Here is a 57,671-nt window from a genome sequence, read left to right as displayed (position 1 = left end):
CAACCTCCGCGAGATCGATGTCGATCTTCCCAAGCGCCGCCTCACGGTCTTCACCGGTGTCTCCGGATCCGGGAAGTCGAGCCTGGTCTTCGGCACCATCGCCGCCGAGTCACAGCGGCTGATCAATGAGACCTACACCGCGTTCATCCAGTCGTTCATGCCGAGCCTGGGCCGACCCGACGTCGACGCGCTGCACAACCTCAGTGCTGCGATCGTGGTCGACCAGGAGCGGATGGGGGCCAACTCCCGGTCCACGGTCGGCACCGCCACCGACGCCTACACCATGCTGCGGATCATCTTCAGCCGGCTGGGCACCCCGCATATCGGCACCTCGGGGGCCTTCAGCTTCAATGTGCCCGAAGGCATGTGCCCTCGCTGCGAGGGCCTCGGCCAGGTCTCCGACATCGACGTCGACCAACTCGTGGACCGGGACAAGTCCCTCAACGACGGCGCGATCACCGTCCCCGGATACGCGGTGGACTCCTGGCCCTGGTCGATCATGGCCGGATCCGGCTTCTACGACCCCACGAAGAAGCTGGCCGACTTCACCGACCAGGAGTGGGCGGACTTCCTCCACAAGACCGCCGTCAAGGTCAAGGTGGGCTCCAACAACTTCACCTACGAAGGTCTCGTCACCAAGATCCAGCGGAGCTGGCTGGTCAAGGACCGCGAGGCGCTCCAGCCCCATATCCGGGCCTTCGTCGACCGGGCCGTCGTCTTCACCCGGTGCCCGGAGTGCGAGGGCACCCGTCTCACCCGGGCCGCCCTCTCCTCGACGATCGACGGAGTGAACATCGCCGAGTGTTCGGCGATGCAGATCAGCGACCTCGCCGTGTTCATACGCGCCATCGACGCCCCCGAGGTCGGCCCCCTCATCGGCAGCCTGCGCCATCTGCTGGAGTCCCTGGTGGAGATCGGGCTCGGCTACCTCAGCCTCGACCGGCCCGCCGCCACCCTCTCGGGCGGCGAGGCCCAGCGGGTGAAGATGGTGCGGCACCTCGGCTCCAGCCTCACCGATGTGACGTACATCTTCGACGAGCCGACCATCGGACTGCACCCGCACGACATCCAGCGCATGAACGACCTCCTGCTCATGCTGCGGGACAAGGGCAACACCGTGCTCGTGGTCGAGCACAAGCCCGAGGTGATCGCGATCGCCGACCATGTGGTGGACATCGGGCCCGGTGCTGGCGAGGCGGGCGGGAAGATCTGCTACAGCGGCGACGTCGCGGGGCTCCGCACCTCCGGCACCCTCACCGGACGCCATCTGGAACACCGGGCCCGGCTGCGCGAGACCGTCCGCCCGCCGCGCGGACAGCTCTCCGTCAGCGGCGCCGATCTGCACAATCTCAAGGACGTCGCCGTCGAGGTCCCGGTCGGCGTGCTGACCGTGGTGACCGGAGTGGCGGGCTCCGGCAAGAGTTCGCTGATCCACGGCTATCTGGCGAACCGGGAGGGTGTGGTGGTCGCGGACCAGTCGCCGATCCGCGGCTCGCGCCGCTCCAATCCGGCCACGTACACGGGGCTGCTCAACCCGATCCGTACCGCCTTCGCCAAGGCCAACGGCGTCAAGGCCGCCCTCTTCAGCGCCAACTCCGACGGCGCCTGCCCGAACTGCAACGGACTGGGACTCGTCTACACCGATCTCGCGATGATGGCCGGGGTCGCCTCGGTCTGCGAGAAGTGCGAGGGCAAGCGGTTCACCCCGGAGGTGCTGACCTACCTGCTGCGCGGCAAGAACATCAGCGACGTGCTCGGCATGTCGGTCGAGGAGGCGTACGCGTTCTTCCCGACCGGGCAGGCGCACACCATCCTCGGCCGGCTCAGCGATGTCGGCCTGGGCTATCTCCGGCTCGGCCAGCCGCTGAACACGCTCTCCGGCGGCGAGCGGCAGCGGATCAAGCTGGCCATCCACATGGCGGAGAAGTCGTCCATCTACATCCTCGACGAGCCGACGACCGGTCTGCACATGGCCGACGTCGACAAACTGCTCGCGCTGCTGGACCGGCTCGTCGACGAGGGCAACACGGTCGTGGTCATCGAGCACCACCAGGCCGTGATGGCGCACGCCGACTGGCTGATCGACCTCGGCCCAGGCGGCGGACACGACGGGGGCGAGGTGGTGTTCACGGGCACCCCGGCCGACCTGGTGGCCTCGGGCACGACGCTGACGGCCCGGCATCTGCGGCAGTACGTGGGGTCCTAGCCGGTGTCCAGGTGGCCCGGGTCCCCGCCCCGTTCGTTCCCGGGACGGGGACCCGGGCCGCTCCGTCACGGCAGCGGTGCCCGGGCCATCGACTCCAGCGGGGCCCGTCCCAGAGGGTCCGCCCCGGCGATGACCAACGTGCTCGTGCTCGTGCCCGTGCCCGGGGTCGTGCGGCGGTGCCGGAGCTGGTGCAACAGCCGGAAGAAGAGCAGACGGTCGGCGAGGTCCTTACCCCGTTCGACGACGTCATCGGTGGCGAGGACGGTGAGCCGGCCGGGCTGCCACCACGTGGACGAGGGCGGCTCACCGGCCCCCCGGCGGGGGGCCTTCGCCATCAGCTCCATCAGCCCCCGTACATGGCGCAGTTCGTTCCGCACCCGCTCGCCCGTACCCACCAGCTCGACGGCCGCCGACAGCTCGTCGACCTCGCGCGGGTCGAGCGGACCGCCGTCCGCGCCCGGCTCGTACATCCGCAGCAGCACCCGCAGCCCGGCGGCCAGCCGCGCGTAGCTGACGGGCGGGTTCCGTCGTCGCCCATGCGCCTCCTCGTTCCCCTGGTCGAGTTATGTCATGAACCCGTGGGACGGGAACCAACTCGCCGAAAAATCAAAACGGTTGGAGGTGGTGCGGGGTGGCGGGAGCCGTTGCGATATGACCTGGCGGTGGAGTCGCGCCGTGCGGGTGTGGGGGGCGCCACGCGGTCCGTGGCGGGGGCTGTGGCACGGGCTACGGCGCGGTCTCCTCGGGGCGGCCCTCGCCGACCATGAACCGCCACACCAGGCCGTGCCCGAGCAGGATCAGCAGGGTGAGCAGGATCGCCTCAGCCTGGATGGGCTTCAGGCCGAGGGGGGCGGCGACTTCGGGCACCAGCCCCACGACCGCGATCAGCAGATAGACGATCGCCGCCGCCAGTTGGGGGAGGACCAGGGAGGTGGCGGCGCGGTCACGCGAACCGAGTCCCAGCAGCCGCAGGGTCGACACACAGCCGACCGCGGCCAGCACGACGAAGGCGGACCGCCAGACCGCCGGTGTGCCGACCCCGCCGACCTGGGCGAAGAGACCCATCAGCGCGGGCAGTAGGAAGGAGAGATAGACCCCGCCGACGATCCGGCGCAGCGCAGGTACCCGCATCCAGTCGGTGTGGCTCTGCACCACGTTCCACCACAGGCCGACCAGGGTGAAGCAGGTCGCCGAGAAGAGTGCGTAGAACGTGCTGACATCCACCACGCCTCCTGAAGGGTTCCCCGGCTGGTCCCGCGCACAGCCGTCATGGGTCCGGTGCCGTCCGCGCGGACCGAGGGTCCCATGTCGACCCGCCCCCGGCGGTGGACCGACACCCCGGGTCCGCCGCGCCGCGGTGGTGACGGGGCCGTACCCGTACGGCCGTTCCGTCGTTTATTGGGTGGAAGTGCCTTTTGTCAATCAATGCATGATATGGGCCGAACTTAAGATCTGTCGTACGAAAGGGCGTGGTCGCGTATGCGAGCGGACGACGAACACCGGACCGCCGGGGAAGCCGGCCGGCACTCGGACGGCGGCACCCGCCGAAACGGCCGGCGGGCGGTGGCGGTCGGTGCGGTGCTCGGCGCGGCCCTGGCCCCGGCCGGCGCCGCGCACGCCAACATCATCGGCATCGGGAACGCGGCATTCGGCAACGACTGCGTCCAGCGCGGCGACGCACGGGCGGCGGGCGGCACCGTCGCCGGCAGCGGCGCGGTGAGCGGCAACCAGGCCGGGCTGCCGCTCTCGCTGCCCCGCAACCAATGCGGTAACAGCGGCATCGTCTGCACCGCGCTGTTCCGCTCCAGCGTGTGATCCGCGTGCCGCCCGGCAGTGCCGGACGGACCGGGAGCACCGACGGGGGCGTGTCGATCGAGGACGCCGCCGTACGGGAACTGGCGGCCCTCAGCGGGCGGGCGCTGCCCCTCCTGCGGGAGTGGGTGGCCGGCCACCCCCGGCTGGGGGTGGCCAGGGCCCTGCTGACGCTGGCGATCAGCGACACCCTGGACGACGCCGGACTGCGGTCCGAGCTGACCATCGCCCACCAGGACGCCCGAGCGGCCGGGGCGCGGCCCGCGAGCCTGGTCCTCGGGGTGTTCCTGCACACCCACCGTCAGTACCGGATGACCGCCGATCATCTGCTCACCCACTTCGCCCAGTGGCCGGCGGACGAGGTCGCCGCACTGCTGCTGGACGCCTTCCACGCCTGCGGCGACGCCGGATACCGGGCGCTCGGCGATGAGCTGACCGAGCGGCAGTACGCGCTGGCCGGCCCGGAGAGCTGGACCTGGGCGAGCCGGCTGGCGTGGACCCGGGCCGAGCAGGGCCGGGCGGAGGAAGCCCGCGAACTGGCCGGCCTTGCCCTGACCCACTGCCCGCGCTCGGGGCTCGCCGTACATGCCCGCGCCCACGCCGAACACGAACTGGGTGGCGGACCCGCCACCACCGCCTTCCTCGACCACTGGCTGGCAGCCGACCCGGACGCGCTGCAGTTCCGGCACCTCACTTGGCACGCCGCTCTCCAGTCACTGGCCGCCGGGGACGTCGCGGACGCGCGGCGACGCGCGGACGAGGTGCTGCACCGGGCGGACGTGGGCATGCGCTCGGCCACCAACTGGCGCCTGCTGCTGGCCGGACAGTCCCCGGCCCGCCGCTGCGACCCCGACCACATCGGGGAACTGCTGGCGGCACCGGGCGGGATGGCCGAGGTCTTCCACACGTTCAACCTCGCGCTCGCCCTCGCCGTGGAGGCCGCCACGGACGAGCTGCGCGCACTTGCCCGCCGCGCGGCCGACGACGAACGGCCCGACTACCGCGAGGTGCTCGCTCCCGTGGTGGCGGCGCTGGCCGAGATCACCGCGGGCCGGTCGGGGCGTGCGGTGGACCTCCTGACCGGCCTGGGCGAGCGGGTGGCGCGCCTCGGTGGGGTCCGGGTGGAGCGGGAGATCGTCCAGGACACCCTCGCCCGTGCCCTGACCGACACCGGGGAGCACGCCCGCGCGGCCGCATTGCTGCACCACCGTGTCACCACCCGTCGCCACCATGTCTACGAGGACCTCCTCCTCACCCGCCGGCCCGGCGCGCCCGCACCACCACCCGCCGCCACCACCCTGCCGGGTCCCCGGATCCCCTCCTGACGCACGCGTCCCGCTCCCGCGCCCGTGCCCCCCACCGACCTCCCGGAGTTGTCGAATGGCCGTGTCCCAGACGATCGTCGTCTCGCCGGGCGGCAGTGGCACCACGGTGCTGGCCGAGGTCATGACCGCCCTCGGCTACACCGCCTACGGCACGATGAGCGGTCTGGACCGCGCCGATGGCGGCGGGCCGGGTCCCGGTGAGGTCCACGCCGTGCTGACGGCCGCCTACGGTGCGGACCGGGCCGCGCTGCTGCTCGGCGGCGAGCGGGACGGCCGATCCGGACTGGAGTCCGCGTTCCAGGACGCCGTCAGCGCCCTGTGGCGGGTCTGGTGGACGCGCCTGGGCCAGCCGGTCACCCACGCCTCACCCGTGGACCCGGTCATCGAAGGACGGCTGACCCGGGTGCCGGACACTGAACTGCCGCGCCTGCTGCCGGGATCCGGCTGCTGGTACGTGACCGGACTCGACCTCCAGCGGGCCGACGCCGGTTTCCTGCGGGTCTGGCAGCGGACCGGGCTGCCACCGGTCGTCTACCACCACCGGGACGTACGGGACCGGATCATCAGCCAGATCCTGCACCTCTCCCGGCCGGGCGACCACGTCGGAACGCTCCCCGAACACCTCATCTACCGGGACATCCTCGGTGCCCTGCCCAGTCTGGAGGCCCGGATCACCCTGGCACTCACCGATCCCGGCTTTCCCGGCACGGCGGAGGCCCGCCGCAGCCAGTGGCTGCTGCACCATCCGGCCGTCTGCGTGATCGCCCATGAGGAGCTCGTCGGCCCCGCCCACGGTGGCACCCACGAGGCCCGGGAGCGCGCGCTGACCCGGCTGCTCGACACCACGGGCCACCCGGTCCTCCCGCCGCTGCCGGCCGCACCGTCCAACGGTGACGGTGACGGCGATCTGACGGTGGGCCTGTGGCGCGGACACTTCACCGCCGACCACGAACGCCTGCTCGACCGGTACCACAGCGATCTGATGACCGTCGGCGGCGCGTAGGGAGCCGGACACCGAGGGTCTCCATGTCCTTCGGGGCGCGGGCCGGCGACGTCGGCCGTCGTGTCCCGTCGGCCGGCGCCCGTGGGCCGTCGTGCTCCGTCGGCCGGCGTGACGGAAGACGCGCGGACGGGCGCCCCTCCGTGAGCGGCGTCCGGGCGGAGGCACCGTTGACGGTCGGTAATGAACATGTCACCGTCGCCTCGATGTGATCGTCTCGGTCCCGCCGCCACAGGGCGGGCAACAGGGAAGGAATCCCATGGGAGCACGCGGATTCAGACTCGTGCCGGCGATGGCGCTCGTCGTCGCCGGAGCCACGCTCGCCGTCGGCACGGTGGGCACGGCCCAGGCCGCCGACACCCGCGCCACGGCGCCCACCGCGTCCGTACTCCAGGTCCGGAGCGATCCGACACCGCAGGAGCAGGAGCAGCTCCGGGAGATCGCCGGAGCGATCTGGAATCCGCAGCTCGCGGCGGGCTGGAACATGAACGCCGAGGTCGCCACGGTGCTTTCGCAGGCCACCGAGCGCATCCTGAAGTGTTCCGAGGCGTTCGCGCTGGTGCCCCGCCCGCCGGGCTTCGTACCCGGCCTCGGCTACCTCGTCCAGTACTGGAAGAATCTGCGCGACTATTACCTGGTCGTCAAGGAGAACCGCACCTACCGCGCCTGTGTGGTGTCGACCGCGGCCTACTACCGCTCCATCATCGAGATGGCGTCGGCGGGCATCTGAGCCCCGGGGTGCGCCCCACCGCGCGACTCGCGGCCGAGAGGTCACGTGTCCCGCGGCGGGGCCCACGGCGGTCAGATCCGCCGGGGTGCCGGAGCGACCGGCGGCGGGCCCAGGGTGGTGGTGCCCGGGGCGGCCCGGTGGCCGAGACCGGTGCGGTACACGTCCAGGGCCGCCTCCGTACGGCCGCCGCGGCGCAGCAGATCGCCCAGCAGCCGGCAGAGGTCGGCCAGATCGCCGCTGGCCCCGCTGCGTTCGAGCAGGGCGAGCGCCCGTACGTAGTGTTCCTCGGCGGTCTCGGTGTCGCCCCGCTCCTCGGCGATGAGCCCGAGGAGCCGGTGCGCGCCCCCGGCGTGGACCGCGCCGTGCCGGTCGTCGAGGTCCAGCAGCGCCGAGACGAGCCGGGCCGCCTCCTCGTGCCTGCCCAGCCGCCGCAGGACGTCGGCCAGTTCCACCTCCACCTGGGCGGTGTAGAGCGCGGCGCGCTTGGCGGTCAGCATGTCCCGGGCGGTGCGCAGTTCGCGCTCGGCCGCGTCGAGGTCGCCGTTCTGCGCCTGGACGTAGCCGCGCATCCAGTGGCAGTGCGCGAGGTCGGTGCGCAGCCGTAGCTGCCGGTAGATCGACTGGGCCTTGGCGAGTGAGGCGTCGGCGTCGGCCTCGCGCCCCTCGGCGAGCAGCGTCCGGGCGACCTGCCGGTGCATACCCGCCACCAGTGCCGGGTCGCTGACCTGGGGAGCGAGGGCGAGGGCCAGTTCGGCGGCGTGGGCGGCGCGGGCGTGCGCGCCCAGGTCGATATAGGGGCCGATGACGGCCGCGTACAGCAGGAGGAGGGCCTCGGGGTCGGCCAGCCCGCTGGTGCCGAGTTCGTCGATGGTGGATTCGAGGAGGTAGCAGGCGTAGCCCAACTCCCCGGCGAGCAGGTGCGCGACGGCCCGGCCCCGGATCGCGCGGGCGCGCCGGGGGAGTGGTCGGTCGCCCAGCAGCCGCTCCGCCGCCTCGAAGTGCCGTCGCGCGTCGTCGAGCTCCCCGGTCTCCAGAGCGCACTCGCCGAGCCCGAGCAGGGCCTCGGCCCGTTCGGGGCCGAGGTCGAGGTGTTCCGCGTCGGTGAGCAGGCGCCGGTAGTGCACGGCGGCCTCGTCGGCCGCGCCGGTGGCCAGCTCCCGCTGGGCGTCGGTGAGGCCGAGCCGCAGTTCGGTGGCGAGCCGGGCGGGCCGTCCGGTGGCCAACTCCTCGAACGAGGCGCCCAGCCGCTCCGCGAGGAAGTGGAGCGCCGTCTCGGACGGCCGGACCCGCCCGGCCTCCAGGGTCGAGACATAGGCGGGCGTGTACGAGGGGTGGGCGAGCTGTCGCTGTGTCAGGCCGCGTTCTTTACGCAGCCGCTGTACCCGACGCCCGATCTCGGCCGGTTCGTCCATGGAAGCCCCCTGGTCCTTCGAGTTCCCCAGTATTCCGGATCGGCAGGCCATTGCGCGCTTCCTGCGAGCCCTTTAACTTAAGTCACCAGTTCACCACATTTATTAATCCACTTAACTTTGTTGTCGGGGAGGACTCCGTGCGCTCAGCGCTGCGCAGAACCATGACGGCGGCCGGTGTGGCCGCCACCCTCACCGCCGTGCTGGCCGCCGCTCCGGGCAGTGCCGCCGCCGACCCGGCGCCAGCGGGCCGGGCCACGGTCGAGGTCGAGATACCCGGGCCGGAGAACGGCACGGTCGCCGGATCCGGACACACGGACGTACCGGCGGACGGCCGTGACCGGCCGACGGCGCGGCTCTCGGCGGCGGAGAAGGCCGACGACGGCGCGGTGACCAAGCTGGTGGACAACGGTGCCACCACCGACCGACTGGACATCGTCATCGTCGGCGACGGCTACACCACCGGCGAACTGGGCCGGTTCCGCGCCGACGCCCAGGAGAAGTGGGCCGAGCTGACGGCGGTCGAGCCGTACACGACCTACCGGAACCTCTTCAACGTCTGGACGATCGACGCCGTGTCGCGCCAGTCCGGCGTCTCCGGCGACCCCGACCGGGGCACGGTCCGGGACACGGCGCTCGGCTCGTACTTCTGGTGCGACGACATCGAACGGCTGCTCTGCATCGACCAGGACAAGGTCGACGGCTACGTCGCGAAGGCGCCGGAGGCCGATCTGGTGATCGTCCTCGCCAACAGCACCAAATACGGCGGCGCGGGGTACAACCAGCCCAGCCCGACCCTCGGTTACGAGGGCATCTCCACCGCCTCGGCAGGCAACGTGCAGTCCGGTCAGGTCGCCATCCACGAGACCGGACACTCCCTGGGCAAGCTCGCCGACGAGTACTTCTACCCCGGCTACCCCGGGTACGAGCGGTACACGGGCCCCGAGCCCGCCGATTCCAACACCTCCACCCTGAGCGCGGCGGCCCTGGCCGGACAGCGCGCCAAGTGGTACCGCTGGCTCGGCGAGACCTCGCCCGACGGCGGCACGATCGGCGCGTACGAGGGCGGCGGCTACTACGTCGCCGGGCTCAACCGGCCCACCGACAACTCCCTGATGCGTTCGGTCGGGAAGCCGTTCAACCTGCCCGGTGTCGAAGCGATGATCGCCGGCTTCTACCGCCACGCCAAGGTCGTCACGGCGGCCACCCCCACCGACCGCACCCTCCGGCTGCGCCACACGGCCAAGGTCACCGTGCCCCGGCTGACCGGCCAGGACGGCCGGCAGCTCAAGATCCGCTGGTATCTGGACGGCAAGGAGCTGAAGCACTTCGCCGACCGGACCCGGGTGCGGGTGTCGGACCTGACCCTGCGCCTGCTCGACCTGCGTGCACACCGGCTGTCGGTCACCGCCGAGGACCGTACCCCCTCGGTACGTGACCCGAAGATCGCCGCGACCCTGAAGTCCACGGTCGACTGGCGCATCCGGCTCTGACGCACCCCCGCCCGATCCCGGCCGGCGATGTCTCCACGTCGCCGGCCGGAGCGCGTGGGTCGCCGTACCCCCGGCCCTCGGTGATCCGGCCTGATGGGGTCGAGTTCCAGCCACTCGACCTGTGGGGGAGGGGGGATGCCGGACACTCTCAGACATGCCAGAGGGTGGGAAGGGATGGCGGCCCCCGGGATACGAGGGGCCGGGATGGATACCGCCGCCCGGCAGCGGAGGCGGTGGCGGTGGCGGTGGCCTCCCGCCGGACGGCCGGGGCGGCGGCCGGGGCTCCGGGGGGACGGCGTGGCGCTATGCCGTGCTGATCCTGCTGGCCGTCTGGACCCTCCTCGCCTTCCAGTGGCACTCCCAGAACGACTGTGAGATGCCGGAGTCCTACGGGCTCGTCCTCTCGCACGGCACCCCGGACCCCTGGGAGGGCTGCGGGAGGTAGGGCGGGTCACGAGAGCCCCCCGCCGGCCCGCGATGTGCCGGCCGTCCCGCGGTGCCGACGACCTTCCCACCGGCCGCGTCGCCCGGGGTGGGGCGGTGGCGGCGACCCACCGCCCTGACCTCCCCGGGGGCGCCCGCCGCGGCCCGGTGGGATGCGCGGGTCACGGCACGAAGAGCACCTTGTGCGCCGAGTACGGAGTGCCGGGCGTGGCGGGAGCACCAGGAGCGACCGGGTCGGCGGCGAGCGCGGCGAGCGCCGCCGCGTGTTCCTCCAGCGGGAAGCGGTGCGTGATCAACCGCTCCAGGGGCAGCCAGCGGGCCAGCTCGATCGCCCGGGGGAACATCGCGCTGTTGTAGTCCCCGGCGCCGACGATCCGCAGACCGCCGAGCAGTATGTCCAACGGCCGCACCGTCGCCGTCGCCAGGCTGTCGTACCCCATGACCACGACACGGCCGCGCGGCGCGGCGTAGGTCAGGCTCTGTTCCAGCAGACCGCCGACGGTGTCGACGACCACGTCCCCACATGCGGCGAGAGCCGTCTCGGTCGGGGCGTGGGCGCTGAACCGCTCACCTCCCACCGGCGGTCGCGTGAACAAGGAGCGGCACCGATCGCGCCGGTAGGCGTCCGGTTCCACCAGCAGGACCCGGGCGCCGTAGTGGTGGGCCGCCATCGCGCACACCACGCCCATCGGACCACCGCCCACCACCACCGCGGTCTCCCCGGCCCGCAGTTGGCCCGCCGCCAGATTGTTGAGCACACAGGCCAGCGGCTCCACGAGCACCGCGCGGTCCGGGTCCATCCCGTCGGGCACGGTGTGGAAGAGCCGCGCCGGCAGCCTCACGTACTCGGCGAAGGCGCCGTCCGAGTCCAGCCCCACCTCGTTCCCCGCCTTGTCGGCGCAGAAGTTCGTGTCCCCCCGCAGACAGGACGGACAGGCGCCGCAGTAGACCGTGGTGCTGATGACGACCCGGTCGCCGGGCCGGTGGGTGGTGACGGCGGAACCGACGGACTCCACCGTGCCGACCGACTCGTGTCCCATCACCACCCCCGGCCTGCCGGGGAACTTGCCCACCAGAATGCTCCGGTCGGTGCCGCAGATACCGGTCTGGAGCACCCGGACGACGACGTCGTCGGGGGCGACGACCTCGGGTCGGGGGCGGTCGACCAGGGACAGTGTGTGCCGTTCGCTGAGGATCAGGGCTTTCATGCCGATTCTCCTTCCGTCACGGGCTCGGTGTCCGGGTGAGGTCCCGGGTGGTTCATGCGTTCAGTTCCGCGCGGAGCAGTCCCTCCAGGCGGTCGCAGAGCAGATCGGCCTCGTCGGTGGTGATGATCAGTGGTGGTCTGATCTTGAGCACATTGCCGTGGCCGTAGCGGGAGGAGCGCATGATGAGCCCGTGCCGCATCGCGGTCCGGGCCAGATGGCGGGCCAGTTCGACATCGGGTGTCCCGTCGGGCCGCCCGAGCTCAAAGCCGATCATGAGACCGACGCCCCGGACGTCCACGATCGCGCGGTGGCGCTTCGCCAGCTCCGCGAGCCGGCCGCGGATGTGTTCACCGGTGGCCCGCACATGGGCCAGGAATTCCGGCTGCCGGACGATGTCGAGCGTGGCGTTGGCCGCCGCGGCGGCCAGCAGATTGGCGCCGTAGGTAAAGACATGCTCGTCCGCGGGGAGTCCCGCCAGACGCTCGTTGGTGAGAATCGCGGCGATCTGAGCACCGGAACCGCCGAGTCCCTTGGCCGTGGTGATGATGTCCGGCTCGACCCCGAAGTGCTCGGCCGCGAACATCCGCCCCGTGCGTCCGATCCCGGTCTGCACCTCATCGAAGATCAACACGATGTCGCGCTCGTCGCAGAAGGCCCGCAGCTTCTGGAAGTAGCCGTCCGGCGGCACGATGTTGCCACCGGATCCGGAGATCGGCTCGACGATGACCGCGGCGGCCCGGCCCGTACTGGCGTGGTCCAGGAAGTCCTCGATGCGGTCGACGCACATCAGCCCGCAACTCTCCCGCCGCTGCCCGTAGAAGCACCGGAAACAGTACGGGTCCGGCACCTGTAGCGTCCCCGGGAAGAGGGAGGGGTGCGGCGCGCGGCGGGCGGCGTTGCCCGAGACCGACGTCATCATCATGGTCTGGCCGTGATGGCTGCGGAACAGGGAGATGACCTCGGAGCGCCCGGTGGCGTGCTGCGCCATCTTGATGGCGCCCTCATTGGCCGTGGAACCGCCGGAGACCTTGGGATGGACCTTGGTGAGGCTCTCCGGGGAGACCTCCACCAGTCTGCGCACCAGGCCGTTGACGGGTTCGTTCTGTAAGGACGACGACGCGTGCACCAGAAGGTCGAGTTGGTGCTTCATCGCGGCGACGACCGCCGGGTGGGAGTATCCGAGGCTGAGGTTGAAGGTCCCCGCGACACAGTCGAGGTACTCCGTGCCGTCCTCGTCGTAGAGATGAACGCCCTCTCCGCGCATCACCTTCCGGTCGCTGACGGGGTAGTAGACAAGATCGCGTATATCAATGACGTCCATGGGAGTCCTTGTCGGAGGCGTGCCACTGTCTTGAAGCCCTGCGTTCACGGACACCGGGTGACCACTCGACGCGCTTGGCGGTCACCCGCACCACCATGAGGCAGGGGTGCAAGGCAATCGTCGCCCATCAACGCCCGGCTGCCACCGGTCCGTGCGCACTTCGCCGTCATGAGTTCGGTACGGGACGGCTTACCGGCGCCGGCCGGCGACGTGACGCCCCCCTGACAGGTGGACCCCCCCCGGCGGCGGTAAGCCGTCCCGTCCGCTGACGCCCGGACCCGGTGGTGCGGGGCACCGCTGACGGGCCGCACGCGAGCGGACCCCCCGGGCGCGAGCGCCCGGGGGGTCCGCTCCACAAGCCGTGGTGTCAGCTGATGTTCACGTCCACGCAGACGTAGAAGGCCATCGGGGTGTCCGCGATGTTCCACACCGCGAGCACCTTCTGCTTTCCACTGATGCTGCCGAAGTTGACCTGGTGGGAGATGGACGGACTGGGCCGTGCACCGCCGTCGTTGAACTCCGCGATCTTCCTGCCACCCGCGTAGTACTGCCAGGTGCTGGTGGCGTGTGCGGCCGTCAGCCGCCAGTTGAAGCTGGTCGTGCGGCCGACGTTGTGGACCTTCCAGCCCTTGCCGTCGTTGTCGAGTTCGGAGAACGCCGCGTTGCCGCCGCTGCAGCTCCGCAGGCCCTTGGGCCCTTCGACGCTCTGCGGTTCGTACTTGATGGGTCCACAGGGAACCGATCCGGAGGCGCACTGCGCCTGGCGGCTCGGGGGCGAGGCGATGTAGCCATGAGCACCGGCGTTGCCGGCCGGCAGGGAGACGGCGAGCAGCGGGGCGATTCCCGCACCGATGGCGAAAGCCAGTTTCCGTTTCCTGTGCATGTCAGCTCCTTCGCTGGGGAGAGGCCCGCTGGTTCTGGTGCGGGCCCCGTCGAGGGGACACTGCGCAGACGGGGTCATGTATTCGTCGGGGCGCGGCAACCGGCCGTGGGGGCACCGGCAGTCGGCCACTCGTCGACGAATCCCCGATGTGCTTGGTCTGGACCATAGCGCTTGACGGCTCACGGTCAAGAGGTCGCGTGCAGGGAGCGGTCGGGGATCCCACGGGAATCCTGGCGGGGATCGCGCCCTCCCGGCCTCGTCACTCCGTCCCGCCCGGTGGCGGGGAATCACCCCCCGACCACGCTGTTTGCCGCTGTGGATGGCCGTGCCGCGCGACGGCGAACCGCTCCGCGGACCAGGAACCTTCGCGGCCGGGTCGCAGGAACTACCGAGAACTTCCCCAGGATTTCCGCAGGAATTACCGGGGGATGCCGCCCGGGGTGCGCCGGAGGATGTACCGAAGACCTTCGGGAACGGCCTGATGGCTACGGTCGGGAGCTTCCCGGCCCGTGGCGTGAAGCAGGCGGTCTCGTCGGCGCACCGCGAGGACGCGCCGGGTGGTACGTGGGGCGGCTGCCTGGGGCCGCGGCTTCGGGATGGGCGCGCCGATTCGCGCGCCGACTCGCGCGTCGGCTCGGGTGATGGCCCGCGCGGCGTGCGCGCCGGCTTCCCCCGCCATGCTCCCCGGACGGGACCCGAGTGGCTCAACGCCCCGGTTGACCTGGTGTTTGTCAGATGTGACGGTCGCCCGACCCGGTTTGACTCAGGTCGGCTCTTTACGGTTGTCTGCGCATTCTGTCGTCAAGATCCGGGGGGCTGCTCATGCACCGTTCCATTCGTACCACCGCCGTGACCGCACTGACCGTGGCCGGTCTCGTCTTCGGGCTCAGTGCCTGCTCCGAGATCACCGAGGCCGGTGACGCCGCGAAGGACAAGGCCGTCGACCAGGTCGACAAGACGGTGAACGAGAAGTACGACGTCACCTACGAGGTCACCGGGAAGAGCGTCGACTCCATCCAGTTCGCGGCCGGTGGCGGCACCGCCCTGGCGCCGAAGATGGAGACCGTGGAGAAGCCGGTGCTGCCCTGGAAGAAGACCGTGACCCTGCGGGGGATCCTGCCTCCCTCGGTCCTGCCCGTCGCGCTCGACGCGACCGGCGACGCCCAGGTCACCTGCAAGATCATTTACAAGGGGAAGGCGATCGCCGAGAAGTCGGGCGAGGGTCTGGCCGCGGCCGGTGGCTGTGTCGCCGTATCGCCGATCGCCGAGTAGGGCTGTCGCCCGGCCGGGTTCTGGTGTGCCGTGCGGCGGATCCTTCCGCCGCACGGCACACCAGAACCCGGCCCCCTTTTCTCTGTCGCGCCCCCACGCCTCCGCCGGGGGGGGGCCTCGCGGGATCTCGCCACCCCGCGCCTCGCCGTTGTCGCCTCAGTAGGCCGCGGATCCGTACCCCGGCTCACGCCCTGGTGCGTGCCGTCCGGGCCTGTCGGAAATCGACGTACGCCATCGCGACGACCAGGACCGGGACGACCGTGCACATCAGCACCAGTTCGAGCCCGCCCTGAGCCAGTGTGAGGATCAGGACGACGATCACCGTGCAGACGAGCACCCCGAAGAACTGCCGGTAGGAGCGGAATCCACCGGTCGCCATCAGGTTCCCCTCGCCCGGCTCCTCCTCGGCGAACGCGGCGCGCACCGGATGCCGGTCACCGTCCCGGCGCGCCTGCCGCCAGGCGAGGAACCAACGGGTGAGTGCGTACAGGGCAACAACACCGAGAAGGACCCACCACTCGGTCGAACTGTCGGGCAACCCGCGAGCCATTGTCATGGACCGCGCGTACCCGTCACCTGTGGGAACAGACGATTCCGCTTCTTTTCGGGGCGGGCCGGGCCCAGCCGGGCCCGGCCCGCCCCGCGTGTGTTCCCGCCCGGTCAGGGGGCGAGCTTCGACGGCTCCCGTTCCTGGGTCCGCTCGGCGGCCCGGTCAGCATCGTCGGTGCCTGTCGGGGCTTCGCCGGACTCCTGCCGGTGCCCGTCGTGGCCGGGACGGTCGGAGGTGAGCGCTGCCAGGCCGACCAGGTCGTCCGCCTGCGCGTCCGGGACGTCCTGGTCGAACCGGGACAGTGCCCGCATCCGCAGCGACACCACGCCGAGCACCAGGATCGCCCCGCCCAGCAACAGGTAGAGCAGGCCGATACCGCGGCCGGATCCCGTCCCCAGCAGGACGCCCACGGTGTCGGACAGCGCGCCTCCGGATTCCATCAGCGGCTCCAGATACTGGCTGCCGAGCGGGGCGATCAGCAGATAGCCGACCGGCAGGGTGGACCAGGCGACCAACTGGTTCAGCGCCATCACCCGTCCGTGGAACCGCTGCGGAACCTTCACCTGGACGATCGTGAGATAGATGCCGTTGAGCAGCGAGAGCGACGCTGACATGCCGAACACCCCGGCGCCCACCACGAGCAGGTCCGGACGCAGGCCCGTCAGCACACAGAAGAGCGCCAGCACCGGCACCATCAGCAGCATCCCGCGCATTCGCCGGCGCCGCGGCCCGCCCCAGATGCCCATCGCGAGTCCGCCGACCACCGCGCCCGAACCACCGGCCAGCGCCACCGTCGCCACCGAACCGAGGCTGGAGAAGCCGAGGACGAGGGGCGAGACGAGCTGGAAGAGGACCGGCAGGAACAGGTTGAGTACGGCGAAGAAGATCAGCATCGCCCGGAACCCGCGCTGCCCGACGACCAGCCGGAAGCCGGCCACGATCTCCTGACGCAGCGTCTCCCGCCGTCGGGAGGGCAGAGTGCGGGGGAAGCGCACGATCATCAGGACCGTCGCCGCCACCGTGTAGCTGATCACATCCAGCAGCAGGACCCCGCTCAGGCCGATCGCGGCCAGCATCCCGACCGCCGCCAGGGGGGCGATCACCTGGGCGATGCCGCCCGAGACCTGGACGGCACCGTTGGCGTGGCCGAGATAGCGCTTGGGCACGAGCTGCGGGATCGCCGACTGGAAGGCGAGCCGCTGCCCCGTGAGCGAGACCGAGAGAATCGCCATCAGTATCCCGACATGCCAGGGCCGCAGATTCCCGAAGGTGTTCAGCAGCGCCAGTAGCGCCTCGGCGGTACCGCAGACGATCGTCGAGATCAGCATCACCCGACGCCGGTCGATCCGGTCGACGAGACCGCCGAGTATTGGCGCCGCCAACAGCCCCGGCACGATGCCGAGCACCGCGAAGAGGCCGAACCAGGCGACCGAACCGGTCGAGAGGTAGATCCACAGGGGGAGGGCGAACTCGGTCAGCGCCGAGCCGGTCTGCGAGATGAGCTGAGACGCTGCCACCGCCACGAACCGCCGGGTGTCGCGCCGGGTACGCGGCGCGGCCTCGGCCGACGCGTCGGCGGTGCCGGAATCGTGGTGCACGCCGTCCAGCCACCAGGTCGCCCGCTCGGGCCGCCGCTCGCGCGTCAGCTCGGGCGCGTCGCCGTCGGCCACCGCCGGATGGACGGTGGTAACGATTTCGGCCAATTCGGCCGCCCGGTGTTTCAGGAAGTAGTGGCCGCCCTCATCCAGGACCGCCACGGCCGTCGTGGTGCCGAGGAAGCCCCACTCCCGGAACCGCTCGCGGTGGAACTCGGTGCCCGGGTCGGCCGATCCGATCACCGACACCACCGGCGTCGCCAGTCCGGTGGGAGGCTGCGCCAGCCGTTCCGTGAAGTACGCCTCGGCGGCCCGCGAGTCCTCGCGGACGTTGTGCACGATGGTGGTCAACTGCTCAGGCTCCAGGCCCTCCAGGTCGGCGCCCATCGAACGGAGCCAGTTCAGATGGAGCCGTCCGCTGCGCCGCCGGTCGAGCGCCGAGAAACGGGAGAGCAACCCGAGCAGGCCCTCGGTCGGCCGGGCGAACGGGAAGATCCCGCCCAGATAGACGGCGGCGGGCTCGCGCCCCGCTGCGCCCAGCCGCCGGGCCAGCTCGACGGCCAGCGCCGCGCCCACCCCACAGTGCCCGTACACCGCGACCGGTCCGGCCACCCCGGCCAGCACTTCATCGGCGCAGCGTCGGGCGACCTCCTCCAGCGGCAGCGACTCCTCGGACATGCCGAGGTCATGCCCGGGGACGGCGACCGCGTGCAGTGCGACGCCCGGCGGCAGGGCGTCGGCGAGCGGCTGGTAGACGACCGCGCTGCCACCGCCGTACGGCAGACAGACCAGGGAGAGCCTGACGGTGTCCGCGGATTGACGGGGTGTCAGTTCATGGAGCAGTCGGCGCGGGCCGCGTTCGTCCTCGGACTGGTCCGCCAGCGCGGCCAGCGCGGCCACGGTCCGTTCCTGGAAGACGTCCATCAGGGTGATCCGCGCCTCCGGACCGAGCACCCGGCGCAGGGCGGCCACCATCCGGATGGCCAGCAGGGAGTGGCCGCCGAGATCGAAGAAGTCGTCCTGCGCGCCGACGCGTGCCACGCCGAGCAGGGTGGCCCAGACATCGGCGATGGCCTCCTGGGTCGGAGTGCTCGGTGCGACGTAGTCGGCGTCCGCGCCGGGGCCGGCCGCACCGGGTTCGGGCAGGGCACGCCGGTCGACCTTGCCGTGGGCCTGCCGGGGCAGGTCGGGGAGGAGTACGAAACGGGAGGGGATCAGGTAGTCCGGCAGCTTCTCGGCCAGCAGCCGGCGCAGCTCGGCGACCGGAGGCGGCGCGGCCTCCTCGGCGGGCACCAGATAGCCGACGAGCGCGAGCTCCCCGGCGGGGCCGCGGGCAGCGGCGACGGCCTGGGCGACGCCGGGCAGCCGGGCGAGGTGGGTCTCCACCTCGCCGAGTTCGACCCGGTAGCCGCGGATCTTGACCTGGTCGTCGCCGCGGCCGAGGAACTCGACGGTGCCGTCGGAGCGGTACCGGGCGAGATCGCCGGTGCGGTACATCCGGGCCGGCCCGCCCTCCCCGGCGTCGACGAACGGGTCGGAGCGGAACCGTTCGGCCGTCAGCTCCGGCCGGCCGAGATAGCCGCGCGCCAGCCGGTCACCACCGATCCACAGCTCACCGGGCACCCCGGCCGGCACCGGTGCCAGATGGGCGTCGAGCAGATAGATCCGGGCGCCCGGCAGCGGGCGGCCGATGGGGGTGGTGGGTCCGGCGGCCGGCAGGTCGGGGTCGATCAACAGCGTGGTGACACCGACGGTGGCCTCGGTCGGCCCGTAGTGGTTGATCACCCGGCAGCCGGTACGGGCGCCGGCCTCGGCGAGTCGGCGGCTCCACTCCCACCCGGACGCCTCCCCGCCGAGAATCAGCAGGTGGCGCGGCAGCAGCAGCGCCTCGTCATCCACCTCGGCGCTCAGCGCGGCCAGATGGGAGGGGGTGAGTTTGACGCAGTCGATGCGCTGCTCGGCCAGGTAGGCGGCCAACTCGGGGCCGCCGGTGCGCGGGGCCAGCAGATGCAGGGAGCCGCCGGTGGTGAGCGAGAGGTAGAGGGTGGTCAGGCCGAAGTCGAAGGCCAGCGACTGGAGCAGGACGTACCGGGCGCCGTCGGGCAACCCGGCCTCGGCGAACCGCTGCCGCACCCCGTCGAGATAGGTGAGCACCTGACGGTGCTGCACCGCCACGCCCTTGGGGGTGCCGGTGGAGCCCGATGTGTAGATCACATAGGCCAGGTGGTCCGGGCCCGCGCCACTGTCGGGCGGGGTGTCGGGCACGGTGGCGAGCCGGTCCCGCAGCTCCTCCAGCAGCAGGACGGGTGCGTCCGAACCGGCCAGCAGGGCGCGGTGGGCGCCGGTGGTGACCAGCGCGACGGGCGCGGAGTCGGTCAGCATATGACCGAGGCGCTCGCGCGGCTGCTCCGGATCGAGGGGGACGTACGCCGCCCCCGACTTGAGCACCGCGAGCAGGCAGACGGCCTGTTCGAGCCCCTGGTCCAGACAGACGCCGACGACGGCGTCGGGTCCGGCCCCGGCGGCGCGCAGCAGATGGGCCAGTCGGTTGGCGCGCCGGTCGAGATCGGCGAAGGACAGCGTCCCGCCGCCGTGCGTGAGGGCCGTGGCGTCCGGGGTGCGGGCGACCTGCGCGGCGACCGCGTCGGCGAGGGTGGCGGCCGACGGCAGCGCGGTGCCGGTGTCGTTCCACTCGTACAGCAGGCGGTGGCGTTCTTCGGAGGTCAACAGGTCCAGTGTGTCGACCGGTGCGTACGGATCGGCGGCGACCGCGTCGAGCACGCGCTGCCAGTGCCCGGCCAGCCGGCCGACGGTGGCCGCGTCCCACAGATCGGTGCGGTAGGTGAGGAAGGCGTCCAGGCCGCCGTCGGTCTCGGTGCAGTACAGACCGAGGTCGAGATGGACGGCGCTGCCCTCGAAGGGGAAGGTCCCCCAGGTCAGTTCGCGGGGGCGGAACTCCTGGGCGCGGTGGTTCTGCAGTGCGAAGGAGACCTGGAAGAGCGGCGGCCGGCCGACCTCGCGCGGCAGGTCCAGTGCCTCGACCAGCCGCTCGAACGGCGTCTCCTGATGCTGCTGGGCCCCCAGCGCGGCGGTGCGGACCCGGGCCAGGACGGTGGCGAAGTCAGGGGAAGCCGTCCCGCTTCCCGTCCGGTCTCCTGCTCCGTCAGCAGCGCCTGTCCGCGCGCCCAGCTCGGCCCGTAGCGGCAGCATGGTGCTGAACAGGCCGATCAGGCCCTCGGTCTCCTCCATCTGACGGCCCGCGAACGGCGTGCCCACGGCGAAGTCGGGCTGCCCCGACCAACGACCCAGCACCACCTGGAACGCGGCCAGCAGGGTCATGTAGAGGGTGGCGCCCCGGGCGCGGGACAGTGCGCGGGCGGCCTGGTACGTGCGCGGATCGAGCCGGAAGGTGAAGGTCGCGCCGCCGGGGCCGGGCAGGGTGGGCCGGGGCCGGTCGGTGGGCAGGTCCAGCGGTGGCACACCCGCCATCGCGTCGCGCCAGTACCGCAGGTCCGCGGCGGCCCGGGGACGCTCCTGACGCTCGCGCTGCCAGTGCGCGAAGTCGCCGTAGCCCAGCGGCAGCGCGGACGGCGCGGGGCTGCCCCCGGCCGCCAGCTCCTGATAGCCGGAGAGCAGTTCGTCCAGCAGTACACCGGCGGACCAGCCGTCGCCGACCAGATGGTGCTGGCAGACCAGCAGCACATGGTCCTCGGCGTCCAGCCGCAGGAGGAGGGCGCGCAGCAGCGGCCCCTCCGCCACGTCGAACGGCCGGTCGACCTCGGCCTCGACCGCCGCACGGGCGGCGGTCTCCCGTGCGTCGACGGGCAGGTCGGTCAGCTCATGCAACTCCCAGGGCACGGTGAACCCGTCGGCTGGGGCGATGTGCACCCGGGGCGCGCCATCCGCGTCGGCGGGGAAGGCACTGCGCAGCGTCTCGTGCCGGACGGCGACCAGCCGCAGCGCCTCGGCCAGCAGCTCGGGCCGGAGCGGGCCGCGCAGTCGCCCGGCGGTCGGCAGTACATAGGCGGCGGTGCCGGGGGTCAACTGCTCGACGAACCAGAGCCGTTCCTGGGCGAGCGAGAGCGGTACCGGCACACCGGCCGGGCGCGGCGCGATGACCGGCCCCCCGGCGGCCTCGGCCGTGCGCTCCTGCCGGCGACGGGCGAGCAGGGCACGCTGTTCGTCGGTCAGCACGGGGCGGGGGCGACGGGTGGTCGGGGTGACGGGAGCGACGGCCGGGGTGGTCGGGATGACGGAAGCGACGGCCGAAGCGGTGGGGGTGTCGAGAGTGACGGCCGAAGCGGTCGGGGGTGCGGCTTGGTCAACGCGTTCCATCAGACCTCCTCCGCCAGCAGTTCCAGGGTGACGGCGTCCGCCACGGCGGCGACCGTGGGCTCCTCGTAGAACACCTGGAGCGGCACCTCGGCGCCGAGGCGGCGCCGGATCCGCGCCGAAACCTGAGTGATCGTCAGTGAATGTGCCCCGAGGTCGAACACGTCGTCGTACAGGCCGATGGAGGGCAGGCCCAGCACCTCGCACCAGATGGCCGCCACCTCGGTGGTCACCTCGTCCCACGGTTCGTCCGCGGGTCCGTCCGACGACCCGGTCCCGTCCGGGGCGGCCGGCGGATGTTCGCGGACCGGTTCGGGCAGGGCGCGCCGGTCGGTCTTGCCGTTCGGTGTCAGCGGGAGCAGTGGGAGTACGTGGAAGACACCGGGGACCATCACTTCGGGCAGTGTCAGTGCCAGGAAGGCCCGCAGCTCTGCGGCGTCCGGCGCGGGCACGCCAGGCCGCCAGACCGGGTAGCCGGCGAGCACCTGACCGCCGGGGTCGTCGGCGGAGCCGCGTACCGCGACGGCCGCCGCGGCCACGGCGGGGTGCTCCTGCAACCGGGCCTCGATCTCCCCCAGCTCGATCCGGTGACCGCGCAGTTTGACCTGGTCGTCGAGGCGGCCCAGGCAGTCGAGACCGCCGTCGGCACGCACCCGGGCCACATCACCGGTGCGGTAGTAGCGCGATCCGGTGCCCGGGTCGGTGATGAACCGCTCGGCGGTGAGTTCCGGCCGGCCGCGGTAGCCCCGGGCCAGGCCCGCGCCGCCGAGCGCCAGTTCACCCGCGACCCCGTGCGGTACGGGGCGCCCGTCCGGTCCCAGGATCAGGGCGGTGGTGCCGGCGATCGGCCCGCCGATGCTCACGTCGTCCGGTGCGGCGGGCAGTTCGACGGCGGTGGACCAGATGGTGGTCTCGGTCGGTCCGTAGACGTTCCAGAGCCGTCCGACCCGCTCGCGCAGCCGGCGGGCGAGCGGCAGGGGCAGCGCCTCGCCACCGCTGAGCGCCGTCAGCCCGGGGGCGGTCAGCCCGGCGTCCAGCATCAGCCGCCAGCCGGACGGGGTCGCCTGTAGATGGGTGACGGAGTGCCGTTCGACCAGATCCGTCAGCGCGCGGCCGTCCCGGACCTGCTCCTCACCGGCGATCACCACCCGGCCGCCGGTGACGAGGGGGAGCAGCAGCTCCAGGGCGGAGATGTCGAAGGAGAGCGAGGTGACGGCCAGCCAGACGTCCTCGGGGGAGGCGGTCAGCCGGTCGCGGAAGGCCAGCAGCAGATGGGCCAGCGCACCGTGCGGTACCTCGACGCCCTTGGGACGGCCGGTGGAACCGGAGGTGTAGATCAGGTAGGCGACGTCGTCCGGAGCGGCGGCGGGCAGCGGACCCGGGGGCGCCACTGGGTGCGGATCGGTGTCGAACAGGCCGTCCAGCAGCAGTGTCCTGCCGTGCCCGGCGACCCGCTCGGCGGTGCGCCGCTGGGCCAGTGCGACCGGCGCCCCGGCGTCGGCGAGCACGAAGGCGACGCGCTCCGCCGGGTACCCGGGATCGACCGGCAGATAGACGCCGCCGGCCAGGGTGACGGCGAGCACGGCGGCCAGCATCTCCGGCGAGCGCTCGGCGCATACGGCGACCACCGTGCCCGGTGTGACCCCGGCATCGACCAGCCGCCGGGCCAGCCCCGAGGCCGCCGCCGCCAGTTCCCCGTACGTGTGCGTGTGGTCACCGGCCGACACCGCCACCCGGTCGGAGTGGGTGGCGAAGGCGTCGGTCAGCAGCGCGGGCAGGGTGGCACCGGCGGCGTCGGCCGCCGGGTCCGGTCCGCGCAGCGGGGCCAGCTCCGCCTCGTCCAGCAGCGGAAGGTCGGCGAGCACGGTGCCGGGGGAGGCGGCTATCGCGCCGAGCAGCCGGCGCAGATGGGCTCCGATCCGCTCGGCCCGCTCGGTGGCCAGCGCTTCCGTCCGGTGCATGAGCAGCACGCCGAGCCGGTCCGGGCCGTCCACCAGATGCACCCGCAGCGCGCCGCGCGCGGTGCCGGGGAAGAGCACCCAGTCGATCGTGGTGCGCAGCCCCGCGAACTCGACCGGGGCGATGCGACGGCGGTATGTGAAGGAGACGGGGGCGAGCGCCACGCCGGGCCGCAGGCCCCGAACGGCGCGCGCCAACGGCACCCGGCGGTGCGGGTAGCCGCCGCGCAGTTCGGCGCGTACCTCGCGGGCGAACTCGCCGAAGGGCGTTCCCGGTGCGGGGGCGGTGACCACGGGCAGTTCATTGACGTGCGCGCCGATCCGGTCGGCGGTCTCAGGTCTTCGGGTGCCGAGGTCGACGGCGACCGCCGGGCGCTGGTTGCCGTAGCGCAGCAGCAGCGTGTGCACGGCGGCCAGCAGCAGTTCGAAGAGGGTGACGCCGAGCTTCTCGGCGGTCACGACGAGATCGGCGCGCAGCCGCGGATCCAGGTCGAAGGCCACGGCCGAGCCGGGACCGACGCCGTCCTGGCACTGGGCCAGGCCCGGGAGCAGGACCTCCGCGTCGGGCAGCGGCCGGCCGGCCCAGTAGGCGGTCGCCGCGGCCAGCGCGTCCCGCTCCGTGCCCGTGTCCGTGTCCATGTCCGGGGAGGGGGCGGGGGCGGGGGCCGCGCCGGCCGGCTTCGGCACGGCGAGCGGAGCCAGTGGTTCGGGGGCCGGTCCCGCGCCGGTGCGGTGGGCGTAGCAGGCCGCGAGGTCGGTCAGGAACACATCGGTCGAGGTGCCGTCGAAGGCGATGTGGTGCACCACCACGAGCAGGGTGGCGTGTGTCTCGTCGGTGCGCAGCAGGGTGAACCGGGCCGGTGGGCCGGCCGCGAGATCGAACGGCGCCGCGCTCAGCTCGGCCAGCTCGGCGGCCAGCCGGCCGCCGGTCGACCGGCGTACCACCAGCTCCGGGACCGGACCGGCGCCGAGCACGGGCACACCGTCCACCTCCCGGACGGTCAGGGCCAGTGCGGGATGGCGGGCTGCCAGGTCGGCGCAGGCGGCGGTCAGCGCCGGCTCGTCCAGGGCTCCCTCGAAGTGCGCGGCGAACGGCATGTGGTGGACGGAGCCGAGCGGGGCGAGCCGCTCGTTGACCCAGATGCCCTGCTGGGCATGGCTGGTAGGGGTGCTGATCACAGGAATTTCCTCAGTCTGTCCGACGGGACGGCGGTACGGCGAAACGGCGAAACGGCGGTACCGCGATACGGCGGTACGGCGAAATGGCGCGATGGCGCATCGGCGGTGAGGTTGGTGAGATCGCTGAAGTCGGTGAGGTCGTGAGGTCGTGAGGTCGTGGAGTGGGAGACGGGAGCGGGGGAGGGGAGGGGAGGGGAGGGGAGGTCGTCCCGGCACCGCGGCCCCTGGGACGGGGCCGCGACTCAGTGACCGGCTGCGGTCAGCGCGGTCGTGAACCCCTCGGCCAGCTCGGCGATGTCGGCCTGCGCGAAGGCCAGCGCATTGAACTGGATCCAACAGTTCAATCCGCCGTCCGGCTGTTCGACGACGGTCAGCTCGGGAACCCCGAGGTCACCGCCGGGTAGTGGCCAGGGCACGGTGGTGCCGCGCGGCAGTACCCAGGGCTCGCAGAGCAGACCGGGCAGATGGGCGTCGGCGGCCCAGTTCTCGTAGCGCAGCCAGGCCGGGAACGCCACCACCGACGGTTTGAACTCGGAGTACGGGTACAACTGGTGGTCCAGCGCACCGGTGGCGGCCAGCCGCACCCGCTCCGCCAGCTCGGCGAAGCCCGGCCCCCCGGAACAGTCCACCCGTAGCAGCAGCGACTGCACCAGACAGCCGACCGCCCGCTGCGCCTCGGGCCTGGTCCTGCCGGGCACCGGAGTCATCAGCACCAGGTCGGACTGGCCGCTGCGGGTCGCCAACAGTCCGCTCCACAGGGTGGCGACCGCCATGAACGGGGTGACCCCGAGGAGCCCGGCCCGCTCCCGCAACCGGCCGGCGGGTGCGGCGGCCACGGTGAACGGATACGCGGTGGTGTGCACCTGCTCGACGGCGCGCCGGCCGGGGAAGGGGTCGACGGCGGACGGAGCGCCGTCGAGCGCGGCGGCGAAGTGCCGGCGACCGGCCGGCCAACGGGAGTTCGACCAGCGGACCAGGTCCTGGTACGGCATGGCCTGCTCGGGCAGCCGCGGTGTCCGACCGCGTCGCAGGGCGTCGTGGCCCAGCCCGAGTTCGTGCAGGAGGACGCCGATTGACCAACCGTCGGCGACCATGTGATGGACCGCGAGCAGCACGATGTGGTCCTCGGCGCCGCGGCTGACCACCAACAGCCGGGCGGTCGGGTCCTCGCCCAGATCGGTGAGGCGGTCCCGCTCGGCGATCAGCAGCGTGTTCACCTCGGCATCGGTGGCGCCGGGCGCGTCCAACAGGGTGATCCGGGACCGGGGTTCCTCGTCCAGTACGGTGCGGACCAGCCCGGGGACATCGCCGGGGACCGGCACGAACCGGGTGCGCAGCGCCGGGTGGCGCCGGACGACTTCGGTCAGCGCCCGACCGAGCGCCTCCCGGTCCAGTCGGTCGGTCACCCGGAAGAGCGCGGTGACGGCGCCCACGTCGCGCCCGGACTCCTCGGCCATCCAGTCCAGGAAGTTCTCCTGCTGGCTGGTGAGCGGAACGATGTGTGGCTGGGCCCGTAGCGCGCGGAGGAAGGGCGGGATCGCCTGGTCGGCCTCTTCCGCTTCCTTCGCCTCGTCCGCCTCGCCGGTCCGCGCCGGTGCGGCGGTCGTCGCGCCCGCCTCCAGCCAGGCGGCCTGCGCCCGCAGCGACGGACGGCCGAAGACGAGCGCGGAACCCGCCTCGACCCCGAACCGCTCCGAGACGGCCGCCGCCAGTTGGACGGCCCGGAAGGAGTCGCCGCCGAGCGCGAAGAACTCCTCGGCGACATCCCCCACCGGGCGGCCCAGCACCTCCTGCCACAGCTCCGCGAGCCGCAGCTCCGTCGCGGTGGCGGGCGGACCCCCGACCGGCCGTGCGGCCGACGGTGCATCGGGGGCGTCGAAGACCGGGCGCAACCGGTGCTTCAGCACCTTGCCGGTGGCGTTGCGCGGCAGGTCGGTGGCGAACAGGATGCGCACCGGGAGTTCGGGGCGGCTCAGCCTGGTGCTGAGGAACAGCCGTAGTCCGTCCAGGTCCAGCCCCTCGGCCGCCGGCACCACCACAGCGACCGGCACCGCGCCCATCACCGGGTGCGGAACGCCGAGCGCCGCCGCGTCGGCGACCCCCGGGTGCTCGTGCAGCGCGTCCTCGATCCGCAGGGTGGAGACCTTCAGCGCACCGGACTTGATGACATCGCTCTCCCGATCCACCAGGTAGAGATAGCCGTCCGCGTCCAGCCGCCCGAGGTCGCCCATCCGCACCCAGCCGTCCCGGAAGACTCCGGACCCGGCGGCCGGGTCGCCGACATAGCTGCGCTGCGGTCCCGGCTGGCGCAGCCAGACGTCGCCGACCTCACCGGCCGGCAGTTCTCCGGCGTCCGCGTCGAGGACGCGCAGGTCGCGAGGGTCGGTCGGGCGGCCCACCGAGCCGGGCCGCGTCAGATCGACCACCATGGAGAGCTGTGCGGGCACTGCCTCCGCCGAGGTGTACACATTGACCACGGTGGCCTTGGGCAGCGCCTCGGTCAGTGCGTGGGCGACGGGCACCGGCAGGGCGGCGGCCGATGAGCTGAGCAGCAGCACGCTGGACAGGTCGCGGCGGTCCGGCACACCGGAGTTGAGCAGCTCGATGGCCATCGACGGCACCAGGAAGACGGTGCCGATCCGGGACTCCTCCACCGCCCGCCCGAACTCCTCGGCGTCGAAGCGCGGCAGGACCACGGTGGTGGGTGCGCCGGTCAGGGCGCCGAGCAGCATCATCTGGCCCGCATTGGTGCCGATCGGGAAGGCGTGGATGGCGTGCCGGGAGTGGGCGTACGGGCGCGGGCGGGGGTTGAGCCGGTGACCAGCCGTGAGGTTGGCGTGCGAGGCGAGAACTCCCTTCGGGTCACCGGTGGTTCCGGAGGTGCCGACCACCTGGGCGGGGTCGTCGGGCGCGGGCCGGGCAGGTGGTTCACCGTCGCCGGGCGGCGTGGCCTCGACGGCGGCGAGGGTGTGGTCGGTGACACCGGGCAGGCCGGGCAGATCGGTGCCGCGGAGTACCGCGCCGGCCCCGCACAGTTGGGCGAGCCGGGCGGCCTCCGGCTCGGCCAGATCGGCGCGCAGCGGCAGTGCCGCGGCTCCCGCGTAGTGAACGGCCAGGAACGCCACCGCGTACTGGTCCCACGCCCGGTCGGCGAAGCGCAGCGCCACCAGATCGCCGGGCCGTACGCCCGCGTCCGCCAGACCCCGGGCCGCCCGTACGGCCCGCTCGCGCCAGGCTCGGTAGGTCAGCGTGCCGCCGCCGTGCACCTGGATGGCGACGCCGTCGGGTTGACCGGCGGCCCGGGAATCCAGCAGGTCGGGGACGGTCAACGGAGTGGGTGAAGCGTTGATGGTGCCCTCCAGGAGCGGTGGCCTGCTGGGGAATTGACCCTGGAAATCTGGTGATACGAGAGGTGGTCATGGGCATAGCGTGCGGCCACCGCCCATGGGTATGGTCTGGACCATTCGGCGGGGCACGCGAAGAATAGCGCGCTGTGTCGCAACTGTGTGGTCCTGTTGGAGAGTTCGTGAAGATTGATTGGGTCGGCCCTGGTGGGCCACCCTTGGCCCGGTGCGTATGAGGGCCGCGGTGACACCCTTCCTCGGGAGGGCGCAGGCGTGCGACGGGGGGCTCGTGGGGGGCTTCCTGGATCCGGAAAGGCCCGATATGACGGCAGTCACCACCCGTACTCACCCGTACACCGCCATCCGGCACGAGAACGCGCCACGACCACCGTCGGCCGCCGGCACGCTCCCTCTGACCCTCTGACCCCTCTGGGCCCCCGCCCCCGCCCGCGCCGGATGTCGTGTGCCGGATGACGTCTGCCGTGCGCCGCGGGAGAGTGCAGCGGGTTCACCCGGCTCCGGCCCGGGGCCCCGTCCATCCCCGACGCATCAGAAACGCCCTAGCGAGTAGGAAGAACCCATGCTGTACGCGGGAATCGCCTGGACCGCCGACGGTTACGACGTCGAGCTGATCGACGCCGGGGGAGACCGGGCGCTCCCTCCGACGAGATGGGGCGCGGAACGGGTGCCCGAGCTGACCCGATGGCTCGGCGGCGCCGGCCGGGAGCCCGGACTGCCGTGCGTCATCGTCGTGGAGAGCACGAACGGACTGGTGGACGGCGTGCTGACGGCGGCCGGGCTCGACGTCTACCGCGCCGACCCCTGGGTACTCCCCGAACGGCCCGCCTTCGGCTCCGTATCGGCCCGCGCCCTGGCTGACCGGGCCAGAACCGACCTCGCCTCCCTCTCCCCGCTGACCGCGGAGGGCGGCGGGCAGTCCGGGCGGGACGACGACTACCACGACGGGATCCGTCGCAGCGCGTCGGTGGAGTCGGCGCTCACGCTGGCGGGCCGCTGCTTCCGGCACGGCGCGCGTGACCGCCAGGAGATCGCCCTCACCTTCGACGACGGGCCCGATCCGGTCTTCACCCGGCAGGTCCTCGACATCCTCGACCGGTACGGCGTGCGGGCCACCTTCTTCTGCGTCGGACTGCACGTCAACGCACTCCCCGACGAAGTGCGGCGGATCACGGACGCGGGGCACGACATCGGCAACCACACCTGGTCGCACCCCTTCCTGCCGGATCTGACCGCCACACAGTTCCGGCTCCAGATCGAGCGGACCAGCGCGGCCTTCGAACGGTCGGTCGGCGAGGCGCCGACGCTGTTCCGCCCGCCGTACGGTGCGCGCACCCCGGAGGCGCTGGGCGAACTGCTCCCCGACGGACCGGCCCTGGCGCTCTGGGACGTCGACTCCTGGGACTGGGCCAGGCCGGGACCCGAGAAGATCACCAAAACGGTTCTGGACCACGCACGGCCGGGTTCCATGATCCTGATGCACGACGGCGGGGGCGACCGCCGAGAGACCGTGCGGGCACTGCCCGCGGTCATCGAGGGGCTCCTCGAACGCGACCTCCGCTTCGTCCCGGCCGGCGAGCTGAGAGCCATGGCCATGTGACCGGAGCCCGGCGCCCCGGCCCACGGAATGCCCCCGGGCCGGGGCGAGCGCGGGTCACCTACCGGGCGGATGAGGACCGTCAGTGCTTCCCCCCGGCGCATCAGAATGACGCGTCCACCACCCGCCGACGCTCCCGCTACGGCAGGTGCTCGCCCACGGCCGCGGCCATCGCCGCCATCCCCGCGTCACTGGGATGGAGCCCGTCTCCCGAGTCGTACGCGGGGGCCATCTCATCGCCGCGGCCGGGTCGCGGATCGGCGAGCACCCGGTCGAGGTCGACCACCGCGTCGAACTCCCCGCTGGTGCGGATCCAGTCGTTCACCGCATCGCGGACCTCCTCCTTCCGGGGGGTGTAGTAGGCGGCGTACCCCTTGAACGGGGTGAGGGTGGCTCCGACCACCGTGACTCCGCGCCGGTGCGCCGCCCGGATCAGCGCCCGGTGCCCCTCGATGAGTTGCTCGGCGCTGACGGCGGGAAGGCCGCCGCACCCACTGTCGGGCAATCCGCCGCGGCCGATGTCGTTGATGCCCATCAGGACGACGGCGGTACGGGCCCCGGCCCGGTCGAGGACATCGTGGCGGAAGCGGGTGAGCCCCTTGTCGCCGAAGCACGGGGAGTCGGCGAGGAGCGCGTTGCCACTGATCCCGGAATTGACGACGTTCAGGCGCCGCCCGTCGGCGAGCAGCCGCTCGCCGAGCCGGTCGGGGTAGCGGCGGTCCGTCCCCGGCGTGGAGCCGTAGCCATCGGTGATGGAGTCCCCGAAGGCGACGACACCGCCTTCGTTCCGCACCCCCCGCACCTCGACGTCGGAGAGGAGGTAGTGGGACCCACTGGTCTCCCCGAAGGCGTCACCGGAGGTGTGGTGGGTACGGTCACCGGCGGCACGGTACGCGGTGGTGAGACCGAGTTCGTGGAAGGTGACGGGACCGGTGGCGGCGGCGAAGTACAGGGTGACGGTGAGCCGCTCCCCGGGCCGTACCCGCATCCGTACGGGGTCCGAGTACCGCTCCGCCCCGATGGCGACGACCGCGCCATCCCGCTCGCCGAAGCGCAACTCCCGGACGGACCCGGGGCGCACCGCCGCACCCTCGCCCGCCCTGGCGACCGTCGCCCGCGCCAGGTGGAGCGGCTGCTTCCCGTACCGGTTGGAGAACCGGATCCTGAGCTGTGCGCCCGCGGCCCCGACCCGGACCACCTGCCGGACGCTCTGGTCGGTGAATCCGTCCCAGGACCAGCCGGGCCAGGTCCACGGGAGGGGCGGTACGGGGTGGTGGAGGGCGGCACCCCAGGCGCTGGTCCAACTCCCCCCGTCCGCGCCACGGTTCCGGTCCGCCATGACCGGGGCGGGAGCCATCGCCACCGTGGCCATCACGGCCGCGGAAACCAGGGCGGACGAGCGGACGCGTCGGTGCCGTAAACGCACGGGGGACTCCTTCGGTGCCGGGTGGGGCGGAACGAACCTATCCAGCATCCGCCCGGAAGGGGAACAGGGCGCGACGGGTGGCGGTCCGCCCGGTGCGACTTCCGCTCGCAGGCGGGGCCACCGGGCTCACTGCCGGCCGGCGTGCTCCTGTTCGTCCGCCCCCGGGTGGTGCGGGGCCAGGCCCGCCGACCACGCCCACGCCCCTGGCAGTCCGCGCGTGACGGAAGCCCCCCGGCACAGCGCCGCCGACCGTCTGGGCGGCTCGGCCCGGACGGCCGGCGGCGGATGGTCCGGCGGCGGATGGTCCGGAGGCGGAGGGTGCGAACCGTTCGCGGTACGGGTCACGGCCTCCGCGGAGGCGGAGAGGCTAGGTCACCAGCGCGCGGCCTTGGCGTGGAAGGTCAGGCCCGGCCATGCCTCAACCGGCGTGGCCGAGCGCACGATCTTGCCCGCGCACAGTCCGCGTTCGGCGAGGCCGTCGACAATCTTCGGAATGGCCGCGAGCGTCGTCTGTAGACCGTCGTGGAGCAGGATGATGCCGCCCGGCCGCACCGTGAGCGCATTCGCCACGATGGTGTCGGTGGAGATACCGCTCCAGTCGACCGTGTCGGCCGTCCAGATCACCTCGGTCATCCCGAGCCGCGCCGCGTCCTGCCGGGTCCGCGCGTCGGTGCTCCCGAACGGCGGCCGGAAGAGGGCCGGCGCCCGGCCCGTCTGTGCCCGGATGATGCGGCTGGTGTCGCGCAGTTCCGCGAACGCGGCGGCCGGGTCGAGTCCGACGAGATCCGGGTGGGTGTACGAGTGGTTGCCGATCCGATGGCCATCGGCGGCGATCCGTCTGGTCCCGTCGGGCTGGGCCTGGGCCAGTGTTCCGGTCACGAAGAACGTGGCTCTGACCCGCCCGGCGTCGCGCAGCGCCTTCAAGTACGCGGCCGTGCTGGTCGTGGGGCCGTCGTCGAAGGTGATGGCCACATAGCCCCCGGAGCACTGACGCCCGGAGTCGGCCTGCGCGGCCCCCGGTGTCAGCGCGAACGACATCAGGGCCGCCAGGGCGGCGCCGAGCCATATCCGCGACCTGCCTCGCTTGTTCATGCCGAGCTTCCTCTCGATCGATGGATCGTCGTGGCAGGGGAGGCTCAGAACAGCTCGAAGCGTCGGTTCACGCAGCACGTGTGGTGTGCTCCGGCCCCATGTGCCGCTCCACGCCCGCCCCTTTGACGCGAGGCCGGATGCACTCGCACGCCCGTGCGAGCTCCGGCCGGGCACCATTGAACGCGAGCGGGTGGTGCTGCGGAGCGGTAATCCAGGATCTCGCACAGCCTTCCGCCGGCCGGCGGGGAGTCAGCGCGAGCCGCACCCCCTGTCGGTGGCAGGGGGTGGGGATCAGGAAGGGCGCGCCGGTGTCAACTCCGCGTTCAACCCGGCCAGACGGTCCGCGGGCACCAGGCCCGGCAGCAGGGTGAGCCAGAGGCCCGTCATCTCACCGGCGAGGTCGTCGTCCGACCTGTCAGCGCCGGGGATGTGCGCGAGCGAGAGCCCGGTGAAGGCCGCCAGGATCAGTCTCGCCGTCCGCCCGGTGTCGACGCCGGGCAGTAGGTTGCCCTGTTCCCGGGCCTCGGAGAGCAGTCGCGTGCACGTGGTGAGCCAGCAGTCGAGCGGCCGTGGCAGGGCCGGGCCGCCCACGGTGTGCTCGGACATCAGGCGCATACCGGCTCGCATACCGGCTTCCCGCTGGTAGCTGTCGACGATCTGCCGGGACAGTTCGAGCAACAGCCGCAAAGAGTCGGGGTATTGGGGGCGCAGTCGCGTCAATAGCTCGGGCCAGGGGGCGTAGTGGGTGTCGATGACCGCGGCGGCCAGCGCCTCCTTCGTGGGGAAGTGGAAGTACAGCGCACCCTTGCTGACCTCCAGGCGCGCCACCACGTCTTCGAGGCGGGTCTCGGGGTATCCGCGTTCCGCGAAGGCCGCCGCCGCCGCTTGGATGAGGGCGTCTCGTGTCGTCTCAGACCGCTTGGTCATGCTGTCCGCCGTTGTCGTCGGGTGAACGTCGGGAAGGTCGCCCGGTGCTTCCCCGTCCGAGTGCGTGCCGGGGTGCCCGGTGGTGGAGAATTTCGCACGACGTCATTCGTACGAACTCACCCGCGCCGGCGCTCCGTCACTCGGACGCGCCCACGGGGGTGAAGCCGCTCTCCGGTCCACGCGCCGGAAGCGGTGGGCCGGAGAAGGTCATTGCCCGGCATCTGCGTTGTGCCGCTCGCTATCAAGCGATTCGACGGCAGTCGCAAGGACTCCGGTATATCTGAGAACCTCCTGGCCGGTCGTCTGAATCGCCTTGTTTAATACGGGAGTTCGGAATTCTTTCCTTACCAGGGCCGGCTGGTACGACATGACTACCACATCACGCGGACGGGCCGCGACCTCCCGCCAGCCGTGATGGCCTTGATGTATGGGTGTCCCGCCGGCTGTCGGGCGGGCCCCGCTCTGCGCTCCGTATCGGGCCCATCGGGTGCGGCGGGCGGGTGTGCGCACGGCTGACCTGCGATATATGCGAACGGCTTCCGATGAACCGCGAGGCGACCGCCGGTGGGATCCGATAGAGCCGGGGCGAACGGGGCCGGATGGCGGTTCGGCATTCTGGAAGACGATGTGCCGGAACCGGACCGCCGTGTTTGGCGTTGCCGACTCACATGACTCCGAAAGGGATGTCCGCGGCATTCCGGTCCGCCGCAGAGAAAGTGGCGCAGTATGTCCCCTGGACTTCTCCCGTGCGTCGGTGCCCCTGGCGTTCCCGTGGGAGTGCGGGAGCGGGGTGGGCGTGAGGTCCGCCGCACTCGGGGGTGGGCTGGCCGGGGGAGGCGCATGACGGCACCGGCCGGCTCGGGTCGGCCGGCGCCGATCCGGGCGTCGGCCGATGGACCGCTACTTCCCGCGGGGCGGGCATACGCCTGGAGAGATCCATCAGAGGCGCCTGAGGTGTCGGGCGCCGGCCGATACAGCGCACGCGCGGAGATGCCGGCCCCCCGTCCCTGGTCCCACGATGGTCCTTTGCGTCGCATGTCCATGACACGCCATGGAGAGGAGACCCCTCATACCGAACGATTCCGCCCCGCCGTACGGGCTTCTTGACGGCGCCGGCGCCCCCTGCCGTGGGCGAGCCGGCCGGGGGGCCCGGGTTCCCGTACCGCGGCCGGCCGCCACCGAGCGGTCGGGGGGACACCGTACCGACGGGGGTCGCACGCGCTTTTCGCGCGGGTCGCCCGCCGACGCGAGTTGAGCACTATTGAAGTAGACGCCGCTTCGGTCCCCTGTGAGGATTCGAAATCGCGTCACCCCGGATATCCGAGAGAACCTCAACGAGGGGCGGTAGAGTGCGATGTCGGCTAGTTTACGCGCGCTGAGGCGTCGTATTCTCACACCCAGTACGTCGGCTGTGAGCCTCGATAAGAGGGGCTTCCACAAGAAGGATCCGGCCGCTCAGAAACTCCTGGAATCCGTCGGTCTGGGATTCCTCGAAGGCTATGGTCACGCCGTCGAGGCGCGCACGCTGGCAGAGATGGAGCATCGGCTGGCCGGAGTGCCGATGGAGCTCCGCGGGTTCGCGTACGAGGGCGCGGCCATGGGCTGCACCATGCTCGACGCGCTCCCCGGCAGCTCCGGTCGGCGGTTGGCCGGACTCCTCTCCGGAGAAGGCCGTCACCATATCTATATGGCCTATGTCGGGATCGGCTGGGCCATGGCCAGACTGCCCAGGTTCATGTGGCCCGATCTGACGCGCACCTCTCCGCTGCTCAGATGGCTCATCCTCGACGGATACGGCTTCCACCAGGCGTACTTCAGCACCGAGAAATATGTGCACGGTCAGTTCCAGGACCCCTCCTTCCCCTGGCGCGCCGGCCCCGCCTCCTATGTGCACCGCGCCATTGACCAGGGGATCGGCCGGGCACTGTGGTTCGTCGGCGGCACCGACGCCGATGTGGTGGTCACGCTGATCGAAGGGTTTCCCGAGGGGCGCCGGCCCGATCTCTACGGTGGCGCTGGGCTGGCCGCGACCTATGCCGGCGGAGCCGAGGAGGCCGAGCTGAGCCGCTTGTTGGAGCGCTCCGGACGCCACCGTTCCCGAGTGCAGCAGGGTGCGGCGTTCGCGGCCGAGGCCCGTGAGAAGGCGGGCGTGACCGTGGCCCACACCCACCTCGCCACCCGGGTCCTCTGCCGGATGGACCCCGAGGCGGCGGCCCGGCTGTGCCGGGAGACGTGTCCCCCCGATTCGCCGGCTACCGGGGGATACGCCTATGAGGAATGGCGCCAGCGAATAGTCGATACGTTCGTTTCACAAGGGGGTGCTGGAACGTCATGACCGTGCGGACCCGAATGCGCAGTGAACTTCCTGGAGTTCTCGCTCTCGTTCTCATGGTGGGTCTCTTCTTCGCCGTACGCCCGCCGTCTCCTTCGGCGGCGGAAGTGGCGCGCATGGCGGACGGCTACGCCTTCACACCGCAATCCATCGCCATGCCGTCGGGATACCCGCAACAGTCCATCCGCAAGGTGAACAAGGACTACAAGCACATCGATGCGTGGATCTCGTCGGTCGGCGCGAGCATCGCGATGAACGACGTCGACGGCGACGGTCTCTCCAACGACCTGTGCACCACCGACCCCCGTATCGACCAGGTCGTCCTGACACCCACACCGGGCAAGGGCGCGGACCGCTACCGGCCGTTCGCGCTGGATCCCGCTCCGCTGCCGATGAGCAGGGTCATGGCACCGATGGGCTGTAACGCCGGTGACTTCAACGAAGACGGAAGCATCGACCTGCTCGTCTACTACTGGGGCCGGACCCCCATCATCTTCCAGGCGAAACCAGGCATCGACGACCTGACCGCCGCAGCGTTCGAGCCCGTCGAGCTGATGCGCGACGTGGGCGTCACGGAGTACACCGGGCCGCAGTGGAACAGCAACGCCGCCACGGTCGCCGACTTCGACGGTGATGGGCACGACGACATCCTCATCGGCAACTACTTCCCCGACAGCCCGGTGCTCGACCCGTCCAAGGACGGCGGTGTGCAGATGAACGACTCGCTCTCCCAGGCCAGGAACGGTGGCGAGGACTTCATCTTCCGCTGGACCGAGACCGGCTTCGAGAAGGTGGACGGCGCGCTGCCCAAGTCCGTCAGGACCGGCTGGACGCTCGGCGCGTCCGCCACCGACCTCGACGGCGACCAGCTCCCCGAGCTCTATCTCGTCCATGACTTCGGGACCTCCCGGCTGCTGCACAACACCTCAAGCCAGGGGAAGATCAAATTTAAGGTGGTGGACGGCCCGCGCGACCCGATGACGCCCAAGTCCAAGCAGCTCGGCCGTAGCTCCTTCAAGGGGATGGGCGTCGACTTCGGGGACCTCGACGGCGACGGCCTCTACGACATGTTCGTCAGCAACATCACCACCTCCTTCGGCATTCAGGAGTCCAACTTCACGTTCATGAACACGGCCAAGGACCAGGACGATCTGCGCGAGTCGTTCCAGAACGGGGTGGCGCCCTTCGAGGACCGCAGCGCACCCCTGGGAACGGCCTGGTCCGGCTGGGGCTGGGACGTGAAGATGGGCGACTTCGACAACAGCGGCGAACTGGAGATCACCCAGGCCACCGGGTTCGTCAAGGGCAAGACCAACCGCTGGCCCCAGCTCCAGGAGCTGGCCACCTCCAACGACATACTGACGTCCGACCCCGACTGGTGGCCGCACGTCGGACGCGGCGACGACCTCAGCGGCGACCAGACCTTGCGCTTCTGGGAGAAGGGCGAGAACGGCCGTTACGTCAACCTCGCCGGCAAACTCGGCATGGCCGTGCCCACGCCCACCCGCGGTATCGCCACCGGTGACGCCGACGGCGACGGCCGGCTCGATATGGCGGTCGCCCGGCAGTGGGGCGAGCCCGTCTTCTACAGCAACCAGAGCCCGGACACCGGCGATTTCCTCGGCCTGCGGCTCACCCACCCTTCCGGTTCCCCCGTCGTCGACGCCCAGGCCACCGTCACCCTGCCCGACGGTTCCCAGCGGATCAGCCGGGTCGACGGCGGCGGCGGCCACTCGGGCAAGCGCAGCCATGACATCCACATCGGCCTCGGCGACGACGCTGAAGGACCGCTGAAGGTGCGGCTGCGCTGGCGGGACCGGGCCGGCGTGACACACGACCAGGACCTCCGACTGAGCAGCGGCTGGCACTCGATCCAGCTCGACACCGCAGCGAAGGAGAAGTGACGGACATGGCCGAGCAGCAGACTGCCCCACCGCGCCACGATCCGAAGGTCATCACGGCTCTGCGCCGGTTCGCGATCTCGATCACCGTCCTGAACATCCTCGGCTACACGGTCCTGGGCTTCGAACAGGCGTGGACCTGGCCTCTGATCGCGGTCGCCACCGCCTACACGGTCGAGATCGCACTGGAGGCCGTGGCGGCCCGGCTGGAGCACCGGAGGCCCCGCTTCGCGGGCAACGGCCCGCGCGGGATGGTCGAGTTCCTCTTCCCCGCGCACATCACCGGCCTCGCGCTGAACATGCTCATCTACGTCAACGACCGGATCTGGGTGATGGTCTTCGGCGTCGTCGTCGCGGTCGGCGCCAAGTGGGTGCTGCGCGCCCCGCTGCGCGGCAGGATGCGGCACTACATGAACCCGTCCAACTTCGGCATCACCATCGTCCTGCTGCTCTTCCCGTGGGCCAGCATCGCACCGCCGTACCAGTTCACGGAGCATGTCGACGGCTTCATCGACTGGCTCATCCCGGTCATCATCGTCCTGGCCGGCACCATGATCAACGCCAAGCTCACCGACCGCATGTGGCTGATCGGCGCCTGGGTGATCGGCTTCGCCCTCCAGGCGATCCTGCGCGGTCTGCTCTTCGACACCGCGATCCCCGCGGCGCTGGGCATGATGACCGGCGTGGCCTTCGTGCTCTTCACGAACTACATGATCACCGACCCCGGCACCACCCCGTCCAAACGGAGTGGCCAGGTCGCGTTCGGCGGCGGCGTCGCGCTGATGTACGGAGTCTTCACCGCCGTGGGCATCGCGTACGGCATCTTCTTCGCCACCGCCGCCGTCTGTCTCGTCCGCGGCGGGTACCTGTGGTGGCTGGACATCACCGAGAAGCGCCGCGAGAACCTCGCGGAAGCCCCGCACCCGGCCGACACCGCCGCGACACCGCTCGTGGCCCCCGGGGCGGACAAAGAAGCCGTGGCCGCGTGATGACCAGAATCGCCATCGTCGGGATGGCATGTCACTACCCGGACGCCAACACCCCGCGCGAACTGTGGGAGAACTCACTCGCCGGCCGCCGGGCGTTTCGCCGGCTGCCCGATGTGCGCATGCGGCTGGCGGACTACTGGGACGCGGACCCGGCGACCCCCGACCGCTTCCACGCCCGCAACGCCGCGGTCATCGAGGGCTACGAGTTCGACCGGCTCGGCCACAAGATCGCCGGAAGCACCTACCGCTCCACCGACCTCACCCACTGGCTCGCCCTGGACACCGCGGGGCGGGCGCTGGCCGACGCGGGCTTCCCCAACGGCGACGGGCTGCCCAAGGAGCGCACCAACGTCGTCGTCGGCAACACCCTGACCGGCGAGTTCACCCGGGCGAACGTCCTGCGACTGCGCTGGCCGTACGTCCGCCGCGTCTTCGCCGCGGCGCTCAAGGAGCAGGACTGGGACGACGACCGGCTCGCGGGCTTCCTGGACGACGTGGAGGCGGCGTACAAGAGCCCGTTCCCGCCCATCAACGAGGACACCCTCGCCGGCGGCCTCTCCAACACCATCGCCGGCCGGATCTGCAACCACTTCGATCTGGGCGGTGGCGGCTACACCGTCGACGGTGCCTGTTCCTCGTCGCTGCTTTCCGTCACCCACGCCGCGCGATCACTCCTCGACGGCGACACCGATGTCGCCGTCACCGGCGGGGTCGACCTGTCCATCGACCCCTTCGAGGTCATCGGCTTCGCCAAGACCGGCGCCCTGGCCACCCACGAGATGCGGGTCTACGACCGCCACGCGAACGGCTTCTGGCCCGGTGAGGGCTGCGGCATGATCGTACTGATGCGCGAGCAGGACGCACTCGCGGCCGGCCACCGGATCTACGCCACCATCGCGGGCTGGGGCATCTCGTCCGACGGGCAGGGTGGCATCACCCGGCCCGAGGAGAGCGGCTACCGGCTGGCACTGCGGCGCGCCTATCAACGCGCCGGTTTCGGCATCGAGAGCGTCTCGCTGTTCGAAGGCCACGGCACCGGTACCGAGGTCGGCGACACCACCGAACTGGGGGCCCTCATCCGGGCCCGTACCGCCGCCGACCCCACCGCCCCGGCGGCCGTGATCAGCTCGGTCAAGTCGATCATCGGACACACCAAGGCGGCGGCCGGGGTGGCAGGACTCATCAAGGCCGCGATGGCGATCGACGAGGAGATGCTGCCGCCAGCCGTCGGCTGTACCGAGCCCCACCCCCTGCTCGCCGGGAACCCGGCCTCGCTGAGGGTGCTGCGCAAGGCCGAGGCATGGCCCGACACGGCCCCGGTGCGGGCCGGAATCACCGCCATGGGCTTCGGCGGCATCAACATCCATGTGGTCCTGGACAAGGTGGGCGGCGCCGCCCCGCGCCCCCACCGGACGGCCGGCCGCGGTCCGGCCCTCGCCACCTCCGCCCAGGACGTTGAACTCCTCCTCGCCGACGGCGACTCCCCGGAGGCACTGCGCGAGAGGCTGGCCCGACTGGTCGACTTCGTCCCCCAGGTGTCCTACGCCGAGCTGGGCGACCTCGCCGCCACCCTCCAGCGAGAACTGCGCGACGCGCCTTACCGGGCGGCGGTCGTCGTCTCCTCGCCCGAGGACGCCGAGCGGCAGCTACGGCTGCTGATGGACGCCCTGGACAGCGGCCAGACACACCACTTCACGGCGGACGGCCGCGTCTTCCTCGGTCGGGCGCGGGGACCCGCCCGGATCGGCTACCTCTTCCCCGGACAGGGCTCCGGGCACGGCACCAGCGGCGGGGCCCTGCGCCGTCGGATGACCGAGGCCGAAGAGGTCTACACGGCGGCGATGCTGCCCACCGGCGGGGACAGCGTGGCCACCGAAGTCGCCCAGCCCCGGATCGTCACCGGCTCCATGGCCGGCCTGCGGGTGCTCCAGGCGCTCGGCCTCGACGCCGCCGTCGCGGTCGGCCACAGCCTCGGCGAGCTGTCGGCGCTGGCCTGGGCCGGCGCGCTGGACCAGGAGCTGCTGCTCACGATCGCGCGGACCCGGGGCAGAACCATGTCCGAGGAGAGCGCATCGGGCACGATGACCTCGCTCGCCGGGTCCGCCGAGAAGGCCGCCGAGGCCGCCGCCGGACTGCCCGTCGTGATCGCCGGATACAACGGCCCCGAGCAGACCGTGCTGGCCGGACCCGTCGACGCGATCGAGGCTGCCGAGGCCCGCGCCCGCGCTGCCGGTGTGGCCTGCACCCGACTGGCCGTCTCGCACGCCTTCCACTCGCCCCTGGTGGCGGCGACCGCGGACGCCTTCGGGGACTGGCTGGCCAAACGGGAGTTCAAGGCGGTCGGACGGCGGGTCGTCTCCACGGTCACCGGGGACCTGCTGGACTCCGACAGTGATATCGCTGAGCTGATGCGCCGACAGATCACCGCCCCGGTGCTCTTCGCCCAGGCGGTCCAGCACGCGGCGCGGGACATCGACCTGTTTGTCGAGGTCGGCCCCGGCCGGGTCCTCAGCCCCCTCGCCACCGCCGTCACCGGCGTACCGGCGCTCGCCCTGGACACCGACGACGAGTCGCTGCGCGGACTGCTCCGGGTGGCCGGCGCGGCCTACGTCGCCGGAGCCCCACTCGACCACGGGCGGCTCTTCCACGACCGGCTCATCCGGCCCCTCGAAGTCGGCGCCCAGTTCCACTTCTTCGCCAGCCCGGCGGAACAGGCCCCCACGGTGGAGACCCGCGGCGGCCGGGGCGCCACCGCCACCCCGCCGCCCGCCGCCCCCGCGCGCGACGAGGACTCCACCGAGACCGGCGTCGAGCTGCTCTGCCGCATCGTCGCCGAACGGGCCGAGCTCCCACCGGAGATGGTGACCGCCGACACCCGACTCCTCGACGACCTCCACCTCAGCTCGATCACGGTGGGCCAGATCGTCAACCAGGCCGCCCAACTGCTCGGCATCCCCCCGGCCATGACCCCGCTCAACTTCGCCACGGCGACCGCGGGCGAACTGGCCGAGGCCCTCCGCGTGCTGGCGGACACCGGACACACCACCGACGCGGACCGGGCACCCGCCGTCGTCGGCGCCGCCGCCTGGGCCCGGACCTTCGCGGTGGAACAGGAGGAACTCCCGACGCCCGCCCCGACCGCGGCCGAGGAGAACGGCCCCTGGCAGCTCTTCGCGGAAGAAGGACATCCCTTCGCCGAACCGCTGCGCCGACACCTTGAGGAGGCCGGGCTCGGCGGCGGCGTCCTGGTCTGTCTGCCCCACCCCTGCCCCGAACACCACCTTGAGCTGGCGCTCCGGGGTGCGCAGGCCGCACTCGCCGACGACCGCGCCCGACGGTTCGTCCTGGTCCAGCACGGCCGGGGCGCGGCGGCCCTCGCCAAGACACTGCACCTCGAAGCGCCCCGGCTCCGTACCACCGTCGTGCACATGCCCACGGACCCGGCCGGAGCGATCGCCCGCGTGGCCGCCGAAACGGCCGCGACCACGCACTTCACGGAGGTGCACTACGACACGTCGGGGATCCGCACCGTGCCCACCCTGCGCCCGCTACCGGTGCGCCCGGCCCGTACCGAGCAGCCCCTGAGCACCTCCGACGTGCTGCTGGTGACGGGCGGCGGCAAGGGCATCACCGCCGAATGCGCACTCGCAGTGGCCGCCGACAGCGGCGCCAAGCTGGCCGTACTGGGGCGGTCCGACCCGGAACAGGACGCGGAACTGGCCGCCAATCTGAGCCGGATGTCCGACAGCGGCGTCACCGTGCGCTACGCGCGCGCCGATGTCACCGACCCCGGGCAGGTCCGCGCCGCGATGGCCCGGCTCACCACCGAGCTGGGCCCGGTCACCGCCGTGCTGCACGGCGCCGGACTCAACGAGCCAGCCGCCCTCACCGAGCTGGACATGGACAGCTTCCGGCGCGCCCTCGCCCCCAAGGTCGACGGCCTGCGGACCGTCCTGGACACGATCGAGCCGGGCGGGCTGCGGCTGCTGGTCACCTTCGGCAGCATCATCGGTCGCGCCGGACTGCGCGGTGAGGCGCACTACGCCACCGCCAACGAATGGCTCGCCGACCTGACCGAGGAGGTGGCACGGCGGCATCCGCGGTGCCGCGCCCGCTGCCTGGAGTGGTCGGTCTGGTCGGGACTCGGCATGGGAGAGCGGCTGTCCGTCGTGGAGTCGCTGACCCGGGACGGCGTCACCCCCCTCTCGCCCGACCAGGGAGTCGCCCTGCTGCGACGGCTCCTCACCGACCCCGACGCGCCCACGGTGACGGTGATCAGCGGCCGTACGGAGGGCATCGCCACCGTGCGCCGGGCGACGGAGCCGCTGCCCCTGCTGCGGTTCGTGGAGAAGACCCTCATCCGCTACCACGGCGTCGAGTTGGTGACCGAGGCGGAGCTGAGCGTGGGCACCGATCCCTATCTCGCCGATCACCAACTGGACGGCAACCTCCTGTTCCCCGCGGTCATGGGCATGGAGGCGATGGCCCAGGTGGCCGCGGCCGTCACCGGCCACACGACGGTGCCGGTGATCGAGGGGGCCGAGTTCCTGCGGCCGATCACCGTCCCCCCGACGGGCAGCACGGCGATCCGTATCGCCGTGGTCGTCACCGACGACGACACGGTCGAGGCGGCCATCCACAGTGCGGAGACCGGGTTCGCCGCGGAGCACTTCCGGGCCCGGCTGGTCTTCACCGCCGCCGCGGTCCCCGCCGGGGGGCCCGACCAGGTCGAGGACGGTCTGCCCCCGGTGCCCCTGGAGCCGCTCGGCGACCTCTACGGCGGCCTGCTCTTCCAGAGCGGCCGTTTCAGGCGGCTGCGCCGCTACCACCGGGCCGCCGCCCGACACGTGGACGCGGAGGTGGCCACGTCCGAGACGGAGAACTGGTTCGCCGGCTTCCTCCCCGGCGAGCTGCTGCTCGGCGACCCCGGTATGCGGGACGCGCTGATGCACGGCAACCAGGTCTGCGTACCGCACGCCACGCTGCTGCCACAGGCCGTCGAGCGGATCCACCCCTGCGGCGGGAAGCCCGCGGTCACCGGCGAGCTGCGTTACTCCGCCGTGGAACGACACCGCGACGGCGACACCCACTTCTATGACATCGCCGTACGGACCGCCGACGGCGACATCGTGGAGCGGTGGGAGGGGCTGCGGCTGCGGGCCGTGCGTCACGGCGACGGACGCGGCCCCTGGGTGGCGCCGCTGCTCGGTCCCTACCTGGAACGGACCGTGGAGGACCTGGTCGGGGCGCGGGTGACGATCGCCGTGGAGCCGGACGCGGGCAAGGACCACCGGGTCCGTACGGCGGAGGCCGTCCAGCGCGCGATCGGCCGGCCGGTCGAGCTCCGCCACCGGCCGGACGGCCGGCCGGAACTGAGCGGGCCCCTGAGCCTCTCGGTCTCCCACGGCCCGGGACTGACGCTCTGCGCGGTGTCCGAGCGGGTCGTCGGCTGCGATATCGAGGAGGTCACGCCACGCCACACGGCGGAGTGGGACGCCCTGCTCGGCGGACACACGGCACTGGTCCGGCTGGTCGCCCAGGAGACGGGAGAGGGTCCGGACACCGCGGCGACCAGAGTGTGGACGGCCGTCGAATGCCTACAGAAGGCCGGGCGCACGGGCACGGCGCCCCTGACCCTGACACCGGGGCAGCGGGACGGCTGGGCGGTCTTCTCCTCGGGCGATCTGTGGGTCGCGACGCTCGCCACCACCGTGCGGGAGGTGGCGGCACCGGTCGTCTTCGCAATCCTCACAGGAGGGCGCTGAACCATGGCTGACTACTTCGAGCACCGGCACATCGTCGGCTTCCAGGAGACCAACATCGTCGGCAACGTCTACTACGTCAACTACCTGAGCTGGCAGGGCCGGTGCCGGGAGATGTTCCTCAAACTGCGCGCGCCGGACGTGCTGGCCGAGATACAGGCCGACCTCAAACTGTTCACCCTGAAGGTCGATTGCGAATTCTTCGCCGAGATCACCGCCTTCGACGAGATATCGATCAGAATGCGGCTCGCCGATCTGGCCCAGACACAACTGGAGTTCAGCTTCGACTACGTCAAACTCGACCCCGGCGGCGAGGAGAAGCTCATCGCCCGGGGCCGGCAACGGGTGGCCTGTATGCGCGGCCCCAACAGCGCCACGGTCCCGTCCCTCGTCCCCGAGGCGCTGGTGCGCGCGCTCGGACCGTACACCCGACCGGCCACGCCCCTGCTGGGGAGGACGGCGTGAGCACCCTGCCGCGGGCCGACCGCGCCGCGGACGTCATGGACGCCGACCACCTGCGTCGGGCGTTCGGGGCCTTCGCCACCGGGGTCACGGTCGTCACCGTCAGGGGCCCGTCCCCGCGCGGGATGACCGCGAACTCCTTCACCGCCGTCTCCCTTGACCCGGCCCTCGTGCTCGTCTGCGTCGACCGCGGTGCCGTGACGCACCGGATCCTCGAAGCGGCCGATGGTTTCGGGGTGTCCGTACTCGGTGAGGGGCAGGAGGACATGGCCCGGCACTTCGCCGACCGCTCCCGGCCCATGGGGGCGGACCAGTTCGCGGCGGTCGACTGGCACCCGGGTCCGGCCACCGGGGCGCCGCTGATCGACGGCGCGCTCGCGCAGTTCGAGTGCGAGACATGGCGGCAGTACGACGGCGGCGACCACACCATCTTCCTCGGTAGGGTCCTCACCGCGCGGCGGAGCCCGGAGCGCGACGCACTGGTGTTCCTGGGCGGGCGGTTCAGGAGTCTGGGCCCGGAACGCGAGGGGGCGGCGTGAACTCGAAGGCCCCGCCGCGGAGGGCGGGGGAACGTCCCCGCCCTCACACCACGGGTCAGCCGGCCACCGCTTCGAGCGCCGCCATCCGCATGTCCAGGAGTGCGAGCAGCACCGGCGGGTCGAACGCACACACGGCACGGAGCTGGATATCCGCGGGCTTCAGGAGCACATGGGGGGCCACGGTGACCGGCCCGTAGACACCGATGGACGGTGCGGTGGCCGTACCGATGCCGTCAGTCTCCTCCATCCCGTACGGGACGGACTGCACCAGCACGTACCAGGTGCCCTCGGGCACGTTCGGCAGCACATAGGCGCCCGGGCGGTCCAACATGGTGCAGCGCACCGGCCGGCCCTGCGGAATGCAGTCGGGAAACAGTCCGATGAAGACGAATCCGGCCGATCCGTCGTCCGGGGGAAGGACTCTGCCGTGGACCGAAAGGGAACTCGCCCCATGGGACGCCCTGTTGTCCGGTACGTTAATCTTGTCGGCGAATCCGCCGAGTTGACGGTACGCGGTCGGGGCCAGGCCGACTGAGCTTTTGAAGCGGGTGCTGAAGGTCCCGATACTCCGGTAGCCGACGATATTGCTGATGTCCGCAATTTTCAGCTCCGTTCTGATCAGGAGCTGTTTGGCCTCCTGGAGCCGCAGCGCCGAGAGGAATCGGCCTGGGGACATGCCCGTCGTACTCTTGAATATGCGGGTGAAATGAAATTTGCTGAACATCGCCGTCTCGGCCATGCTGTCGATGGTGAGTTCTTCCCCAAGGTTCTCGTACATGCTGCGGATGACGCGTGTTACGGCTCTCTCTGTAGCGGATTCCATGAGTACCCCCTGCATCCGATGGCGTAAGGACGTCACGTGCTACCGTAATTTCAGGTGCGGCATTTTCTGGGGCCCACATCTCCAGGTGCCGCTTCTTGCAATGTCACGCCTTGCACTGTTACGTCTTGCACTGTCACGTGCTGCGATGCCACGTCTTGCGATATCGCTTCTTACAATGTCACGACTTCAGATGCCGCATCTTGAGGTGTCACGTTTTTGAAGTGCCGCTGTATTTCCGCTGAGCCACTTCCTCGGCGATCTGCTGCCAGACCACCGCGCACTGCCGGGCCAATTCGGCCACGGCGTCCGCGCAGTGCGGCGGTACCGAGGTGATCTTCAGCTGCCAGTCGTCGTCGAGGACGGCCTGGGTGTGCAGCCAGCGCAGCAGATCGAGTCCCGATTCCGTGTTCCGCAGCGATGGGTCCCTGGTGAGCTGCCGCAGGACCGCGAGGCGGTCCCCGGCGTCATCGCGGCAGGGGGAGCGAGCCGCCGCAGGGGGCACGGTCGGGGCGGCGGCATTCCGCGGCGGGGGGTCGAGCCGCATCCCGGGGACTGGCGCCTCACCCCTGCGGACCCTTCCGCGCACGTCATGGGCGGTGCCGACGGAGATGCCGGCGTCCCGGGCGATCATCCGGAGCGGAGTGTCCGGCCGGGCCGAGATGATCTCGGAAGCGCGCAGCCGGCCCGCGGAACCGTCCAGCGGATACTGCCGGCCGGCGGTGTCGATCCGGCTGTTCACGTGAGGAGAATCCACGGCTGAACGGCGACGGATGGCGGCGACCGTCTTGGGGGAGAGGCCGGCCCGCGCCGCGATCGAGCGATCGGATTGCTGCGGATGGGCCGTGAGTATGCGCTGCGCGGCTGCCTTGCGATCGGGGAGCGAGAGGGGCAGTCCGTGCGTGATGTTCTCTTCGACCGCGCGGATAAACGCGTCCTCGGGGCTGCCGTCGAAGAATAACGCCTGGATGTCCGCACGGCCGTTCCGAGCTGCCGCGTGCAAGCGATGCATTCCATCGACAACACGCATGGTGGCTCGGTCCACAAGGATCGGCGGAAGTTTATCGGCCGATTCGGCGAGGCACTGTAGGTGATGCTCGTCGATTCCTTGTAGTCGCGGTGAGTCGGCAGGGAGCAGCTCGGCGATCAGGATGGTGCGCACACTATCCGATGGCGCGCGCGATTCGGTCGATTCGCCCGACTTTGCGTGTGCGGGAGCTGGCACTGGTCGGCTTACCGCTCGCACCCGCAGGTCATTGCTGGCCAACAGCTGAACCCCCTGTAGAAAGTCGATACAGGACACATCGACCTGATGCAACGAGAAAGTTGCTTAGTCGCGCCGTGCTCGTGCTTGATTCTGAGCTGCACCATGAGCGTACTGGCTGACCGGCTTATGTCCAAGGGTTGACAACTTGTTTAAATGGCAGATGGATGCAGTACGCAGCGATCCGGCCGGGGATGCAGCGGAGATACGGGAAGGGAGACCGTGGCCCGGGGTGACGCACGCCCACCCGAAACGCAAGACCGCTCGCCCGCGTCCACCCGTGGAAACGGGCGTACGCGGACGAGCGGTACGGGTGAGCGGTACGGAGGTGCCCATCCGGCGCTCGGTGCGATGCGGGCTCTCGCCGGCACTGTGGATCACTCCCGGCGGTATGCCCCGGGGAGGGGGTGCCGGGCAGCGATCAGTCGGGTCAGCCCTCGTCGCCGTAGGCGTCATGGTGGCGGACCCAGTCCATGATGCCCGCCTCCTCCTGCCGTCCCAAAGGTGTCAGGTCCAGGTAGTTGAAGGTGCCGTTCAGCAGGTCAGTGCCCCGGGAGTAGGTCGAGTACGTATGGAAGACGCTGTCCCCCTCACGCAGGAAGACACTCAGCCCGTGCTGTTCGCCGCTCATGGCCCATGAGCCGATACCGGCTTCCCGCAGTTCGTCCTTGTTGCGGAAGTTGAACTGGATCGGCGTCACGGATTCATCCATGGTGACGTGGAAGTCATAGTTGAACGATGTGCCGTGGGACGAGTACCAGGGGAAGTCCCACTCCATGCGCTCACGGAACTTGGTGATCTTCGCCAGTGGCGCACGGGACACCGCGGCGAACGACGTCCCGGCCGCGTGCAGGTGCGCCAGATGACCGAGGTTGTCGGCCAGCAGCGAGCAGCCGGAACAGCCGGCGTCCCAGTCGGGCGCCAGCATGAAGTGATAGACGATCAGTTGGCGGCGCCCCTGGAACAGGTCGGTCAGCGTGGCCTCGCCGTCGGGGCCGTCGAACACGTACGGCTCGGTGATCTCGACCATCGGGAGTTCCCGCCGCCGCGCGCTGAGAGCGTCCCGCTCCCGGTCGAACGCCTTCTCCCGGGCGAGCAACTCTTTCCGTGCCGTGAGCCATTCGTCCCTGGAAACAACCGCTGGACGGTCCATCGCTTGCGTGCCTCTCCCTCGTCCCACCTACCGCTGGAGTCGGCAACCCTACCGGAGTGAATCACCCTCGTACGGCGGGCGTTCGCGTGGTCGTCCGGACATCGATCCCCCGTCCGCCGGCCGTCAGGGCCCTCCGGTCAGGCAGGACCCCGCGGCGGGCGGACGAAGCGTCAGACCGACGACGGCGCGGGCACCCGTCGCTCCGGTGGCGACCTCAGGTGCCGCCTGGCCAGCAGCCCGAGCAGCCCGAGCCCGGTCAGGAGGAGCAGGCCGGTGAAGAGCCACTCACGGGAGCCCTGCGGACGGTAGACCCGTCCGGGATTCCCGACATCCACCGCCGTGGCGCTCTCGTTCCGCGTGAAGGAACCCTTTCCACTGCCGTACATCGTCACGTCGGCACGCCGGACCGCTCCGTCGTCGGAGGTGAACGCCCCCGACCACTCGCAGGTCTGGTGTGCGCCGTGGCTCACACAGTGGAGCCGCTCCGCGGTGAACCGACCGGCGGTGCCGTCGGCCTTCGCGGCGCGAACGACGTTGCCCATGTTCGACAGGGACACGTACAGCAGGAGGCAGGCAGTGATCAGGAGGGCGATCGAGACGGTGCGGGACGGCCTCCTGACGGAGGATCGGCGCACGGCCGGCACCGGGTCAGCGCTCGACGGCACAGCGGCACCGCGCGACGAGGTCCGTGGCCCTACCGGGCCGGCTGTGCACGTACATGGCGATCAGCATGGGGATGGTGACCAGGGCGTTGTAGAAGAGGTGGAGCTCCACCCGGGGCATGAGGAGCTGGATGATGCTGGTCGGTGCGGCCTTGTCCATGATGTTGGCGCCGGCCAGGGCCTGGATGAGGAGGAGGAGATGCTCGAAGTGGTGCCACACCTGGATGCCGAGCGCGACGTTCCACCATGTCCGTGAGGTGCCGGCGAATCCGGGGCGCAGTATCAGGAAGCCCACGAGCATGACGAGGGCGTACCCGTAGTGCATCCACTCGGAGGTGACCAACCACGGGAAGGGGATCCCCAGGACCCCGCGGGCCTCGGGGATCGACCAACCCATGACGTAGATCTGAACGGCCTGGACGATGTGTTCGGCCCAGTGGGCCACCACGATCACCATGAAGATCCGAAGCGCCGGCTGGTGCATCCTGCCGTTGAGGGCTTCGAGTCTCCCGTGCACCGGTGCCGGGGAATCCGTACTGGCTGACATACGCGTACCTCCTGAGAAGGAGACGGGGACTACATCTCAGCAGGTCTCCGACGAGGAGTCTTCTCCTCGATTGCCCAGTGCCGGATCCTGGCGAGGCCCGTCGCCCGCGGAGGTGTCGCGCGTACGGGGCAGCCCTCACCCCGTACGGAAGAGGACCTCACCGCTCAGCCCCTTCGCGCGGCCGCCGGTTTCGAGGCGACGGCGGCGCTCCCCGGCCGGGCGCCCCGCCGCCGCCCGGAAGACGATGGGACGGGCGATGGCCTGGAAGTCCACGTCGGGGTCGAGCCGGCGGACTGTCTCCTCCACCATCAGGAGTGCGAGCAGCGGGAACACGAACTCCGACGACGCGTAGATATCGTTCCTTCGCTGGCTGGCGAAGAGTTCCGTGGAGAACGCGATCAGATCGAAGTCCCGCGCGGTCATGCCACCGTAACGGTTCACCAGCCGGGTCATATCCTCGATGAACGCGTCGACATCACTGTGCTTGTCCACCTGCTCGGCGCTGGCCAGCACCGCCTTGGCACAGCCGAGACCGTTACGGAAACCGAGGTTCAGGAAGAACAGGGCGAGGTTCTCCCTGACCACCTCGGGGGTCCGGTAGACGAACCCGGCGTCGAGCATCACGACCGAGCCCTTGGTCGTCAGTCGGAGGTTGCCCGGATGCAGGTCGCAGTGGACCAGCCCGGTGCAGAACAGCATCTCGAAGACGGCCCTCAGCGTCTGGTCCGCCAGCGTCCGGCGGCGCTCCGGGCTCAGCTCGTCCATTTCGACCCGGTCACGCACCCCGGGCACGAAGGTCATGACGACGCATGACTCCCCGCTCAATTCCTTGACGGGTTCGGGCACGGCGATGAATTCCAGCGTGGACAGGTCCTCGACCAGCAGCGCCAGGTTCTCCGCCTCCTCCTGGAGGTCGAGCTGGCGCAGCACGCTCGCCCCGACCGCCCGTGCCATGCCGGACAGGGGGGCGCCCCGGAGCCCGGGGAGCCGTCCGACCAGCGCGAAGACCGTGCAGAGTATGGCCACGTCACGGCGCATGACGTCCGTGAGGTCCGGCCGACGCAGTTTGACCGCGACCGGAGTACCGTCGGCCAGCAGTGCCGGATAGACACAGGCGATGCTGCCCGAGCCGAGCGGCTCGAAGCGGAAGTCATGCAGCACGTCCGACCAGTCCGGTCCGAAGTGCTCCGTCAGCGCGCGGTGCACATCGTCGTCGCTCATCGGCTCGACCGCGTCGTGCAGGCGCTTCAGCGCTCCACAGGCGCGCGGGGGCAGGACGTCCTCGCGCGTGCTGGCGATCTGGGCGAACTTGATGAACGCCGGGCCGAGTCGCTCGATGATCCGCGCGAACTCCTCCGGCCAGCCGCGGGTGATCTGCCGCCGGGTCAGGCGCAACCACGACCGCCGTGCCAACTGGCGGGCGCTCCCTCCGGCGGCCGTCCCCAGAATCTGGCCGAGCCGGAACACCGCGGCCCCGGTCGAGACAGTGGGCAGCTCGACCGCCGGAGGCGGGGAACCGTTCGTGGCAACAGTCATGTCTGGTCCCTGACGGTCGTGTGGAACAGCTCATGTGGTCGGTTCAACGTGACCTCCACCGATATGGGATACCGCTCGACGACCGGTCCGTCTGTCCCTCTGTGAGGTGCCGACGACTGACCGGCCATATGAGCAGCGCGGACGGGATGACCACCGCCCGCGCTGCCTCCTCGTGCGACCGGATACGAGATCCGTGGGAGCCCGCGGGGTCAGCGGGCGGGTGCGGGCAGCTCACCCGACGACATACGGCTCATCGGGAGCGCAACCGCAGCAGTTGACCGGTGGCCTCGCCCAGCGAGGTCGTCCGGTTGGTGAGGTAGATGTCACCGTTCGGCGCGACGGCGACGCCTCCGGGGTGTTCCAGGCCCTCACGTGCCAACACGGTCCGCTGGCCGTCCCGCTCGACACGGATCAGACGTCCGGTCTTATCGGGCGAGTCGAAGCCGTTCGCCGCCAGTTCCAGCACGAGCATCCGGCCCTGCCGGTCGAAGGTGAGGTCGATCGCGCCGGTGAAGCCGCGCGCCACGACCGTCGGGGACTTCCCGGGGACGAGACGCCAGATCCGTGCCGCGCCGATGACGGTGGGTTCGCCGCTGTACTCACTGATGTAGTACGCGCCGTCGGGGCCTCGAGTGATCGCTGTGGGTACGGATTCCACGGTCTTGCCGTCGATGGACTGGTCCGGCAGCGCGGCGATCATCCGCACCGAGCCGTTGTCGCCGACCCGCAGGATGCCGTTGCCCCCGGCCTCGGCCACCAGTGTGCCGCCGGGCACCCTGGTCAGCCCGTAGGCGTTGGCGTTGAGGTCGGCGGGGTGCGGGTTGTACTTCTGCTCGTACGCGAGCAGGTCGCCGACGGGCCGGAGCTTGCCGGCCCGGTCGACGACGCCGGTCTGGGCCAGCCCGCGCGCCTGCCTGCCCAGACCGTCGCGGGTGGACATCTCACCGCCGAGGCCGAACACCACGGAGATCCGGCCGTGGCTGGCGTCGACATCGTGCAGACCGAGCACACTGAACTCGTTGATCACCGACGGCAGCCCATGGGCGATGCGCACGGCCTTGTCCTTGCGCGGCGAGTACGCGGTGATCGCGCCGGTCGCGCCGAAACAGGCGGGGAATCCGCCGACGCCGGCCGCGCACGGCGCCGGGCCGCCCTTGCCCGCTTCGGCGACCAGGATCCGGTCGTGTCTGCCGTCCCAGGTCAGTCCGCGGGGGGTCACCAAATTGTCGGCGACCACTTCGAGCGGCGGGCTTGACGACGAGGCCGGGGAGGCGGCGGTCAACATGGCGGTGAGCAGGGCGCCGGCGAGTGTGACGGTGGACAGACGGCGAAGCATCAGAACCCCCAGGACATCATCGTGGAATGGATCCGGCCGGCAGACGGGCACTCCAGGTGTCCCGCCGGGTGGCGTCGGTCGCGAGTCGATCGGTGTAGTTGTCGGAGGCTCGGATGGCCGTGAAGCCCGCGTCCCGCAAGGCGCTTTCGACCTCGTCGCGGGAGAACCAGCGCTGCGGGTGCCGCTCCACGACACGTCGGTACTGTTCGCCCTCCGGAACGTACAGCGACACCAGATACTCGTAGTACGGCGAGTCCGGGACGTGGCGGGTGTTCCACACATAGGAGAAGTCGCCGAAGTCCTCGCTGAACTCGCCGAGGGCGGCGATGGCCTCGAAGCTCGGCCGGGTGCTCAGGTCGAAGACGAGGACTCCGCCGGGTCGCAGCGCGCCGGCGAGGTGGTGCAGGATGGTGCCGAGGGCGCCGTCACCGGTGAAGTAGTTCGCGCTGTCGAAGCAGACGAGTGCCGCGTCGAACGGGCCCAGCTCCGCCAGCCGTTGGTCGGGCAGGGTGAGGTGCCGCAGTTCGGTCCCGGCATCGGCGCGCGTCCGGGCGACATCCAGCATCGAGGCCGATGCGTCGACGCCGGTGACCCGGAACCCCTGGTCCTGGAGCGTCCGTATGGTCATGCCGGTCCCGCAGCAGACGTCGAGCACCGTCTTCACCTGGAGGTCGGCCTCGGCGAACCGCTCCTTGGCGAAGGCGACCCACTGGTCGTACGGGACCTCGTCCGCGGCCATCCAGCGGTCGTAGACCCGGGCGAGCGCGCTGTACGGAAGCTCGTACGCGGCATCCGGCGCGGGTACGGCACTCACTCCGCGTCCCACGGTCCGGACTGTGCCTGGTACCGCCGGCCGTTGACCTCGCCGGGGGAGCGGCCGGTGAGCCAGCTCCAGAACGGCAGGGTGGCGTCCGGGTTCGGCACCGTGGACCGGTCGAATCCGGGTTCGGCCCATTCGTAGCCCCGGGTGCACATGTCACCGGGGTCGACGAGGGTGACGCCCACGCCGGAGTCGGCGTTCTCGGCCGCCATGATCAGCGATGCCTGGTCCAGCGCCGACTTGCTGGCGGCGTAGATCCCCGCGCACGGGAAGACCTCCACGGCCGAATGGCTGGACAGGTTGACCACCAGACCACCGGTGTCCTTGAGCAACGGCCACGCCAGTTGGGCGAGGGTCACCGGTGCGACGACATTGGTGCGCAGGACCCGCTCGAACGATTCGAGCGGATGGTCCAGCAGCGGCCCGATCGGGCTGACGGCCATCTGGGAGGCGTTGTTCACCAGCCAGTCCAGCCGGCCGATGGACCGTGCCGCGGCTATCAGCTCCTCGCGGTGCGCGGCCTCCCCGATGTCACCCGCCAGGGCGACGACCGACCCGCCCCGGCCCGTCAGGCGCTTGGCGACGACGGCCAGGTCGGACGCGGTACGCGCGGTGAGGACCAGGGTCCAGCCCTGACCGCTGAGGAAGTCGGCGAGTGTCTCGCCAAGGCCGGTACTCGCGCCGGTGACCAGTGCGACACGCGATGGTGGCTGCGGATTCGTCATGGGACGTCAGCTCCTCGGTCTGCTCAGGTGGTGGAGAGCCGGATGCCGTGCTCGGCGTAGCAGCGGAGCAGGGTCAGTGCCTCTCCCCAGCCGGTCGCGCACTCGCTGAACCGTTCCAGCCCGGCCCTGGTCTGGGGGAGGCCGCTCTCCACGACCTGCAACCGGGTGCCGTGCGGGTGTTCCTCGGTGGTGAAGGTGACGAGCGAGGACGGTGTGCCCCAGGTGAACGCGAACCGCTTCCCGGGTACGCACTCCTTCACCTCGCCGTCGTCCGTGAGGTCGCCGCCGTCGCTGCCCAGGCCGCGCCACACCAGGTGTACGGGGCTGCCGGCGACGGCGTCGAACGTCGAGCCGTCGGTGAACCACTTGTCCCACCCCGCACCGCTGGAGAGCAGGGCGAACACCTGGTCGGGGGTGGCGCGGACCGGGGTGGAGTGCTGGATGTCGGGGACCAGAACGGAATTCCGGGCGTCGCCGTTCTCGTCTGTGTGCGTCATGGCGCGGTTCTCCCTGGGGGCTACTCGGCGGTCGCGGTGTAGGCGGGCAGGAGTTCCAACCTGCGCGCGTCGGAGTCCGGCACAGCGGGTGTGCCGGCCAGATGGGCTTCGAGGTTGTCGGTGTACATATGCCAGCCGGCCGCGTAGTCGACCGGGTCGGCCTCCGGACCGAAGCCCGAGTGGTCCAGGACGAGCCGGGTGTGGCCGTCGTCCGTGGGCGACAGCGCGAGACGGACGACCGAGTCGGCGCTCTCCCCGCTGTAGCACCAGGTGAAAGCCAGCTCGGAGGCCGGTTTCCAGGTCAGTACGCGGCAGGCGATGACATCGCCGTGCAGGCCACGGCCTTCCAGCACGAAGTCCTGCTCAGGCCCCGGCGCGCCGGTCAGCACCGGCCCGAACCAGATGGGCAGTCGGTCCGGGTCGGTCCACGCCGCCCAGACCTGGTCGGGGGAGTCGGGGAGGATACGGGCCAGGGTGGCCCGGCGCGCCGTACGAGAGGCCGTGCCCAGGGCAGTCAGTGAATCGCTCATCGGTGATCCGCTTCCGTGTGCGGGGCGAGCTGGGACTGAGAGGACCGTGCGAGCCAGGGTCTCTGGAGAGGCCCTAGGACTGGGGGGAGAGGGCCGGGTCCACCGGCGCGGCGGCCCGGTCGGCCTCGGTGACCGAACGTCCGAGGGCGAGTACCCCGATACCGACACCCGCGACCACCACGATCACCATGGCGGTGTTGAGCGAGGTCGCGTCGGAGAGCCAGCCGTACGCGGTCGGGGTCGCGATGAAGGCGCCGTACGCGGGCACCATCATCGCCGCCGCGACCAGGTTGACCCGGCTCGGAGCCACCCGGGCGGACGCGCTCAGACAGGTCGGCTGCACGCCCGCGATGGCGATGCCCATGAGGAGGAAGGCGAGGACGGAGAGCCAGAGGTCGACGGCGGCCATCAACAGGACTCCGGAGAGCGCGGTTCCGCACGCGGAGATCAGGAACGACTTGCGGATGCCCATGGTCGCGACCAGACGGGCGTTGATCAGCCGTCCGATCATCATGGTGAGGCTGAACAGGGCGAACGCCGCGCCGCCGTAGACGATGGGGACATCCATCAGTTTGTCGACGTAGATGACGGACCAGGTCTGCACGATGCTCTCGACCGCGATGCCGAGGACAGTCATCACGAACACGACGCGGAACAACGGATTGCGCATCAACTGGAGCAGCCCGACGTCGCCTTCGGCCTTCGGGCCGTCGTCGGATGCAGGCTCCTCCTCGCGGTTGACCGGAGGGAACGGGATCAGGAACGAGGCGACCAGCACGGGGGCCATGACCGCCGCGAACAGTACGGCGACCCAGCGGTAGTCCATGCCCAGGCTGATCAGCGCGCCAGCGCCCAGGGCGCTGATGACCGTGCCGGCGCTGTTGATCGCGTACATCACGTTCATGACTTCGCTGCCCTTGCGGGCCTCGATCTCCATGAACACGCTGGTGGCGGCGGTGTCGATGAGTGCGCAGCCGAGCCCGGCGAGTGCGAAGGCGATCAGCAGTCCCACGAAGTTCGAACTGAGAGCCAGCGTCACCAGCAGTCCGATGAGCGCGAGTTGGCCGTAGACGCTGAGGTGGCGGTGATCGAAGTGGCGGTACAGGCGTTTGGCCGACAGTACGGTCACCATGCCGACGATGGGCAGCAGCAGGTGCGCGGTGCCGAAGAAGCCATCACTCATGTCGAGGGAGCGAATGACCTCGGCCCAGGCGACCGTCATCACTCCGATGGCGATCCCGAACATGAAGTACTGCGCGGCGGAAAGCCGGGTGACCGAGCGTAAGTTCCACTCCGGCCCGTCCGCCACCATATCCGTTTGCTGCTGTTCCGCCGTCACGTGCTCTCCTGGTCGGCCGGGTGCCATTGGCTGTGCGGGGTGCTCCGATATCGGTCGTGCTCCCCGGAGTTCAGCAACTCGTACACGGTGCTGAACTCGGCCCGCAGTATACGGCTGATGTCGACGGTACGGACAAGCGTGTCGTAGAGGTCCTCCAGCTCCGGGTCGACGTCGACCTTCGGCATGACCTCGTCGTAGTGCGCGCGGTCGTGGAAGTAGTTGAGTTCCGCGTAAAGCACCTCATCCGGTGCGACATCGACGCCGGCCGCGATGGCCGAGCAGCCGTATTTCGCCGTCGGATCGCTCATCTGCATTACAGTGCCGCCAATTGCGCCGTGCCGTCGGAAGAGGTCCACCGCCTTGTAGACGACAGTGCGGAATTCCTCTTCACGTGCTCTGGGTACTCGGTGCAGGAACCAAATGAGGTACACGGAATCCACCACCCAAGCGAGATAGGGCCGCAAAGTCGGCCGGCAACTCTGTCCTGTGGAGGCTATACGATCGAGTAGTAACTCGGCAAGGATCATGCAGACGTGGATGCACGGTGAATCAGCGGTGCGCGCAGGTGCCCGACGGCTCCCCCCGGCGACCGGGTCCGGTGGGCCGCTTCCGTGGCGGGGGAGCGGCCGACGGATGCCTCCCGCGGAGGGTGCGCCGGTGCCGACGAGGGCGCGGGCCCCCCGGCGGGGGCGGCCTTCACGGTCGTCGGGAAATGCACCGCGCTGTAGCCGAGTTGCCTGCTTGAGCGCCTCCGACCTCCGGTATCGCGGCTCGCGACGCGCGGCTCTCGTGGTCGGGTGTGCGCTCCCCGGCTGAGGGCCGGATTCTCCGCCAGGGGGGTCGATCCGGCGTCGGCAATTCCGCCCCACGTCGGACGGGTGATCGACCCTTGGTGCCACGGTCGGGCATTCCGCGCAGCCGCCACGGAATGTTACTATGTGCAGTGAGAGTAAAGGTGGCTGGCATGGGGCGCGAGTACGGGCAATTCTGCGGACTGGCAGCGGGTCTGGACATTATCGGCGAGCGTTGGACTCTGCTCGTCGTGCGGGAGTTGCTGATCGGCCCCGCCCGATTCAACGGCCTGCTGCAGAACCTGCCCGGCATTGGGCCCAATCTCCTCACCGACCGGCTCCGGATGCTGACGGAGCGCGGAGTGGTCAAGCAGAGTTCCGTGGCTGGTGACGGACGCGCCCGACTCTACGGGCTGACCGAGGCCGGCGAGGAACTGCGCTTCCCGGTGCTGGGACTGGCGCGCTGGGGACTGTCGTTCCTCGACAGCTCGGACGCCGACGGCGAATCCCGCGCGGAGTGGGGATTCCTCGCCGTGCAGGCGATG

42 protein-coding genes (2 of these 42 cut by a window edge) are annotated in these 57,671 nt (G+C 70.9%); 16 read left to right on the top strand and 26 right to left on the bottom strand.

From position 1 onward, the window contains the following. On the top strand, positions 1–2,206 hold the 3' portion of the coding sequence (locus tag ACH4S7_RS24035) for an ATP-binding cassette domain-containing protein (RefSeq protein WP_398523543.1). The gene continues 32 nt to the left of window position 1, outside the view; the window shows 2,206 of its 2,238 coding nt (coding positions 33–2,238); its start codon lies beyond the left edge, outside the window; it ends in the stop codon at positions 2,204–2,206. Positions 2,207–2,271: 65 nt separating this feature from the next. On the opposite strand, the gene ACH4S7_RS24030 is transcribed toward ACH4S7_RS24035, so the two are convergent. Next, the gene (locus tag ACH4S7_RS24030; protein WP_398523314.1) at positions 2,272–2,676 is read right to left on the bottom strand and encodes a hypothetical protein; all 405 of its coding nucleotides are present in this window, start codon (positions 2,674–2,676) and stop codon (positions 2,272–2,274) included. A gap of 256 nt (positions 2,677–2,932) precedes the next feature. After that, positions 2,933–3,430 (bottom strand): hypothetical protein, encoded by a 498-nt coding sequence (locus ACH4S7_RS24025; RefSeq protein WP_398523313.1) that lies wholly within the window; start codon positions 3,428–3,430, stop codon positions 2,933–2,935. Between the two features lie 255 nt (positions 3,431–3,685). Between ACH4S7_RS24025 and ACH4S7_RS24020 the strand changes: the two genes are divergently transcribed. The 4 genes from ACH4S7_RS24020 (at position 3,686) to ACH4S7_RS24005 (ending at position 7,073) form a co-directional block, all read left to right on the top strand. Then, positions 3,686–4,021, top strand: coding sequence for a chaplin family protein (locus ACH4S7_RS24020; RefSeq protein ID WP_398523312.1), 336 nt, complete (start codon positions 3,686–3,688; stop codon positions 4,019–4,021). 50 nt (positions 4,022–4,071) lie between these two features. Further along, complete coding sequence (locus ACH4S7_RS24015; RefSeq protein WP_398523311.1) at positions 4,072–5,343, top strand: hypothetical protein; 1,272 nt, start codon at positions 4,072–4,074, stop codon at positions 5,341–5,343. Between the two features lie 55 nt (positions 5,344–5,398). Beyond that, positions 5,399–6,346 (top strand): hypothetical protein, encoded by a 948-nt coding sequence (locus ACH4S7_RS24010; RefSeq protein WP_398523310.1) that lies wholly within the window; start codon positions 5,399–5,401, stop codon positions 6,344–6,346. A gap of 256 nt (positions 6,347–6,602) precedes the next feature. Then, a complete protein-coding gene (locus tag ACH4S7_RS24005) occupies positions 6,603–7,073 on the top strand; it encodes a hypothetical protein (RefSeq protein ID WP_398523309.1) in 471 nt (156 codons plus the stop codon). A gap of 71 nt (positions 7,074–7,144) precedes the next feature. On the opposite strand, the gene ACH4S7_RS24000 is transcribed toward ACH4S7_RS24005, so the two are convergent. Beyond that, the gene (locus ACH4S7_RS24000) at positions 7,145–8,485 is read right to left on the bottom strand and encodes a tetratricopeptide repeat protein (RefSeq protein WP_398523308.1); all 1,341 of its coding nucleotides are present in this window, start codon (positions 8,483–8,485) and stop codon (positions 7,145–7,147) included. Positions 8,486–8,646: 161 nt separating this feature from the next. On the opposite strand from ACH4S7_RS24000, the gene ACH4S7_RS23995 reads away from it, so the two are divergent. Together ACH4S7_RS23995 and ACH4S7_RS23990 are read left to right on the top strand one after the other, a co-directional pair. Beyond that, positions 8,647–9,975, top strand: a complete 1,329-nt coding sequence (locus ACH4S7_RS23995) for a M64 family metallopeptidase (RefSeq protein ID WP_398523542.1) — start codon at positions 8,647–8,649, stop codon at positions 9,973–9,975. Between the two features lie 154 nt (positions 9,976–10,129). After that, complete coding sequence (locus ACH4S7_RS23990; protein WP_398523307.1) at positions 10,130–10,420, top strand: hypothetical protein; 291 nt, start codon at positions 10,130–10,132, stop codon at positions 10,418–10,420. A 160-nt stretch (positions 10,421–10,580) separates the two neighbouring features. On the opposite strand, the gene ACH4S7_RS23985 is transcribed toward ACH4S7_RS23990, so the two are convergent. The 3 genes from ACH4S7_RS23985 to ACH4S7_RS23975 all read right to left on the bottom strand — a co-directional run bounded on the left by ACH4S7_RS23985 (position 10,581) and on the right by ACH4S7_RS23975 (position 13,831). Then, positions 10,581–11,627 (bottom strand): zinc-binding dehydrogenase, encoded by a 1,047-nt coding sequence (locus tag ACH4S7_RS23985; RefSeq protein WP_398523306.1) that lies wholly within the window; start codon positions 11,625–11,627, stop codon positions 10,581–10,583. Between the two features lie 52 nt (positions 11,628–11,679). Continuing rightward, positions 11,680–12,948 (bottom strand): aspartate aminotransferase family protein, encoded by a 1,269-nt coding sequence (locus tag ACH4S7_RS23980; RefSeq protein WP_398523305.1) that lies wholly within the window; start codon positions 12,946–12,948, stop codon positions 11,680–11,682. 367 nt (positions 12,949–13,315) lie between these two features. Continuing rightward, positions 13,316–13,831 carry a lytic polysaccharide monooxygenase auxiliary activity family 9 protein gene (locus tag ACH4S7_RS23975; RefSeq protein ID WP_398523304.1) on the bottom strand — a complete coding sequence of 172 codons (516 nt, stop codon included), beginning with the start codon at positions 13,829–13,831 and terminating at the stop codon, positions 13,316–13,318. Positions 13,832–14,653: 822 nt separating this feature from the next. Between ACH4S7_RS23975 and ACH4S7_RS23970 the strand changes: the two genes are divergently transcribed. After that, positions 14,654–15,103, top strand: a complete 450-nt coding sequence (locus tag ACH4S7_RS23970; RefSeq protein ID WP_398523303.1) for an MmpS family transport accessory protein — start codon at positions 14,654–14,656, stop codon at positions 15,101–15,103. Positions 15,104–15,287: 184 nt separating this feature from the next. Here ACH4S7_RS23970 and ACH4S7_RS23965 read toward each other — a convergent pair whose 3' ends face one another. The 4 genes from ACH4S7_RS23965 to ACH4S7_RS23950 form a co-directional block, all read right to left on the bottom strand. Beyond that, a complete protein-coding gene (locus ACH4S7_RS23965; protein ID WP_398523302.1) occupies positions 15,288–15,659 on the bottom strand; it encodes a hypothetical protein in 372 nt (123 codons plus the stop codon). Between the two features lie 104 nt (positions 15,660–15,763). Beyond that, positions 15,764–21,583, bottom strand: a complete 5,820-nt coding sequence (locus ACH4S7_RS23960; RefSeq protein ID WP_398523301.1) for an amino acid adenylation domain-containing protein — start codon at positions 21,581–21,583, stop codon at positions 15,764–15,766. Beyond that, positions 21,583–24,717 (bottom strand): amino acid adenylation domain-containing protein, encoded by a 3,135-nt coding sequence (locus tag ACH4S7_RS23955; protein ID WP_398523300.1) that lies wholly within the window; start codon positions 24,715–24,717, stop codon positions 21,583–21,585. Before ACH4S7_RS23955 ends, ACH4S7_RS23960 begins: the two co-directional genes overlap by 1 nt. A gap of 242 nt (positions 24,718–24,959) precedes the next feature. Next, positions 24,960–28,046: an AMP-binding protein gene (locus ACH4S7_RS23950; protein ID WP_398523299.1), complete on the bottom strand. Its 3,087-nt coding sequence runs from the start codon at positions 28,044–28,046 to the stop codon at positions 24,960–24,962. A 595-nt stretch (positions 28,047–28,641) separates the two neighbouring features. Here ACH4S7_RS23950 and ACH4S7_RS23945 point away from each other — a divergent pair. Beyond that, positions 28,642–29,679 (top strand): polysaccharide deacetylase family protein, encoded by a 1,038-nt coding sequence (locus ACH4S7_RS23945; RefSeq protein ID WP_398523298.1) that lies wholly within the window; start codon positions 28,642–28,644, stop codon positions 29,677–29,679. A gap of 136 nt (positions 29,680–29,815) precedes the next feature. On the opposite strand, the gene ACH4S7_RS23940 is transcribed toward ACH4S7_RS23945, so the two are convergent. The 3 genes from ACH4S7_RS23940 to ACH4S7_RS23930 all read right to left on the bottom strand — a co-directional run bounded on the left by ACH4S7_RS23940 (position 29,816) and on the right by ACH4S7_RS23930 (position 33,121). After that, positions 29,816–31,102: an SGNH/GDSL hydrolase family protein gene (locus ACH4S7_RS23940; protein ID WP_398523297.1), complete on the bottom strand. Its 1,287-nt coding sequence runs from the start codon at positions 31,100–31,102 to the stop codon at positions 29,816–29,818. Between the two features lie 372 nt (positions 31,103–31,474). Next, positions 31,475–32,194: a polysaccharide deacetylase family protein gene (locus ACH4S7_RS23935; protein WP_398523296.1), complete on the bottom strand. Its 720-nt coding sequence runs from the start codon at positions 32,192–32,194 to the stop codon at positions 31,475–31,477. A gap of 291 nt (positions 32,195–32,485) precedes the next feature. Then, complete coding sequence (locus tag ACH4S7_RS23930; protein WP_398523295.1) at positions 32,486–33,121, bottom strand: ScbR family autoregulator-binding transcription factor; 636 nt, start codon at positions 33,119–33,121, stop codon at positions 32,486–32,488. A gap of 1,354 nt (positions 33,122–34,475) precedes the next feature. Here ACH4S7_RS23930 and ACH4S7_RS23925 point away from each other — a divergent pair. Genes ACH4S7_RS23925 through ACH4S7_RS23900 form a run of 6 tightly spaced genes read left to right on the top strand, consistent with a single transcriptional unit; the run spans position 34,476 to position 45,106 of the window. Further along, complete coding sequence (locus ACH4S7_RS23925; RefSeq protein ID WP_398523294.1) at positions 34,476–35,456, top strand: DUF1702 family protein; 981 nt, start codon at positions 34,476–34,478, stop codon at positions 35,454–35,456. After that, complete coding sequence (locus tag ACH4S7_RS23920; RefSeq protein ID WP_398523293.1) at positions 35,453–37,357, top strand: CRTAC1 family protein; 1,905 nt, start codon at positions 35,453–35,455, stop codon at positions 37,355–37,357. The genes ACH4S7_RS23925 and ACH4S7_RS23920 overlap by 4 nt, the downstream gene beginning before the upstream one ends. A 5-nt stretch (positions 37,358–37,362) precedes the next feature. After that, positions 37,363–38,343, top strand: coding sequence for an enediyne biosynthesis protein (locus ACH4S7_RS23915; RefSeq protein ID WP_398523292.1), 981 nt, complete (start codon positions 37,363–37,365; stop codon positions 38,341–38,343). Further along, complete coding sequence (locus ACH4S7_RS23910; RefSeq protein ID WP_398523291.1) at positions 38,343–44,108, top strand: SDR family NAD(P)-dependent oxidoreductase; 5,766 nt, start codon at positions 38,343–38,345, stop codon at positions 44,106–44,108. The genes ACH4S7_RS23915 and ACH4S7_RS23910 overlap by 1 nt, the downstream gene beginning before the upstream one ends. 3 nt (positions 44,109–44,111) lie before the next feature. Further along, the gene (locus tag ACH4S7_RS23905; protein ID WP_398523290.1) at positions 44,112–44,570 is read left to right on the top strand and encodes an acyl-CoA thioesterase; all 459 of its coding nucleotides are present in this window, start codon (positions 44,112–44,114) and stop codon (positions 44,568–44,570) included. Continuing rightward, positions 44,567–45,106 (top strand): flavin reductase family protein, encoded by a 540-nt coding sequence (locus ACH4S7_RS23900; protein ID WP_398523289.1) that lies wholly within the window; start codon positions 44,567–44,569, stop codon positions 45,104–45,106. Before ACH4S7_RS23905 ends, ACH4S7_RS23900 begins: the two co-directional genes overlap by 4 nt. A 55-nt stretch (positions 45,107–45,161) precedes the next feature. On the opposite strand, the gene ACH4S7_RS23895 is transcribed toward ACH4S7_RS23900, so the two are convergent. From ACH4S7_RS23895 to ACH4S7_RS23835, 13 genes are all read right to left on the bottom strand, one after another. After that, positions 45,162–45,884, bottom strand: a complete 723-nt coding sequence (locus ACH4S7_RS23895) for a helix-turn-helix transcriptional regulator (protein ID WP_398523288.1) — start codon at positions 45,882–45,884, stop codon at positions 45,162–45,164. 253 nt (positions 45,885–46,137) lie between these two features. Then, on the bottom strand, positions 46,138–47,088 hold the full coding sequence (locus ACH4S7_RS23890; protein ID WP_398523541.1) for a ParB N-terminal domain-containing protein: 951 nt from the start codon (positions 47,086–47,088) through the stop codon (positions 46,138–46,140). Between the two features lie 532 nt (positions 47,089–47,620). Then, a complete protein-coding gene (locus tag ACH4S7_RS23885) occupies positions 47,621–48,343 on the bottom strand; it encodes a DUF899 domain-containing protein (protein WP_398523287.1) in 723 nt (240 codons plus the stop codon). Between the two features lie 170 nt (positions 48,344–48,513). After that, complete coding sequence (locus ACH4S7_RS23880) at positions 48,514–48,978, bottom strand: hypothetical protein (RefSeq protein WP_398523286.1); 465 nt, start codon at positions 48,976–48,978, stop codon at positions 48,514–48,516. A gap of 13 nt (positions 48,979–48,991) precedes the next feature. Next, positions 48,992–49,552, bottom strand: coding sequence for a hypothetical protein (locus tag ACH4S7_RS23875; protein WP_398523285.1), 561 nt, complete (start codon positions 49,550–49,552; stop codon positions 48,992–48,994). Positions 49,553–49,687: 135 nt separating this feature from the next. Beyond that, positions 49,688–51,088, bottom strand: coding sequence for an ABC1 kinase family protein (locus tag ACH4S7_RS23870; protein WP_398523284.1), 1,401 nt, complete (start codon positions 51,086–51,088; stop codon positions 49,688–49,690). A gap of 250 nt (positions 51,089–51,338) precedes the next feature. After that, positions 51,339–52,424 carry a ScyD/ScyE family protein gene (locus tag ACH4S7_RS23865; RefSeq protein WP_398523283.1) on the bottom strand — a complete coding sequence of 362 codons (1,086 nt, stop codon included), beginning with the start codon at positions 52,422–52,424 and terminating at the stop codon, positions 51,339–51,341. 16 nt (positions 52,425–52,440) lie between these two features. After that, positions 52,441–53,250, bottom strand: coding sequence for a class I SAM-dependent DNA methyltransferase (locus ACH4S7_RS23860; protein ID WP_398523282.1), 810 nt, complete (start codon positions 53,248–53,250; stop codon positions 52,441–52,443). Continuing rightward, positions 53,235–53,969, bottom strand: coding sequence for an SDR family NAD(P)-dependent oxidoreductase (locus tag ACH4S7_RS23855; protein WP_398523281.1), 735 nt, complete (start codon positions 53,967–53,969; stop codon positions 53,235–53,237). Before ACH4S7_RS23855 ends, ACH4S7_RS23860 begins: the two co-directional genes overlap by 16 nt. 23 nt (positions 53,970–53,992) lie before the next feature. Continuing rightward, positions 53,993–54,466 (bottom strand): SRPBCC domain-containing protein, encoded by a 474-nt coding sequence (locus ACH4S7_RS23850; protein ID WP_398523280.1) that lies wholly within the window; start codon positions 54,464–54,466, stop codon positions 53,993–53,995. Between the two features lie 20 nt (positions 54,467–54,486). Continuing rightward, positions 54,487–54,996 carry an SRPBCC domain-containing protein gene (locus ACH4S7_RS23845; protein WP_398523279.1) on the bottom strand — a complete coding sequence of 170 codons (510 nt, stop codon included), beginning with the start codon at positions 54,994–54,996 and terminating at the stop codon, positions 54,487–54,489. Between the two features lie 73 nt (positions 54,997–55,069). Then, positions 55,070–56,335, bottom strand: coding sequence for an MFS transporter (locus tag ACH4S7_RS23840; protein WP_398523278.1), 1,266 nt, complete (start codon positions 56,333–56,335; stop codon positions 55,070–55,072). Continuing rightward, positions 56,332–56,862, bottom strand: coding sequence for a DUF1428 family protein (locus ACH4S7_RS23835; protein ID WP_398523277.1), 531 nt, complete (start codon positions 56,860–56,862; stop codon positions 56,332–56,334). The genes ACH4S7_RS23840 and ACH4S7_RS23835 overlap by 4 nt, the downstream gene beginning before the upstream one ends. 437 nt (positions 56,863–57,299) lie before the next feature. Here ACH4S7_RS23835 and ACH4S7_RS23830 point away from each other — a divergent pair, with 437 nt between their 5' ends. Next, positions 57,300–57,671, top strand: partial view of a winged helix-turn-helix transcriptional regulator gene (locus ACH4S7_RS23830; RefSeq protein WP_398523276.1) — the 5' portion only. Its footprint extends 273 nt past the window's final position; the window shows 372 of its 645 coding nt (coding positions 1–372); the start codon lies at positions 57,300–57,302; its stop codon lies off the right edge, out of view.

This window comes from Streptomyces sp. NPDC020965, assembly GCF_044333555.1.
In the GTDB taxonomy this organism is placed as follows: domain Bacteria; phylum Actinomycetota; class Actinomycetes; order Streptomycetales; family Streptomycetaceae; genus Streptomyces.
The sequence above is the reverse complement of the archived record's forward strand: the minus strand, read 5'-3'. Positions and strand labels throughout refer to the sequence as shown.

What these genes read in the sequence shown, in the direction of transcription:
- ACH4S7_RS23930 (WP_398523295.1), bottom strand. Translation starts at nt 33,121, where the DNA reads ATGACCAAGCGGTCTGAGACGACACGAGACGCCCTCATCCAAGCGGCG.
- ACH4S7_RS24005 (WP_398523309.1), top strand. Translation starts at nt 6,603, where the DNA reads ATGGGAGCACGCGGATTCAGACTCGTGCCGGCGATGGCGCTCGTCGTC.
- ACH4S7_RS24020 (WP_398523312.1), top strand. Translation starts at nt 3,686, where the DNA reads ATGCGAGCGGACGACGAACACCGGACCGCCGGGGAAGCCGGCCGGCAC.
- ACH4S7_RS23920 (WP_398523293.1), top strand. Translation starts at nt 35,453, where the DNA reads ATGACCGTGCGGACCCGAATGCGCAGTGAACTTCCTGGAGTTCTCGCT.
- ACH4S7_RS23995 (WP_398523542.1), top strand. Translation starts at nt 8,647, where the DNA reads ATGACGGCGGCCGGTGTGGCCGCCACCCTCACCGCCGTGCTGGCCGCC.
- ACH4S7_RS24030 (WP_398523314.1), bottom strand. Translation starts at nt 2,676, where the DNA reads ATGTACGAGCCGGGCGCGGACGGCGGTCCGCTCGACCCGCGCGAGGTC.
- ACH4S7_RS23885 (WP_398523287.1), bottom strand. Translation starts at nt 48,343, where the DNA reads ATGGACCGTCCAGCGGTTGTTTCCAGGGACGAATGGCTCACGGCACGG.
- ACH4S7_RS23925 (WP_398523294.1), top strand. Translation starts at nt 34,476, where the DNA reads ATGTCGGCTAGTTTACGCGCGCTGAGGCGTCGTATTCTCACACCCAGT.
- ACH4S7_RS23985 (WP_398523306.1), bottom strand. Translation starts at nt 11,627, where the DNA reads ATGAAAGCCCTGATCCTCAGCGAACGGCACACACTGTCCCTGGTCGAC.
- ACH4S7_RS23835 (WP_398523277.1), bottom strand. Translation starts at nt 56,862, where the DNA reads ATGATCCTTGCCGAGTTACTACTCGATCGTATAGCCTCCACAGGACAG.
- ACH4S7_RS23935 (WP_398523296.1), bottom strand. Translation starts at nt 32,194, where the DNA reads ATGAACAAGCGAGGCAGGTCGCGGATATGGCTCGGCGCCGCCCTGGCG.
- ACH4S7_RS23870 (WP_398523284.1), bottom strand. Translation starts at nt 51,088, where the DNA reads ATGACTGTTGCCACGAACGGTTCCCCGCCTCCGGCGGTCGAGCTGCCC.
- ACH4S7_RS24010 (WP_398523310.1), top strand. Translation starts at nt 5,399, where the DNA reads ATGGCCGTGTCCCAGACGATCGTCGTCTCGCCGGGCGGCAGTGGCACC.
- ACH4S7_RS23910 (WP_398523291.1), top strand. Translation starts at nt 38,343, where the DNA reads ATGACCAGAATCGCCATCGTCGGGATGGCATGTCACTACCCGGACGCC.
- ACH4S7_RS23980 (WP_398523305.1), bottom strand. Translation starts at nt 12,948, where the DNA reads ATGGACGTCATTGATATACGCGATCTTGTCTACTACCCCGTCAGCGAC.
- ACH4S7_RS23855 (WP_398523281.1), bottom strand. Translation starts at nt 53,969, where the DNA reads ATGACGAATCCGCAGCCACCATCGCGTGTCGCACTGGTCACCGGCGCG.
- ACH4S7_RS23845 (WP_398523279.1), bottom strand. Translation starts at nt 54,996, where the DNA reads ATGAGCGATTCACTGACTGCCCTGGGCACGGCCTCTCGTACGGCGCGC.
- ACH4S7_RS23965 (WP_398523302.1), bottom strand. Translation starts at nt 15,659, where the DNA reads ATGACAATGGCTCGCGGGTTGCCCGACAGTTCGACCGAGTGGTGGGTC.
- ACH4S7_RS24000 (WP_398523308.1), bottom strand. Translation starts at nt 8,485, where the DNA reads ATGGACGAACCGGCCGAGATCGGGCGTCGGGTACAGCGGCTGCGTAAA.
- ACH4S7_RS23915 (WP_398523292.1), top strand. Translation starts at nt 37,363, where the DNA reads ATGGCCGAGCAGCAGACTGCCCCACCGCGCCACGATCCGAAGGTCATC.
- ACH4S7_RS23875 (WP_398523285.1), bottom strand. Translation starts at nt 49,552, where the DNA reads ATGTCAGCCAGTACGGATTCCCCGGCACCGGTGCACGGGAGACTCGAA.
- ACH4S7_RS23960 (WP_398523301.1), bottom strand. Translation starts at nt 21,583, where the DNA reads ATGGAACGCGTTGACCAAGCCGCACCCCCGACCGCTTCGGCCGTCACT.
- ACH4S7_RS23975 (WP_398523304.1), bottom strand. Translation starts at nt 13,831, where the DNA reads ATGCACAGGAAACGGAAACTGGCTTTCGCCATCGGTGCGGGAATCGCC.
- ACH4S7_RS23895 (WP_398523288.1), bottom strand. Translation starts at nt 45,884, where the DNA reads ATGTACGAGAACCTTGGGGAAGAACTCACCATCGACAGCATGGCCGAG.
- ACH4S7_RS23905 (WP_398523290.1), top strand. Translation starts at nt 44,112, where the DNA reads ATGGCTGACTACTTCGAGCACCGGCACATCGTCGGCTTCCAGGAGACC.
- ACH4S7_RS23945 (WP_398523298.1), top strand. Translation starts at nt 28,642, where the DNA reads ATGCTGTACGCGGGAATCGCCTGGACCGCCGACGGTTACGACGTCGAG.
- ACH4S7_RS23990 (WP_398523307.1), top strand. Translation starts at nt 10,130, where the DNA reads ATGCCAGAGGGTGGGAAGGGATGGCGGCCCCCGGGATACGAGGGGCCG.
- ACH4S7_RS23865 (WP_398523283.1), bottom strand. Translation starts at nt 52,424, where the DNA reads ATGCTTCGCCGTCTGTCCACCGTCACACTCGCCGGCGCCCTGCTCACC.
- ACH4S7_RS23970 (WP_398523303.1), top strand. Translation starts at nt 14,654, where the DNA reads ATGCACCGTTCCATTCGTACCACCGCCGTGACCGCACTGACCGTGGCC.
- ACH4S7_RS23850 (WP_398523280.1), bottom strand. Translation starts at nt 54,466, where the DNA reads ATGACGCACACAGACGAGAACGGCGACGCCCGGAATTCCGTTCTGGTC.